This is a genomic window from Ruegeria sp. CDSA241 (assembly GCF_059611265.1).
In genome coordinates, this window is record NZ_JBXWPF010000027.1 from 1 (window position 1) to 56,433 (window position 56,433).

Sequence of the window (56,433 nt, forward strand, 5' to 3'; positions counted from 1 at the left end):
TCAAGGGGCGCAGGCGATCCGCTCGGCGGACCTGATCCTGATCCCCCGCAAGGGCGAAAACAAGGCCGATCTGGCAGGGCTGCGCGAGCAGATCATCGCTCAGGTCGCGGATACTCCTCCGCAAATCGCGTATTTCGACATTCCCAAACGCCGTGCCGATGATGGCTATTTACGCGGAGTGGACGAATGGCACGACGCGATTGCATTGCGCTGGCAGGAGGCCATCGCAGCCCACCCGAAGGCCCGCCATGTGGCGCTGCTGATCTGGGGGGATCCGTCGCTGTATGACAGTTCGCTGCGAATCGCGGCACGTTTGACCCCTCAGCCAGAAACACGGGTGATTCCCGGCATCACCGCGCTGCAAGCGCTGACGGCGGCCCATGCGATTCCGATCAACGAACTGGGCGCGCCCTATATCGTAACAACTGGTCGTCGCATCCGGGACGAAGGATGGCCGGAAACCGCAGAAAACGTGGCGGTGATGCTGGATGGCGAATGTTCCTTCCAAAACCTGGACATGGAAGACTTGGACATTTGGTGGGGCGCATATGTCGGCATGAAAGAGGAAATCCTGATCAAAGGCCCTTTGGCCGAGGTTGCGCAGCAGATTCTGGACCGCCGCGCCCATGCCCGTGCCGACCATGGTTGGATCATGGATATTTATTTGCTGAAAAAGCGCATAATCTGACACAATACGTCGCAAATGATGATTGCACCGCCACAGCTATAGCGGCTAAATGGGGGTGTCTGGTCCTGCCGGAGAAATCCGGATGCTAAGAGGGAATTTGGTGCGACTGCCTCGGTGGTCAACTCCAAAGCCGCCCCCGCGACTGTAAGCGGAGAGCCCCTGTTCAACCAGCCACTCCCGGTTATCCGGGGGGAAGGCGAACAGAGGCATCGACCCGCAAGCCAGGAGACCTGCCAGGCGAAAAAACGAAACACCGGCCGTCGGGTGCGGCGGCAGAGGAGAATACAAAATGGCAACACAAACGAAAACAGCATCCGCCGCGCGTACAGGCTTTGTTCCGGTCATGTTTGCAGTGGTTCTGGGTCTGGGCCTCATCACGCTGACCGGTCACGTTCAGGCAGCGGCCCTGCATGATGCAGCGCATGACGTGCGTCACGCGACCGGCTTCCCCTGCCACTAAGACCGTGTTCAGTCGTATATTGACCAGCGCGTTGTTCGCTGGTGCTGCAGCGGGGCTGATTGCCGCCTTGCTGCAGTTGGTATTTGTGCAACCAGTATTGTTGCATGCCGAGCTTTATGAATCCGGAGAGCTGGTGCATTTCGGGGGCGAGACCGTATCGGCTCATCCCGAGCTGCCGCGCATGTTCTCTGAACTGACGCGTGATGCGCTGAGTGTCATCTTTACCATGCTGACCTATACCGGCTATGCGCTGGTGATGGTTGCGCTGATGTCGGTAGCCGAAGGTCAAGGGCATCAGATTGATGGCCGGACCGGCGTTCTTTGGGGGTTGGCCGGATTTATCGCCTTCCACCTTGCACCAGGTTTCACCCTGGCGCCCGAAGTGCCGGGTGTCGCAGCAGCCGATGTCTATGCACGTCAGGTCTGGTGGTTCGCAACGGTTGCAGCAGCCCTTGTCGCCATGTGGTTGATCGCCTTTGGAGGTAACCTGATCAGCTATGTGATCGCCGCAGTACTTCTGTTGGTGCCACATCTTATCGGTGCACCCGAGCCCGATGTTTTCACCGGCCCTGTGCCGACTGAAATTGGCGCATTGTTCGCGGCACGAGCTTTTGGAATCGGTCTGGTTGCATGGGTTCTGGTTGGCGCGTTCGCTGGCTATTTCTGGCAGAAAGAAGCGCAACCTTCCGAAGCAACGGCCTGATCGCACTTCGATTGAACGCGCCAGGTGTAAACTTGGCGCGTTTCCCTATGTTTTCAAGGAAATACAATGACCCGTTCACTTGCTCTATTCGTGATCGGTCTGGTCTTTGGCGGCGGTGCAGGATTTGTAATTGCTGCTGCAAATGGCGTCACATTTGATGGCCACGACCATTCTGATCCGTCTCTTCACGGAGCCTCACACACTGAGACCATGGCCCACGATCATTCCACGGCCCTGAACCTACCGGCAGGCGCAGATGCACCTACACTGGACATCGCTCTGACACAGGATCCTATGTCTGGCTGGAACCTGCATGTCATGCCAAAAAACTTTACCTTCGCACCGCAGAACGCATCGACCGCAGACTTGGCAGGCGAAGGGCACGCGCATGTTTACATCAACGGAGAAAAGCTCGCCCGGCTTTACGGCAGTTGGATGCATCTTGATCAGTTGCCCAAAGGCGAGGTCGAGGTTTCGGTTTCACTGAATTCCAACAGCCATAGCCCGCTTTCGGTCGATAACGTGCCGGTTCGTGCTGCGGTTACGGTTCAAGTCGACTAAAGCGCCGGAATACGCGCACGCAAACACATCCGAAGCCGCCCGCAGGGTCGGGCGTCTTCGATCCAGCCCTGCGGGCTGTTCAGGTAAGTACGGCAAGTTTCAGCGATATCCGCGGCATCCGCCACCACATCGACACCAGAAAACACATAAGATGCGCGCCCCTGCGCCTGTATAGCCAGCGCCGTGGGTTCCGCGCAGCCGCTGAAACAGGCGTGTTCGCTCACTTCGACCTGATCCGTCAATCCGGCCCTTTTCAGTGCGTCCTGCACAGCCTGGACCTCGGCCGCCCGATCACGTGCGGTGCCACAGGTTTTGCAGATCATCAGGCGCATCCGATCCAGACCTTTCCCTTCGTCCTGCGCCCGTTTCTGCGGCTTTAAGCGGCGCGGCGCAATCCCGAATGCGCACAAGATTGTGAGTGCGACGTTCTCACATTTCTGGCAGGATTCCTGCAGACACCTTAAAAGGAGGCCTCTGGATGAAACTGCTTTGGACCGTCTTCGCCCTGCTGGCCCTGCCCGCCTGGGCCGACGAACCGCTCTCGGGATGGGCCGTGTATCCTACGGGCAAAAGCTATGAAGAATTGGTCTCGGACACCAAATCGGCGGTTAAGGCAAACGGTCTGATCGTGGTCACGCAGGCCGGCCCCACCAAAGCCGCCGCCGCACGGGGAATTACAATCCCAGGCAATCTGGTGATCGGCGCCTTCAACAATGACTATGCGGTGCGCGTGCTGGAAACCTCGGTGCGCGCAATGATCGAAGCACCGATCCGGTTTTACGTGACTGAAAACGAGGACGGTACCGCCACCCTGTCCTATAAAACGCCCAGCTTTGTATTCGCGCCCTATATCTATGAGGGAGGAGACCCCCTGAGGGACATTGCCCAGGAATTGGATGACACCTTTCAGATCGTGGCCGAAGCCGCTGTCAAATAGTCACACTGGCGTGATGCGCCTTGCGTCCGGGTCTGTCCTCCGCAATCTGCGTTGAAACAGTTTTCGGAGCTTTACTGATGCAGGACTCGTCGCCCCGCGCTGCGGACATTCTGGCCCAACGGCTTTATGAGGCTGGCTGCCGCCACGCTTTTGGCATGCCAGGTGGCGAGGTGCTGACCCTAGTGGATGCGTTGGAAAAGGCGGGAATAACCTTTCACCTGACCAAACACGAGAACGCGGCTGGCTTTATGGCCGAGGCGGTGCATCACCGCGACGGTGCCCCGGCCATTCTGGTGGCCACACTCGGTCCAGGCGCGATGAACGGGATCAATGTGGTCGCCAATGCGTTGCAGGACCGGGTGCCAATGATCGTGCTGACCGGCTGTGTCGACGCAGATGAGGCGCTGACATACACCCATCAGGTCATGGATCACGCACGGGTCTATCGCTCGATCACCAAAGGGACGTTCATGCTGACCGCCAAAGGCGCGGATATTATCGCAGACAAAGCGGTATCGCTGGCCAATCAGCCGCGCACAGGACCGGTGCATATCGACGTGCCGATTTCGGTTGCGGATGCGCCTGTGACCGATGTCAAACGCCGCCGTCTTGTCAAACCTGCCGCCGTCGCGCCCGAGGGGGATTGCGTTGAAAAAGCCCGCCGCTGGGTGGCACAGGCCGAACGGCCCATCGCGATTATCGGCCTGGATGTTCTATATGACGACTCGCGCAATGTGGTGCAGGCGTTCCTTGAACATTTTGGCATTCCTTTTGTGACAACCTACAAGGCCAAGGGCGTGGTTCCCGAGGATCATCCACTGTGCCTTGGCGGCGCGGGCCTGTCGCCGCTTGCTGACACCCATCTGGTGCCGCTGGTTGAACAGGCCGATCTGGTGTTGTGTCTGGGCTATGACCCGATCGAAATGCGCCCTGGCTGGCGCGAGATATGGGACCCCGAAGAAAAGCGCGTCATCGACATTTCGGCGGTTCCGAACGATCACTACATGCATCAGGCCGGGTTGAACCTGGTGGCTGATACCGGCGCGACCCTCGAGGCCGTTGCAAAGGGCAACCCTGCCCGCGCCACCTGGCCCGGCGGTGAGCCCGAACAGGTTCGGGCCGCCCTGGCGCGAGCCTTCCCTACTGATGACGTATGGGGTCCCGCCGCGGTAATTGCGGAAACCCGCGCGGTTCTTCCTGCCGAGACATTGGCCACCGCTGACAGTGGCGCACATCGCATCCTTCTCAGCCAGATGTGGGGATGTTCCGAAGAACGCGGGCTGATCCAATCTTCAGCGCTCTGCACCATGGGCTGCGCTCTGCCAATGGCCATCGGGCTGAAACTGGCCGAACCCACGCGCCCGGTCATCAGCTTTTCCGGCGATGCCGGGTTCCTGATGGTCGCCGGAGAACTGTCGACCGTTGCCGAGATGGGTGGTAACCCGATTTTCCTGGTGTTCGTCGACGCCAGCCTTGCCCTGATCGAATTGAAACAGCGTCAGCGGCAAATTGGGAACGTAGGCGTCGATTTCGACCGCCACGACTTTGCAGCTATGGGCCGGGCCTTCGGTGGGAATGGTCACACGGTGCGCACCCGCGCCGAACTGAGGGATGCTCTGGAAGCGGCAACCAAGTCTGATAGGTTCACCGTAATCGCTGCTGAGATTGACCGCGGAGGATATGATGGCCGGATCTGAAGGACCGCTGAAGGGCGTCAAGGTTCTGGACCTGTCCCGCATTCTGGCCGGACCGACCTGCACACAGTTGCTGGGCGATTTGGGTGCCAGCGTTATCAAGATCGAAAACCCTGCTACTAAAGGGGACGACACGCGCCAGTGGGGCCCACCCTATGTCGCTGATGCCGACGGGGTTCCATCGGATCTTAGTGCCTATTTCATGTCAGCCAACCGCAACAAGAAATCGGTCGCCATCGACATCACCACACCCGAAGGTCAGGCGGAAATTCGGCGGCTGGCCTCGTTTGCGGACATCCTGATCGAGAATTTCAAACCCGGCGGGCTTGCGAAATACGGGCTGGATTACAAATCGCTCTCGCAGGAATTCCCTAGCCTCGTCTATTGTTCGATCTCAGGCTACGGGCAGGATGGGCCTAACGCATCAAAGCCCGGATATGATCTGATGGCGCAGGGCTATGGCGGTGTCATGTCTCTGACCGGCGATCCCCAAGGGGCGCCGATGAAAGTTGGAGTTGGTATCGCTGATGTCATGTGCGGTATGTATGCCTGCGTTGGCATTTTGGCAGCATTGCGCCATCGGGACCAGACCGGAGAGGGACAGCAAATTGATCTGGCTCTGGTCGATTCCCAGATTGCGTGGCTGATCAATGAAGGCGTGAATTATCTGACATCCGGCAATGTGCCACAACGCCGTGGGAATGGTCATCCAAATATCGTTCCATATGACGTTTACGAAACCGCTGATGGCCATGTGATCCTTGCTGTAGGTAATGACAGTCAGTTCCGCCGGTTCTGCGAATTCATCGACCAACCTGATCTGGCGGATGACGTCCGCTTTGCGACGAATCCGGCGCGGCTGGAAAACCGGGATGCGTTGAACGCCCTATTGCGCCCTGCGGTTCAGTCATATGACACAACAACCGTCATCGCAGAACTTGAGGCACGCAAAGTACCAGTTGGGCCGGTCCAGACCCTGGATCAGGTTTTTGACACCGAGCAGGTCGCGGCGCGGCAAATGCAGATCGCGATGCAGGCTGCCCCGGCCGAGGTAAAACTGATCGGAAACCCGCTGAAATTGTCGCGGACACCGGTTACCTACCGGACGGCTCCGCCACAGTTCGGAGCGGACACTGCAGCAGTCTTGAACGCGAAGAACCCATTTGAAGATTGAAACACAATGCCTTACTAGGCGGCATATTGCTGAAACATGCCGTTGAATCGGCGGATTTTTTCACGTTTTCCACACACAGCTTTTCACCAATTCGAGAGCAGGGCCGATACTGATACGACCCCGCCTGACTCTCTGCTAAATCGAATAAAGTAATAAATCGCAAATGGATTGGATCCCGCGCATGAAACAAGATGTTTTCGGACAGATGAACACTCTTTGCCATTCGGCCAGTGTCGAGGCGTGGAATGGTGTTCTGCTTGGTTTCATGGCGCATTCAGCTGTCACACCCCTGCATCTGGGCAAAGTGCTAGAGCTTGAGCCCGATTTCGCGCTTGGTCACGCCGTCAAAGGCCTGTTCCTGGTCTTGCTGGGCCGGCGCGAGATGATGCCAGTTGCAGCGGAAGCGTTGAATGCTGCCAACACCGCTATGGATCGCCAACCGGTAACTGATCGCGAGCGGCTTTATGTCGACGCGTTGGCCCTTTACCTGTCCGACCTGCCCTCACATGCAATCCAGAAGTTTGAAGAAATTCTGCGCCTCCACCCACAGGACTCGCTGGCGATGAAACTCAGCCACGCAACACGGTTTGTCTTGGGAGATGCCGCTGGTATGCGACGGTCGATCGAACGTGTCCTGCCTGCTTATGAACCCGACCACGCCGGCCGCGGATATCTTCTGGGGTGCCATTCCTTCGCGCTTGAGGAAACCGGGGCCTATGAAAAAGCCGAAATCGCCGGACGTCAGGCACTGTGGATGGTGTCGGATGATGCCTGGGGTCTGCACGCAGTGGCCCATGTGCACGAGATGACCGGCAATGCGCAGCAAGGTCTTGATTGGCTGGCCGGACGCGAGGATGCCTGGGCGCATTGCAACAACTTTCGCTATCATGTCTGGTGGCACAAGGCGCTGATGCATCTGGACCTGGGTCAGGTCGATCAGGTTATGGAACTGTATGACCAGTATGTCCGGCAGGACAAAACCGACGATTACCGTGACATATCGAATGCCACGTCGCTTTTGTCCCGGCTCGAGCTTGAGGGCGTCAAAGTTGGAAACCGCTGGGAGGAACTGGCCGACCTCAGCGCCGCCCGGACCGAAGATGGCTGCCTGATCTTCGCCGATCTTCACTATCTGCTGGCCCTGACCGGCGACAACCGGACCGAAGCGACCGGCAAAATGCTGCAGCGCATCCAGAAAGATGCCCAGCGCAATCAGGGCGACACTCCGATCCGGATGTCGGATCCCGGTATTGCCGCAGCCAAAGGGCTTGAGGCTTTTGGCGACGGCCTTTACGGCGAAGCATTTGATTTCCTGTCGAATGCACGGGACGGAATGCAACTGGCCGGTGGTAGCCACGCCCAACGTGATGTATTCGAGCGCATCACTATTGATTCCGGCCTGCGTGCCGGCCGTTTGGATGCTGTCGAGCGCATTCTAGACGACCGCCGTGCCAAGCGGGCCGGGGGTGAGGACAATTATGCTATGGCGCGCCGCGCATTGATCGACGCGGCTCGCGATAACCAAGACGCACAAAGCGTTCCGGCAGAATAACAAAACAAAAAGACTGAAGAAGGACAGAACTCGTATGGCGACTCTATCGCCCGCTTCTGATTTTGCACCTGTGGCCGCCACCTCGGCCGCCCCTGTTAGTACGCGCGACCCGCGTCTGGATTTCTATCGCGGAATCGCGATGTTCATCATCCTGATTGCGCATATTCCCAACGACCCCTGGGCCAAGTGGATCCCTGCCCGGTTTGGTTTTTCGGATGCAACCGAGATTTTTGTTTTTTGTTCGGGCATGGCCTCGGCCATCGCCTTTGGCGGCGCGTTCCTGCGCAAGGGCTGGTGGATGGGCACTGCGCGGGTATCATACCGGATCTGGCAGGTTTACTGGGCGCATATCGGCCTGTTCTTCTTTGTCGCGATGACGATGGCTGCGCTGAATCAATCAGGCCTGTTTGAGAAGAACTACATCTCGTCCCTGAACCTGCAGCATTTCTTCAATGATCCTGCTCCGCAGATCGTCGGCCTGTTCACCCTGACCTATGTGCCGAATTATTTCGACATTCTACCTATGTATCTGGTGGTACTTGCAATGATGCCGCTGTTCATGGGCCTGTCCCGCATCGGATTCTGGGCGGTTGCAGCCACATCCGTTGCTATCTGGCTCGTGGCGCAGACCGACGTTCTGGACCTGCCCGCCGAGCCCTGGTCGGATCGTCAGTGGTTTTTTAACCCTTTTGGCTGGCAGTTGCTTTTCTTTACTGGCTTTGCATTCATGCGCGGCTGGATCCCGGCCCCTCCGGTGTCAAAAACGTTGATTTGGGCAGCGGCGCTGTTCCTGATCTTTTCAATGCCTTTCGGGTCGTGGAAAGTGTTCACATGGGTGAATGCCGCAGCCCCGGATTTGGCCGATGAAATCCGCAAAGTCTGGCCCATCACGAAGGAATTCCGCGACAAGACCGATTTCGGTCTGTTTCGCTACATGCATTTCCTGTCGCTGGCCTATCTGGGCTGGGTCGCTGCTGGCGAGCATGGACACCGCCTGATCGCAACCGGTCAGAGCGCAGGCGCCAAAGCTTGGCAAATCGTGCTGACCCTGGTCACCAAAGTGGGTCAGCAATCACTTGCCGTATTCGTATTTTCCATGGCAGCAGCACGACTTATCGGCGTTGGGCTCGATTTGTTTGGGCGGGATTTTGCCACTGTCTTTGTCGCTAATATGATTGGCTTTGCCATGATCATCAGCGTGGCCTATTTGGCCGCGTGGTTTAAGTCACAACCCTGGAAATCAAAGAAATGAAATTCACACGTCGCGCATTTCTGGCCACGACTTCGGCGCTTGCCTTCGCCCCGGCCACCTTTGCCGTGGGCGGAGAGGTCCCGTTTGACCGCAGTGACGTGATCTCGCTGGCCCGCGAGTTGGCCGCAAAGCCCTTTGCCGAGCGCAAGATGGTCCCGCAGGAATGGCAGGACCTGACCTATGAGCAATACCGCTCGATCCGGTTCCGCCTGGATCGTGCGCTTTGGTTCGAATCTGAGACGCCTTTCAACGTCGATTTCTTTACGCCCGGGCTTTATTTTCCGCGTACGGTTCAGGTCTCGACCGTCGAAAACGGCATGGCAAAACCCGTAGCCTTCGATCTGTCGATGTTTGACAAGTCGACCGAGGTCCCTCAGTTGCCCGTCGACGACACGCTGGGTTTTTCGGGCCTGCGCCTGCGGACTGAAATGCACCGCCCCGGAAAAACCGATGAGTTCTGTGTGTTTCAAGGCGCCAGTTATTTCCGGGCGATCGGCCTTCACGAGGTCTACGGCCTGTCGGCCCGGGGGCTGGCGCTGAAAACCGGCGATCCGGATGGTGAAGAATTTCCCGAATTCATTCGTTTCTGGCTGGAACGTCCCAAGCCCGGTCAGCGCAACATGGTCGTTCACGCCCTGATGGACAGCCCGAGCGTGACAGGGGCCTATCGGTTCAATGTCACGGCAGGCGCGGATTGCGTGATGGAGGTCGAGGCCACTCTGTTCCCGCGTATGGAACTGACCCATGTCGGCATTGCACCCGGCACGTCGATGTTCCTGTTCGATCAGACCAATCACAGCCGTTTCGACGATTTCCGCCCTGCGGTGCATGACAGCGACGGGCTGTTGATCCGCAACGGCGCTGGCGAGGTCCTGTGGCGGCCTCTGGCAAACCCGACCCGCCTGCAGTTCTCGTCCTTTGTTGACATGAACCCGCGCGGGTTTGGCCTGATGCAGCGGAAACGCGCGTTCTCGGATTATGCCGATCTTGAAGCGAGTTACCACAAACGCCCCGGCCTCTGGGTCGAACCAACTGGCGATTGGGGCAAAGGTGCGGTCACTCTGGTCGAAATCCCGGCTGATCAGGAAATCTACGACAATATCGTCGCCTATTGGCGCCCGATGGAGCCCTATGCGGCCGGAAGCCAGGTGGACCTGTCCTACCGCCTGATCTGGGGTGAGGAACCAGAGCGCACCCCGATGCCACGCGTGATCAACACCGCGATGGGTGACAACACATTTGGTCACGGCCGTCTTGCAGTGATTGACTTTGAGGCCAGCGAGCTATTCGACGAACCTGAGGCGATGACGATCTTTGTGGACTCGCCCCATGCAGAGACCTCGGAAGGCGTCCTACAGCGCAACCCCGATACTGGCGGCCTGCGGTTGGCCTTTTCCTTCGAGCCGGGAGACCGGAACCATGTGGAACTGCGCGCACAGTTGCTGAAAGACAAGCAGCCTGCCTCCGAAGTCTGGCTGTATCGTTGGACATCATGAGCAACGATCTGCATATCATGCCGCCTGAGGCACCCCTGGCGATGCCGGAGCAGAATTTCAGCGCTGGGTTCCGTGACGCTCAGGCGCCCCGCAGCAGGCAGGCATCTGCGGGATTCTGGCGTGCGCTGGCGTTCTCGCCTGCGATGGCGGCTACGCTGGGCTTGCTTTGGGTCATGACCGACTGGTTCGGAGCCGAAGGGATCAATCTGATCGAAGCGATTCTGTTGGCTCTGATCTCATTCAACTTTTTCTGGATCTCTTTCACGGTCTGCACCGTTTTGTTGGGTATGATTTCCCTGTCGCGGCAGGAACAGCCCAAACGTCAGGGCCGCCCACAGGCGCTGCGCGTCGCGCTTCTTATGCCGGTCTATAATGAAGTACCCTGGAACGTGCTGGGCAACGCCCGCACGATGCTGGAAGACCTGCGCGCGCGCGATGGTCAGCACCATTATGCGATGTTCATCCTCTCTGACACCCGCGACCCCGAGATCGCGGCACAGGAACAAGTCAGCGTCGAAGCGTTGCGCACCACCCTCGCGCCGGGACTGGAACTGTATTATCGTCGGCGAGAACAGAACACAGACCGCAAGGTCGGAAATATCGCAGATTGGGTCAGCCGTTGGGGTGCGGATTGGGATGCGATGCTCGTGCTGGATGCCGACAGCCTGATGACCGGCCGCGCCATCCTGCGCCTGACGGATTCTCTGGCGCGAGACCCCGGTGCGGGCCTGATCCAGAGTTACCCTCAGTTAATTGGTGCTCAGTCGGTTTTTGCCCGGATGCAGCAATTTGCCAATGGCGTTTATGGTATCGCCTTCGCCGAAGGTCTAGCCCGCTGGTGTGGTCAGGAAGGTAACTATTGGGGCCATAACGCGATCATCCGCACCAAGGCTTTTGCCAACTGCGCGGGGCTGCCAAGACTGCGCGCAATGAATGGTCAGGAAAAACTGATCATGAGCCACGATTTCGTCGAGGCCGGCCTCATGCGTCGCGCCGGATGGGGCGTGCGGTTCCTACCGCGCATCCGTGGATCCTATGAAGAAACCCCACCAACGCTGATCGACCACGCGTTGCGTGACCGGCGCTGGTGTCAGGGCAATTTGCAACACCTGAAGTTGTTGGGCTCAACCGGATTCCGCGCTGTGTCGCGGTTCCACATGTTCCATGGAGCAGTCGGATATCTGATGTCGCCGCTGTGGTTTGCCTTGCTGGTGATGTGGGCGCTGATCGGTCAGGGCGAGGATGCCTCGGTCCTGCACTATTTCAGCCCCGACAATCCGCTGTTCCCGCAATGGCCCGAGATGTCGGAAACCCGCCACGTGCTGATCATTCTGGTCATGTATGCCATGTTGCTGGCCCCCAAGGTACTTGGCGTGCTTGCCCTGCCTCTTAGCGGTGTGCGCTATGCGGATTTCGGTGGCGCAGGTAAATTCATGACCTCATTCATCTCGGAAGTCATCCTGTCGATCCTCTATGCGCCGATCCTTATGGTGCAACAGATGATCGCCGTCTTCCGGACAATTCTTGGTATTCAAAAAGGCTGGTCTCCCCAGGCGCGGGATGGTGGCAGCTATGGCCTGCGGACGCTGATCTTATGTCACACGCTGGAAACTATCAGCGGTATAGCCTTGGGCGCCGGCATCCTATCGGGTCTGGTGTCAATCTGGCTGGCTCCGATTGCCATAAGCCTGGCCTTTGCCATCCCGCTTTCCGCACTCAGCGGCGTATCAACCTCACCGGCGCGGCGCATGGTCGGAATGAAAGAAGATGTTCAGGAACCGGCAATCACCCGGTCCGCCCGTCTCCACAGGGATGAATTGAAGCGCCTGGTCGAAGGCAAAACTGTCATGACTCCTGCCGAGTGATCAACCACCCGGCAGACCCTCGTACCACTCTACCATCATATCCGACCATCCCTGCGGCACGTTGTGACCACCTGGGAAAAGTGCGAATTCCAATATCGCGCCATCGGCGCATCCGGTCCATCTGCGGCGCATAAACTGCCCGGTCGCGGAAAATCCGCTGGGTTTGGTATCGACGCATTCATTTGCGACCCGCCAAATTTCCAGACCGGCAAAGATATCGCCCTGATGGAATCGACCACCGCCCAAAAGACGCCCTTCCAGCGGGACTACATTGTCGATCCAGCCATGGGTGTGAAACATGCGCACCGGGCCATCGCAGGCCTCGGGATGCGGTCGCCAAAACCCACCTGAAACCGGAGCATAGGCCGAAAACGTATCCGGCGCCGCGCAGGCGAGGTAATAGACCATGAAGGCCCCCGCAGAAAACCCGCCCAACACGACGCGGTCATCATCGACCCCGAACCGGTCCGACGCATCCTGAACCACCTCGCGCAGAAAAGCCGTTTCGTCACGCCCTTCCCAACCCGGGAAGAAATTCCAGCTTTGGCGGCCGTTACGCTCGGACCCCTCCGGTGCCATAACCGCATATCCGCGCGCAAGCAGAGGATCAACCAAGCTGCGGTTCTTCAGCGTTCCGGTCGCAGTCCCGCCATAACCGTGCAGAAACACCACCAGCGGTGGGTTTTCGGTTTCGGGAAGTTCGATATGGTACCCACCCGACGGCGTTTCGCACATGTCTTCCTGATCGACACAGGCGGCCATTCCTGCATTCGCGATCACTGCCATCCCGACCGTAAGAAACAAGCTTCGGATCATTCTGCTTTCCCATCATAGTGTTGAACCGGCAGGCCTGCCCGGACCCAGCCCGGCCCTGCTGCTGAGCCTAACATACCCTCGGGCACGTCGATGATATTTGCGAACCCCGCCTCGGACAGCTGGTTGCTCAGCCGGGCCGAGCGCACACCGCGCGCGCAGATCAGGGCGATTGGGGCATCGTGGTCTCCGCCGACAATCTGCAGCAGCGCCTCATCAAAATCATCGCGACGCATGTCTAGGGGATGCGCGCCTTCGCCCACGCCTGAGGCATCCCATTCGCGTGGGGTACGGATGTCCACCAAAAATATATCTCCAAGCCTAGCTTGCTGATGCGCATCCCCGACACTGATCCGACCGCCCGCATAGCTCTGCGGGATCAGGCGGTATTCACGGATTGCAAAACCGCCCAGAACAGCAGCCGCACCAAACAGCAGAACCTTTCGCCGTGTCCGGTTTGCCCCAGCAGCCACTGTAATCCCTCCTGATCCGATGCGGTCCTATGTATCACAGCAGCTTATCCAGTTCCGCGTCGAAATTAACCTGCCTGTTCAAGTTCGTGTCATCGCCCCAACCTCTGCCTTGGGGCCCCTGAACAGGCAGAATGGCTTGCAATCGCTGGACACTCCGCGAATTATCCTTACAAAATCAATAGCACTTTTGACCGCCCAGACCGGAGTATCGCAGTTGTCCCTATTCCTCATCGCGGCCCTTCCCTTCCTCGGAGCTGTATTCCCAGCCCTTTTGATCCGGGCTGGACGAAACGCAGCAGCCTCGGCCGCTGGGTTGACCACTTTTCTGGCACTGATGGGGCTGTTGATTCACATCCCAACCGTGATGCGCGGCGAGGTCGTTACCGCCCGGTTCGACTGGATTCCGGCACTGGGTCTAAACGCCAATTTCATGTTGGACGGCCTTGGGTTTCTGTTCGCGCTGCTGATCCTTGGCATCGGTTTGCTGATCATCCTCTACGCCCGGTTCTACCTGTCACGCGAAGACCCGATGGGGCAGTTTTACACCTATTTGCTGCTGTTTCAGGGTGCGATGGTGGGAATCGTTCTGTCCGACAATATCCTGCTTTTGCTGATATTCTGGGAACTTACCTCGCTTAGTTCATTCCTTTTGATCGGATATTGGAAACACCTCCCCGAGGGACGACAGGGCGCGCGTATGGCGCTGGCTGTGACCGGCTCTGGCGGCTTGGCGATGATTGCGGGGATGCTGATCCTGGGCAATATCGTTGGCTCTTATGACCTAAGCGTCATTCTCCAGAACAAAGAGCTGATCCAGTCTTCACCCTATTACATGCCAGCGCTGATCCTGATTTTGCTGGGGTGTTTCACCAAATCGGCACAGTTCCCCTTCCATTTCTGGCTGCCACACGCGATGGCCGCCCCTACGCCAGTATCAGCCTATCTGCACTCGGCCACGATGGTAAAGGCAGGGTTGTTCCTGATGGCCCGCATGTGGCCCGTTCTGGCGGGAACTGATGCGTGGTTCTACATTGTGGCCACAACCGGCCTGGTAACCATGCTGATCGGGGCCTGCATCGCACTGTTCAAAGACGATCTCAAGGCGCTGCTGGCGTTTTCGACCGTGTCGCATCTGGGTCTGATAACCATGCTGCTGGGGTTTGGAACCAAGATTGCCGTCGTTGCTGCCATCTTCCACATCATCAACCATGCGACGTTCAAAGCAGCCCTGTTCATGACCGCCGGGATCGTGGATCACGAGGCCGGGACCCGCGACATCAAGCGACTGGGCGGATTGCGCCATTTGATGCCCATCACCTTCACCATCGGGACGATTGCCGCACTTTCCATGGCCGGTCTACCTCCGCTGAACGGGTTTCTGTCCAAGGAGATGATGCTGGAGGAAACGGTCCACACAACCTGGCTGCATTCGCATTATCTTGTGCCCGGACTGGCGCTGCTGGCGGCCTTGTTCTCTGCAGCCTATTCGTTCCGCTTTGTTGGTCACGTGTTCCTTGGTCCAGTACGCGACGATTACCCAACCCATCCACATGACCCACCGGCCGGGCTTTGGCTTGCACCCGCTTTCCTGGTCGTGCTTGTCGTCCTGATCGGTCTTTATTCCAACGCCATCGTAGGTCCGCTGGTGGCGGTTGTTTCAAGTGCGGTAATCGGGGGCGAGAAACTGCCCTATTATTCGCTGAAACTCTGGCACGGGTTTACGCCTGCCCTGTATATGTCCGCGTTCGCGACACTGGGTGGCCTGGCCTTGCTGACACAGCATCGGCGCGGTGAGTTTATCTGGAATGCGCTGCCCAGACCCGAGGCGAAGACCATTTTTGACGCAGTGATCGCTGCGCTTACGACAACCAGCCGCTGGGTCACAGATACTCTGCATAACGGGGTCCTCAGCCGGTATGCGGCCATCCTGATCGTCTTTACGGTTGGGCTGGGATATTATGCATTCGCCACTGGATCTATTGGCGTCGAAACACGCACGCCCCTACCCGTTCAGATCATTCCGTTCATTGGCTGGATCTGCCTGATCGCCGCAACGCTGGCCATCATGTGGTTCCACCGCAACCGGCTGCTGTCCTTGGTGCTGATCGGGGTCGTTGGCCTGATCGTCTCGATGGCGTTCAACTATCTGTCCGCCCCTGATTTGGCCCTGACGCAGATCTCGGTCGAGGTGGTGACGATGATCCTGCTGTTGCTGTCGCTGAACTTCCTGCCCACGGACACCCCCTGGGACAGCAGCGCGGCACGGCGCTGGCGGGATGCCGCGATCTCGGTCGTGGCAGGCATCGGATCAGGTGCATTGATCTATGCGCTGATGCTGCGGGATTTCGGCTTTCCCAGCATTTCCGAATTCCATCTGGCCAATTCGTATAAGGGCGGCGGAGGCACCAATGTCGTCAACGTGATCCTGGTGGATTTCCGGGGCTTTGATACCTTCGGCGAGATTATCGTTCTGGGCATTGCCGCCCTGATCATCTTTGCCCTGACCGAGGCGGTGCTGGAAACCAATGTCCGGGCCTATCTGCTGAACCGCAAACCGCATTGGCCACAATCGGGCGACTCGCATCCGCTGATGATGGTTGTGGCAACCCGTGTGATGATGCCCATCGCGCTGATGGTCGGGGCCTATATCTTTTTCCGCGGCCATAACCAGCCAGGTGGAGGGTTCATCGCCGGTCTGGTCGTCGCCATCGCCTATCTGATGCAATATATGGCCAGCGGTTATACCTGGGCCATCGAACGGCAACGGTTCTATTACCACGGCACAATCGGTTGGGGCGTTCTGATCGCCGCAGCAACTGGAATTGGCGCATGGTTCAATGAACGTCCCTTCCTGACCAGCGATTTCGGATATCTGAATTGGCCGCCGCTGGAAGAGTTCGAATGGGCAACCGCCATGCTGTTCGATACCGGCGTGTTCCTTGCGGTTTTAGGCGCGGTGATGCTGGCACTGGATAGCCTGTCCCGCTTGGCCTGGCAGCCCGGCATGGCGCAGGAATTCCCGATGGATATCAACCCGCTGCGGGACGATCCGCCTGAAGAAGAACAAGAAGAAAAGGAGCAGGTCTGATGGAAGCGCTCGTAGCCTCTGCGGTTGGCGTGATGACCGCCGCCGGGATTTTCCTGATCCTGCGTCGCCGGACTTTTCCGGTCATTCTGGGACTGTCTCTACTGACCTATGCGGTGAACGTCTTTTTGTTTGCCACCGGGCGGATGGCTTTGGACGCGCCGCCGGTTCTGAACAAATATGAAGAGGTCGCCTATACCGATCCCTTGCCGCAGGCCCTGGTGCTGACCGCCATCGTGATTTCATTCGGGATGACTGCGGTGATCGTGATGATCTCGCTTTCGGCTTACCTGTCGGCCAAGGATGACCACATCGACATGGCCGCTCATGACAATACGGACGCGCCGGGAGAAGACGCATGAACCATTGGATCGTTGCGCCAGTCGTCCTGCCCGCGATTCTGGCTCCGTTCATCATCATGGTCCTGCGGTACCACCTTGATTTGCAGCGCATATTCTCGGTCGCCGGTGTCGTGGCACTGCTTGGCATCGCCCTGACAATCACCGCACAGGCCGCAGGTGGAGACATTCTGGTCTATGAGTTGGGCAACTGGCCAGCGCCCTTTGGAATCGTGCTGGTGCTGGATCGGTTATCTGCCATGATGGTCTTGCTGACCGCGCTTTTGGCCCTTCCGATAGTGCTTTATGCGATTGCCTCCGGATGGGATGCACGCGGCAAGCACTTTCATCCCTTATTCCACTTTCAGCTTATGGGCGTATGCGGTGCCTTTCTGACAGGTGACGCCTTTAACCTGTTCGTGTTCTTCGAGGTATTGCTGATCGCGTCCTACGGTTTGATGACGCACGGCGGTGGAGCCGTTCGGCTCAAGGCAGGCGTGCAATATGTCGCCTACAACCTTTTGGGCTCAACGCTGTTTTTGTTTGCCCTTGGCACGCTCTATTCAGTGACCGGCACGCTGAACATGGCGGATATGGCTGTACGGATTGCCGAGCTTCCGCTCGAAGACACCGCTCTGATAAGAGTGGGTGCTGCCCTGTTGCTGCTGGTATTTTGCATTAAGGCTGCAGTTCTACCGCTGCATTTCTGGCTACCGGCCAGCTATGCGAATGCTCCTATGCCAGTTGCAGCGCTGTTTGCGATCATGACAAAGGTCGGGGCCTACTCGATCTTGCGCATGTACACGCTTGGCTTTGGCCCCGAGGTATTGGTTGCGCATGATCTTGTGATCAACTGGCTGCAACCTGCCGCTTTGGTAACTCTGGCCGTTGGTACAATCGGCATATTGGGCTCACGACACATCGCGCGCCTAGTGGCTTTTTGCGCCATCGCGTCAATGGGTACCCTGCTGATTGCAATTTCCCTGTTCACCGAAACAGCAACCGCCGCCGCTTTGTTCTATATCTACCATTCGACGCTTGCGACGGCGCTGTTGTTCCTGATTGCTGATCTGGTGATCGAGCGGCGCGGAGGCGCGATTGCCCCAAAGCACCCTATGGCACAGACCGGACTGATTTCCGCACTGTTCTTTATTGGTGCGATTGCTTTGGCCGGGATGCCGCCCCTGTCCGGGTTCATTGGCAAACTGCTGGTCCTGGACGCCGCGCGAGATGCACCAGACGCAAATACGGTCTGGGCTGTGGTATTGATCGGCTCATTCGTAACCATAGTAGGGCTGGCCCGCGCCGGAACTTTGATCTTTTGGAAAAGCCAAGACGCCAGCTTGGCCACCGACCAAGCCGATACAACTGACGGCGAGACCGCCTTTCAGGCAGCCCCGGAACCTTCGCCCGGGTTGGCCTTTACGTCGGTATTTGCTTTGATCATCGGTCTGGTCATGCTGACATTGTTTGCCGGGCCTGCAATGAACTACGCTACCAGCACAGCGGAACAGTTGTTTGCACCCGAAAACTACATCTCGGCCGTGTTAGGGGTGGAAGAATGAAAAAACTGCTTCACCGGATATTCCCGCACCCGCATCTGACTTTCCTGCTGACGGTCGTGTGGATTTTGCTGGCAAACACACCATCGCTGAATTCACTGGTGTTTGGCCTTGTGCTGGGGATTATCATCCCCTTCGTCACACAGCCGTATTGGCCAGACCGGCCCATTCTTCGGAATTGGCCGATGATCGCCGAATACATATTGGTGGTTCTATGGGACATTGTTGTCGCCAACATGACAGTTGCTAGGATCATCCTGTTCAAACGGGATTCCGACCGTGAACCGAACTGGGTCTGTATACCGCTGGAACTGCGCACACCCGAAGCGATTACGGTTCTGGCCGGGACAATCACCATGACCCCCGGCACCGTCAGTTGCGATCTGTCCGCGCAGGGTCACAACCTTCTGGTCCACTGCCTCGATGCGCCAAACCCGAACGAAGTACGCGATCAAATCAAGCAACGATACGAGCGCAGGCTAAAGGAGATTTTCGAATGATCGACCTAGCAATCTACTTTGCCTTTGCTTGTTTCGGCGCAGCCATCATGATGTGCCTGTGGCGGATCATTACGGCCGATGGAGTGGGCACCCGGGTTCTGGCGCTGGACACGATGGTGATCAACACAATTGCCCTTATGGTACTCTACGGGCTGTTTCTGGGGACCGAGATCTTTTTTGAGGCCGCGATGATCATTGCAATGCTCGGCTTTGTCTCAACTGTGGCCTACGCGCGCTTTATGCTGCGCGGCAATATCATCGAGTGAGGGCGACATGTCGGTAATCTTTGAATTTCTGGTCGCCTTCTTCCTGGTTGTTTCAGGCATATTTGGTTTTGTCGGATCGTACGGTATGATCAAGCTAAAGGACCCGATGTCCAGGCTTCACGCCCCCACCAAAGCGACAACGCTTGGGGTGGGTGGCGTTCTGATCGCCTCAATCATCCATTCCGTATTGATCGAACATCATCTGTCTCTGCACGAGCTGCTGATCACGCTGTTTCTGTTCCTGACTGCTCCGATCACGGCCCTGTTTATTGCCAAATGGCATATTCACCGCCATGAAAAGCCCCAGGATCTGCCAGACGCGGGTGAGGACAAAATCTGGGCCACACATGCGGTCGAACAAGTCGAAGACGTTCCTGATCACAGAAACACCTGATACCTATGCATAGACCTCCGTTACCCCTGACCCGCGATCTGGTTCTTATCGGCGGCGGTCATACGCACGCGCTGGTATTGCGAAAATGGGGGATGAACCCCCTGCCTGGCGCGCGCCTGACGGTCATCAACCCCACGCCTTCAGCCCCCTATTCAGGGATGCTGCCCGGTTTCGTTGCCGGTCATTACCGCCGGGGTGACCTGGATATTGATCTGGTGCGCCTGGCTCGCTTTGCCGGGGCACGGGTGATATTGGGTGCCGTCGAAGGGTTAGACCCTGACCGGCAAGAGGTACATGTGCCCGGCCGACCGCCCGTCGCCTATGATGTAGCCTCGGTTAATGTTGGCATTACATCCGACATGCCGGCCCTGCCTGGATTTTCCGACCATGCGGTCCCCGCAAAACCGTTAGGGTCTTTTGCCGCTAGGTGGGCCGAGTACCAATCTGGTGCAGGCGCCGCCTCGGTTGCCGTGATCGGTGGTGGTGTTGCCGGGGTCGAGTTGATCATGGCGATGGCGTACGCTCTGCGTTCCGCAAACCGCAGCGCCCGATTGACCCTGATCGACAATGCTCGGGCCCTGACCGCGATTGGCGCAAAGGCGGCCTCGATCATTCGCAATGCGATGGCTGACCTTGGCATCGACGTGATCGAACAGGCCGCCATCGTTGAAATTCATGCGGATCACATCCGGTTGGAGGACGGGCGCCAGATTGCGGCTGAATTCGTGACGGGGGCGGCGGGGGCCAAACCCTATGGTTGGATGGCGCAGTCCGGGCTGGATCTTCACGATGGATATATCACGGTGAATAGCAGGCTGCAGTCCAGCAATCCTTTTGTTTTCGCAGCCGGCGATTGTGCCCATCTGTCAGAAAACCCCAGACCAAAAGCAGGTGTTTATGCCGTCCGAGAAGCCCCGATTCTTTATGACAATCTTCGGGCCTCGCTGGGTGTCGGAAAGATGCGCCCTTATTATCCGCAAAAAGATTACCTCAAGCTGATATCGCTGGGTGTGAAATCCGCATTGGCCGAGCGATTGGGAACCTCGCTCAGTGGTCCGTTGATGTGGAAATGGAAGAACCATATCGACCAGAATTTCATGAATAAGTTCCGGAATCTGCCGCAGATGAAAGCAGCAGAGTTGCCCCGCGACCACGCTTTGGGCGTGCCCGAAGTCCTGGGTGAAAAGCCCATGTGCGGTGGGTGCGGCGCAAAGATTGGGCGTCGCGCTTTGCGCAGTGTTCTGTCTGATTTGCCGCCCCCCGATCGGCAAGACGTTATACCGCTTTCAGGTGACGATGCGGCTTTGCTTCTCACCGGCGGCGCGCGGCAGGTGATGACCTCGGACCATTTGCGCAGCTTTACCAATGATCCGGTTTTGATGACACGGATCACGGCCATTCACGCGTTGGGTGATATCTGGGCGATGGGTGCGGCACCGCAGGCCGCCACCGCGACGATTATTCTGCCTCGGATGTCACCCGCACTGCAACAACGTACCATGGCAGAAATCATGGCCACCGCCAGTGACGTCATCCGCGCAACCGGAGCCGAAATCGTCGGAGGCCACAGTTCGATGGGGGATGAGATGACCATCGGGTTCACTCTGACCGGCCTGTGCGAAAACGACCCGATCATCCTGTCCGGAGCCCGCAAGGGCGACGCTTTGATCCTGACCAAGCCGATTGGCAGCGGCGTGATCATGGCCGCCGAAATGGCCGGTTTGGCCAATGGCATCTGGGTCGCCGAGGCGTTCCGCCACATGGTCCAGCCCCAGGGCGAAGCCGCGCGCATTCTGTTCAGCGCCCATGCGATGACCGATGTGACCGGGTTTGGTCTGGTAGGGCATCTGCAGGGTATTTGCGGTGCCTCGGGTTGCGGTGCGGTAGTTGCTCTGGATGCGGTTCCCGTGATGGCCGGGGCTGTGGAGCTCAGCGCAAGCGGTGTTCGGTCCACGATCTTCGAGGACAACCGCGCCATCGCGCCTGAATTCGCCAACGGACCCACGGCTGATCTTCTTTTCGATCCTCAAACCGCCGGAGGGCTATTGGCCGCTGTCCAAGCCGATGACGCGCCAGGCCTGTGTGCAGACCTACGTGCGGCTGGATATCCGGCAGCAATCATCGGCATGATCGACGATACGCCGGGTTTAAAACTTCAGAGCTGATCCAGGACCTGTTCGACCCGCACAGCGACCTCTTTCAGACCGGTACTTGCCAGCGAGGGAACCTGGATCGAGGCCACAATCTCGGTGCTGTGTACGCGCGCGGACTTGGCATAAGCCGGGTCGTAATGCTGTTCAATAAGTGACCGTGTAAGGGCCAACTTGTTACCGCCGTCAATCAGCGCAAACCACCCATCCACCACCTCATGCCCACGGTGAGACCTCAGCGGCGACAGGAGATCTTTCAACCGCTCGGCATCGCTGAGGACATCGTCATATGCCGAGACCAGATATTCCGCGCGCGCTTCTATCGGGGCATCAATCTGAATGCGCACGGCCGCACACATGGCGGACCAAAGCCTCGGCGGCAGGATCAAAGAGCCGATTTTGGACGATTCCGCTTCGACTACGACGGGACGGGTGGGGTCAAAACCACAAAGTTCTGCGGCCAGCGCGGATTCGAATGCCTTTTGACTGGGTTGTCCGCCCGGCATTGCCCCCAGCAATGACCCCCGGTGATTGGCAAGCCCTTCGAGATCCAGAACCTGGACACCACGTTCCTGAAGGTGTGTAAGCAGCTCGGTCTTTGCTGTGCCCGTATACCCATCCAGAAGGACGAATTGAAACGGCAACGGATCGTCATACAGATACCGGCTCACCAAGCGGCGATAAGCCCGATAGCCGCCCTCGACAACCTCGGCCCTCCAGCCAATCTGTTGTAGCATCCAGGTAAACGAACCAGATCTCTGCCCACCGCGCCAGCAGTATACAAGGGGTTTCCACCCCCCTTCGTGATGGGACAGGCTATGTTCAATGTGGTTGGCCGCATTCCTGAAAACCAGAGCCGCCCCCAGCTTGCGGGCCAGAAACGGGCTTTCCTGGACATAAATCGTCCCGACGCGCGCCCGTTCGTCGTTATCCAGAACTGGCAGGTTGATAGACCCGGGCAAATGATCCTCGGCAAATTCAGCCGGGCTGCGCACGTCTATGGTTGTGTCGAACTCATGCGCGTATAACTGCTGAAGGCTGGTGATTTTCAGAACCATGTCAACGATCTAACCCGCGTTGAACCGGATGGAAAGGCACGGTGTCAACCTGCGATGGGATCGACAAGCGTCGGTCCACTGGCCCGATTGGAATTGACGCTCGGATCGACACGATGAAAGCCAAGAATATCTTCCTGCCCCGGAGACAGCAGCCGCGCAGCCCCTTTGCCCACTTCACCCAACCATAAAGGCCAGTTTTCGGGTTCAACAATCAGGGGCATGCGGTGATGAATTCTGCCCAGATTGCGGTTTGCTGGTGTCGTAACGATAGCGCATGTTCCCTTCTGGTCGCCCTCGGGGCCCCAATCTTGCCATACCCCGCCAAAAGCAATCGGGGCCCCGTTTTTTCTGAAAATATACCAGGGCAGCCGGTCTCCGCTCTCGGTTTTGGTCCATTCATAAAACCCGCTGGCAACGATCAGACATCTGCGTTCTCTGCAGGCCGCCCTGAAAGCCGGTTTTTCAGCTAGCGTTTCCGCGCGGGCATTGATCAACAATGGCCCAGCGGTTTTGGACTTGTACCAGTGTGGTAAAAACCCCCAACGCAAGGCATCCAACTGACGCCCGGTTTCGCCTGCCCTGACCACATGCACCTGACATGTCGGACAAACGTTGAAATTCGGGACAACAGGCAGAGCATTGGCCGGGCGCGCAGAAAACAACTGGGCCATGGCATCATTTGGAAGGGTTATTGCAAACCGTCCGCACATAGGTAATGAACTTTCAACAATCGTTTTCTACAGGCACAGGTTCTCACGGGGTCATATGCAAAATCAAACGGCGAAAACCTTAAAAGTCAAAGCTGTCGCAGCGCTGGAAGAAGGCAAATTCCAGGCTGCGCTGAAAAAGGCTCAACTTGGCGTAAAAAAGTTTCCGACCGACTCGGATTTTCATGCCATTTCCGGTTTTGTTCTGACCGAGATGAAACAGTATAAAAGGTCGATCCCGCATTTTGTCGAAGCCGCGCGGATGAAACCTGACGATCCGCAATTCGTCGAAAACCTCGCCAATGCTCTTATGCAAACCGGCCAGATGGCCAAAGCCTTGGAATATGCCGAACTCAAGGCCGAAAAATTCCCAGCCAGCAAGGAACTGAACCGGGTCATTGATGAGATTACGCTGAAAGGACAGAATTGGCGCCTGATCATTGATCACGTGACCAAAAAACTTCAAAGCGACCCTGAAAATGTCAGCCTGTTGTCGACTCGTGCCCGCGCCTATGGCCGCATCGGTTATATCGAGCACAACTCACGCGATATAACCAAGGCGTATGAATTGGCACCGGACAACGAAAAGATAGCCTTTCAAAAAGCCGTAAATCTGCACCAGAGTGGCGACAAAAAGGGATGCGCCAATATTCTGCAGGGCATCTACGCCAAAGAACCCTTCCATGTTGCCACCCTTCTTCAGCTTTCGACAATGTCCAGCAAAGAGGACGCCCCGAAACTGATGGAGGCGGTTGAAGCAGCGATATCCGAAAGCGTACACGAGCTGTCGGAACTGGAATTTGCCAAGGCCCACCTGATCCAAAAAACCGATAGCCTTGGCGCAGCACTGCCGCAATTTGCACGTGCCAATGCCATCCAACACAACGTCAAACCCTATGATTTAGAGGCGGAAGAACAGAAGTTCGAACGTATCACTGGCCTGTTCCCTGTAGGAGGAAGAGTTCCTTGGTCCGAACAAACCGATCAGCCGGTTCCGATCTTCGTTCTGGGCCAGCCGCGCTCTGGCACGACGCTCATGGAAATGATGCTGAGCTCCGCGCCAGACATTGCTGGCTGCGGCGAACTGACGGTTGGGGCCGATCTTTCGCGCGACTACGCACAACATCGCAAGACCTTCGATTCCACTGCCGCAGCGAAATATGCCAAAGAGTTCCGAGAGTTGATGCCGCCGATCCCCGATGGCTCAACCGCTTTTGTTGACAAGATGCCCCACAATTTTCAGCGGGTCGGCTTCCTGTTGTCAGCATTCCCAAACGCCAAGATAATAAACATGCTGCGTGATCCGCGCGATGTCGGTCTTTCGAAATGGATCCGCCGGTTCCCTGCGGGGGGCATGAACTATGCCTCGAATCTTGAAACCATTGCCCATTCTGCCAACCTGTATCGTCGCTATATGGCGCATTGGGATGCTGTTTTTGGCGACAAGATCCTGACCGTTCCATATGAAAAGCTGGTCGCGGACCCCGAAACCTATAGCAAGCAGGTCGCCGCTTTCTGCGACCTCGAATGGACCGAGACGATGATGCATCCGGAAGAGAATACCAAACAGGTCCGGACTGCCAGTATCGACCAGGTTCGCAACAAAATCTCAACCAAATCCATTGGGGGATGGCGATCTGTGTCGGAACATATCCAGCCCATGCTTGCGGGTTTTGATACAGGGCTTTGGCCGGAATACGACATTGATCAAGGCTGAAGGTTAGCTGAATGAAATAGGGCCGCATCCCAAGGTGCGGCCCTTTTCGTTTCGCTCTGGTCGCCTTACTTTTGCTTGATGCGACCGTCCAGATAAGGCTGGTAAGGCGCGTTTTCGGCTAGGTATTCCGCCGTGACATCTGCAAGATCCGGGCCGAAGTCATAGGCATTTTTATCGTCGCCTTCGAACATACTGTACCCGTCACCGCCATTTCTGACGTAGTTATTGGTAACGACAAGGTAAGTCGCCGCCGGATCAATCGGGGTAAGCCCATCGCCGTTGGATACCATGACCTCTGATACGCGCCCTTCGTTTGGTGCCACCGATGCGTCCCAAACAAAGGTCAGACCGGCAACCTGCGGAAAGCGGCCCTTGACCTCTTCTACCTGGCTCACGCCGTTTTCAAGCGCGTCAACGATGCCTTGTCCGCTGATCTCAAAGGTTGAAAGCGTATTCTGGAACGGCAGCACGGTCAGAACTTCACCCATGGTCACGTCGCCAGGGTCAATCGAAGCACGCAAGCCGCCAGAGTTCGCAATCGCGATATGAACGCCCTGATCAGCAACCCGCGCAAGCATGGCATCAGCGACCAAATTGCCCATCTGACATTCCTGAACACGACAGATCGAACGGTCACCCTCAATCGCCTCAGACGTGCTGGCCACGACCTTATTGCGGATTTCGTCCAAAGGAGCGGCCAGTTCCGCGATACGGTCCAGCGAGGCCTGATCTTCGGCCACGTTGTTGTCCATGATCAGCGGCTCACCAGCCGCCGCGACAACATTTCCGTCGTCATCAAAAGTGACATTCAGCTCGCCCAGGAATTTGCCATAGGCATAGGCCTGAATGATCTGCACGCCATCGACCACTGTCGGATAGGGGCCAACAGCCTTGTCAGAAACGTTGGACAAATATGTATTGGAATGCCCACCTACGATTACGTCAACGCCGGTCGTTTCCTGTGCAACACGCTGGTCGACAGCATATCCCGAATGGCTGAGAACGATGATCTTGTTCACGCCTTCCGCGGTTAGCTTGTCCACTTCGGCCTGAACCGCGGGAACCGGGTCCGAGAATGTGATGTTCGGGCCAGGAGAGGCCAGTTCATGCGTGTCTTCCGGCGTCAGGCCAACAAGGCCGACTTTTTCTCCGCCGACTTCGATCACTGTAGACTTTTTGATCTTGCCACTCAGCAATTCTTCGCCGGAAAAATCCGCGTTCGACATCAGCACCGGGAAATCAACCGTGTCGATAAAGCCGCGCAGGACTTCCGGGCCATCATCGAATTCGTGGTTGCCCACGGTCATAGCGTTATAGCCCAGTTTGTTCATGAACTCGGCCGCGACCTTGCCCTTGTAATAGGTATAGAACAACGAGCCCTGAAACTGATCGCCGCCATCTACCAGGATCGAGTTTTCGGCACGTCCGCGGGCTTCTTCCACTGCTGTTACGAGACGGGCAGATCCGCCAAAACACTTGCCTTCGGCGTTGTCATCTGAACTACAGCCACTGTCATATTTGTTGATCGGCTCGATACGCGAATGAAAGTCGTTGGTGTGCAGAATGGTCAGTTTATATTCGGCGGCGGCCATTCCTGCAGTCAAACCCAGCACAGCAGCCGAGGCTAGGAAACGGGTGAACATATTTTAACTCCCTTTGTTAATTGCCAAGATGTTGCGCCGCCTTCAGCAAAGAGTCAAAGGGGGAAATCCGGCTTGAATCTAGCCGCAGCGCGGGGCATGACCGTTCTATGCTGATTTACAAGATTTTCCGCGCCAACGAATGGACGGCGCTGCAGACCGATGGCGCCACGGATGGTGCTCCGATTGATGTTTCGGACGGTTTTGTCCACTTTTCGACAGCTGAACAAGCTGCGGAAACCGCTGCCAAGCATTTTGCTGGCGCCGAAGGTTTGACGCTGTTGGCCTGCGATGCTGACGCGATGGGCGAGGACCTGAAATGGGAGGTTTCGCGGGGGGAGGCTCTGTTTCCGCATCTCTACCGTCAAATCCGTATGACCGACATTATCTGGTCTTGCCCCCTGCCCTTTGACGGCAAGGCGCATCACTTCCCGGACGACATGAAATGACGGGGTATATCGACCCGGATCGCGCCCAGTTTGAGGCCTTCAAGGTACTGGATCGTGACCAGCCTATTGAGATGCTGAACCTGGTGAGGTTCCGCAACCGGGCCGAATATCCATCGGGGCACGAACTGGCCAGAAACGGTCTGTCGGGCGCTCAGGCCTATCGAAATTATGGGATAGAAACCGCGCCGATCATTACCCGCCTTGGGGCAAAGATCATTTGGCGCGGCGCGTTTCAGAATACGTTGATTGGCCCGAAGGATGAGGCATGGGACGCGGTATTTATCGCGCGTTACCCATCGGCGCATGCCTTTCTGGAAATGATATCCGACCCTGATTACAAACAGGCGATCGTGCATCGTCAGGCTGCGGTGAAGACCTCTCGCCTTATCCGGTGCGCGCCGACCGAAGGCGGAGAAATGTTTGGATGAAACTGACTGAAAAGCTGGGGCTGGCTGCCCTGCACCGCTTGGACCCGGAAACTGCACATGCCCTGTCGATCAAAGCCCTGAAGGCAGGGCTTGCGCCTGCACCAGGGCCGGTCACGTCACAGCGTTTGCAGACCAAAATCGCCGGGCTGAATCTGCCCAATCCGGTTGGTCTGGCCGCAGGGTTCGACAAGAACGGAGAGGTTCTTGGCCCCCTGTCCCGCGCCGGGTTTGGGTTCATCGAAGTCGGTGCCGTTACCCCACGCCCGCAGCCCGGCAATCCCAGGCCGCGCCTGTTCCGCCTGACCGAAGACAAGGCTGCCATCAACCGCTTTGGCTTTAACAACGAAGGGATGGAGGCCATGGCCCGTCGTCTGGCGGCGCGCCCCAGGGATGCGGTGATCGGACTGAACCTTGGTGCGAACAAAGACAGCGATGATCGCCCCGGCGACTTTGCCAAGGTACTGGCCCATTGTGGGGCGCATCTGGATTTCGCTACGGTCAACGTGTCATCTCCGAACACTGAAAAGCTGCGGGATTTGCAAGGCAAAGCGGCGCTGAGCGCTCTGTTGAGCGGCGTGATCGAAACCCGAAACACCCTAATGCGCCCTCTACCAGTATTCCTCAAGATCGCCCCCGATCTGACCGAGGATGAGCTGCGGGATATCGCCGAAGTGGCCCATGAATCGGGCGTTGATGCGGTCATCGCCTCGAACACCACTTTGTCGCGCGATGGGTTGCGCAGCGCACACAGAGACGAAGCAGGCGGCTTGTCCGGCGCGCCTTTGTTCGAAAAATCCACCCGCGTTCTTGCCCGGTTTAGCCATTTGACCGACGGTCAGATTCCGTTGATCGGCGTTGGTGGCATCAGCACAGCAGAACAGGCCTATGCCAAGATATGCGCCGGTGCTTCGGCCGTGCAATTCTACACCGCGATGGTTTTCGGTGGTATCTCACTTGCAGCGGAAATCGCGCGAGGCTTGGATGACTTGCTGGCGCGCGACGGGTTTGAAACAGTTGCGCAGGCCGTTGGAAGCAAAAGACAGGACTGGATATGATCGAATACTGGCACAATCCCAGATGCTCCAAGTCTCGCGCAGGGCTCGCTTTGCTTGAGGAAAACGGAGCGCAGGTCGAAATTCGCAAATACCTTGAGGACACGCCCTCGGCAGACGAAATCCGGGCCGTACTTACACGCCTTGATATCCCCGCCATCGACCTGATGCGGACTAGCGAAAAGCTGTTCAAGGAACTGGGCCTAACCAAGAATACCGCTCAGGATGACCTGATCACAGCAATGGCGGCCCATCCGATTTTGATCGAGCGTCCGCTTGCAATCAAAGGGGACAACGCAGCCATTGGTCGCCCTACGGAATCCCTTCTGGACCTTCTTTAGGCGACCAAAGCCTCAAGCTTGGGGTATCGCCTTCCCAGCGTGCAGGCACGCGCGATGTTCAAGATCATCAGCGCGGCCCAAAGGCCGTGATTGCCGAGCGCAGGCACCAATATGAACAGGGCCAAAACATAAATCGCAACCGAATGGATCATCGCATTGCGCATTGCGCGCGTCCAGGTCGCGCCTATGTAGATGCCGTCAAACATCCAGCTTGCCACACCGATCACCGGCGCCAGCGCCGCCCAGACCAGATACTCGCGTGCGGCTAGTCGCACCTCAGGTGCAGTTGACATCAGGTCGATCAACGCTGGTCCGGCCAGATAGAAAACCGCACCGAGTACAAATGCACCCCCTACCCCCCATTGCGAAGCCATGGCCGCGGCTCGGCGCACCTGATGCCGATCCCGCGCACCGATGGCGCCGCCGACCAGAGCCTCGGCGGAAAAGGCGAATCCATCCAGCGCAAAGGCGGTAATTTCGAGAAACTGCAGCAGGACCTGATTGGCTGCCAGATTAACATCCCCCAGATCCGATCCGACGAAGAGGAATGTGGTAAAGGCGCCGGTCAGCAATACCGAACGGACCATGATGTCACCATTCACCTGCATCATCCGACGCAGACGCGTGGGATCAAAAATTCGCGGCCAGTCACGCCATTGATTCCCGGTAAAAGCACTGCGGCACAGCCAGAGACCCAGTGCCAGCCCGCTCCACTCGGCGATGAGCGTCGCGATGGCCACCCCCTCGACGCCCCAACCCAGACCAAGCACAAACCACAGATCCAGGAGAATATTCAGCCCGTTCATCCAGACCTGCAGGACAAAGACCCCACGCGTACGTTCAATCGCAATCAACCAGCCAGTGATGGCGAACAGCGCAATCGTTGCCGGCGCACCCCAGATGCGTATCCGCAAATAGTCGCGGGTCAGCGCCTCAACCTCGGGGCTGGCGGGGGAAAGGGCAAAAGCCCCTTTGAACAAAAGGACTTGGGCCAATATGAAAACCATACCTGCCGCACTGCCCAGCAATATGCCCCGCATCAGCAGCGCACCGGTTTCTGCAGTGTCACCTGCCCCGCGCGCCTGCGCCGCCAGGCCGGTGGTCCCCATCCTCAGAAAGCCGAATATCCAGTAGATCGAGGCCAGAATCACGGCCCCCATCCCAACAGCCCCAATCGGCGCAGCCAGACCCATCTGCCCGACTACGCCAGTATCCACGGCCCCAAGGATCGGAACCGTGGCATTCGACAGCACGATGGGCGCTGCAATTTTAAGCACGCGCCTGTGCGTGATGGGTGCCGAGGCGTCTTGCATGGAAATCTACTCAGCTTTCGATTTGGACTGCGGCATCAGAAAATGCCCGCTGGCCTGTGCGAAAGGACGCTGATGATTGTCCTGCCACGCTTCGACACGAACCGACGCATACCGGCGCCCTAATCGGCGAACAAAGGCACGCGCATAGGCATCCCGTGGCAAGCCCGATCGCAGGTAATCAACGGTAAAATCTACTGTTTTTGGAAACATGATGGTTTCATCTTGAAAGACCGTGCTGGCATCCAATTCGCCGTTTTCGATCCGGGGAAAGAAATACTCCCAACTCAGGGTGATAACCGCGGTTACTTCCAGAAAGGCAGCCGTCACACCACCATGAAGCGCCGGAAGCATCGGGTTTCCGATCAGCTTTTGGTCAAAGTTCAGTACCCCGGTCAACTCATTTCCCCGCCGGTCAAATTCGATTCCGAGAAACTGAATATATGGAACACCATCCACGATTGCCTTCAGTGCTGCATCGCGACGCTGTTCAATGAGCTGCATGGCTTCGGGCCGAGGTCGTGACATCATCGGCTCTCCACTGTGAATGAACCGGTGGCGGTTGCCACGGGCAGGTCCTTGTCCTCATCCATCGCAGTTGCGCGGACAAAGGCCACGTTTCTGGTGATGTGATAACAGACAGCATGTGTCGTAATGCTCTGTCCTGGCGTCGCCGGGCGCATGTAGTCTATCCGCAGATCTATTGTCGCGGTGGCGCCGGGCGAAGAAGGATGGCACATGACCGCGGAACCGCAGCAGGTGTCAAGCAGGGCAAAAACCGCCCCGCCATGGATCACACCCGTGCGTGGATCACCGATCAGTTCGGCCTTGTAGGGCATCGAAATCTCGGCCTCGCCATTACCCATTTTGGTGAGTGTCAAACCCAAAGCTTTGGCATGCGGAATGGCCTCAATAAACTGTCGTGCTATAGCAGCTTTGTCGACCATCTACTTGTGTCCTCTCTGTTTCTCCCTTTATGAGCGTCAGGCTAGCAAAAGAGCAAGCCCGCCTGTTGCGCTTGAAGTCGCCACGTCCTACGCTGTTTCGAAGGAGACCAGGAATGCCCGACAACCGTTTGTCATTCAAAGAGATGTGCGCCGAGTTTGACGTGACTCCACGTACCCTGCGCTACTATGAATATATCGAACTTCTGCAGCCTGACCGCGAAGGCCGAACTCGCTTTTACGGGCCTAGGGAATGCGCTCGGATGACGCTGATCATGCGGGGACGGAAATACGGATTTCCTCTGGAAGATATCCGCCAGTGGCTGCTGATCTACGAAGATCAGGGGAATCAGGCACAGATGAAGGCCTTCATCGAAATGGCCGAACATCAGCTTGTCGAACTGAACAATCAGAAAAAACAGTTAGATGAAGCCATAGATGCCTTGGAACAAATGCGTGACCAGACCGCGAAATTGTTAGACTAGGCATTGCTGCCCAGCTGACCGCGTTTACTATCGGATTTGCCAAAGCCAAAAACAGACCCTTCCTCGGCTCTTTTACCCTTTCAGCATGCTTTTCCGTGTTTGGGAAATTGCATCTGGAAGGTGATCTGACGTGACGTCCTGAAATTCCCTGCAGTAGAAACCTTGACGCGAACGGAAGTTACGTCAACTTATTTGTGACGCAGCGTTCGCGTTACGTGAACGGCATCTACGTGCTGTAAGACGCGCATCGACTGCGCAAATCAGCTTAACGAAGGCCAGTTACAAGAGTGCAGAAACCATGACCGAAGATCTGATGACCATTCGTGAAATGTGCGAGACCTATGATGTCACGCCGCGCACATTACGTTTTTACGAGGCAAAGGAACTTTTGTTTCCGATCCGCGAAGGGCAGAAACGACTGTTCACCAAAAGCGACCGGGCGCGTCTCAAGCTGATCCTGCGAGGCAAACGCTTTGGCTTCAGCCTGGAAGAAATTCGCCAGCTTCTTGATTTGTATCACGTAGGTGATCAGCAGGTTACGCAGATGACCCGCACCTATGAGATCGCGTGCGAGCGGCTTGCCGATATGGAATCCCGGCGTGAAGAGCTGACCCAGGCCATTGACGATCTAAAAGAACAGTTGAGATGGGGCGAGAAAGTGATCGCCTCGATCAAGAGCGACAAAAAGGCCGCAGAATAACCCCGGCGGCACCCACCCACCGGACAAGCGAAACTAAGGAAGTTCCCAATGCCCGTATACAATGCACCAACCAAAGACATGCAGTTCGTATTGCACGAAGTGCTCAATGTATCGGGATCGGACATCCCGGGTTATAGCGAGCTTGAACCTGATTTTACCGGCGCTGTCCTAGAAGAAGCCGGTAAGGTGGCGACAAATGTTCTGCACCCGCTGAATACAATCGGTGATACCGAAGGATGTCGTCTGGAAAACGGTGTGGTATATACCCCTACTGGCTTTAAAGACGCATTCGCTCAGATGAAGGAAGGCGGCTGGACCGGCCTGGACATGCCCGAAGAGTTCGGCGGCCAGAACATGCCTTATGTCATTGGCTCTGCCGTGGCCGAGATGTTTTCCGCCTCGAACCAGGCGTTCACCATGTATCAAGGTCTGACCCACGGCGCAGCCTCGGCCATTCTGGCGCACGGCACCCAAGAGCAGAAAGAAACCTATCTGCCGAACATGGTTAGCTGCGATTGGACCGGCACCATGAACCTGACCGAACCGCATTGCGGCACCGACCTGGGTCTGATGCGCACCAAGGCTGAACCGCAGGCGGATGGCTCCTACAAGATTTCCGGTCAGAAGATCTTTATCTCGGCTGGTGAACACGACATGGCCGACAACATCATTCACCTGGTGCTGGCCAAGATCGTGGGCGGCCCCGAAGGCATCAAGGGTGTATCCCTGTTCATCGTTCCTAAATTCATGGTGAACGAAGATGGCAGCCTGGGTGAACGCAACGGCGTATCGGTCGGCAACATCGAAGAAAAGATGGGCATCCACGGCAACTCGACCTGCGTCATGAACTATGACGAGGCAACCGGCTATCTTTTGGGCGAAGAGCATAAAGGCATGCGCGCGATGTTCACCATGATGAACGAAGCTCGTATGGGTGTAGCCATGCAGGGTCTGTCCCAGGCCGACGCGGCCTATCAGAACGCGGTGGAATACGCCAAGGACCGCCTGCAGGGCCGCGATGTGACCGGCGCGAAAAATCCGGACGGTCCAGCCGATCCGCTGATCGTGCATCCCGACATCCGCCGCAGCCTGATGGATCAGAAGAGCTTTACCGAGGGTGCCCGTGCCTTTGTTCTGTGGGGAGCCACCATGATCGACAAGGCCCACCGCTCTGGTGACGATGCCGCCCATGGCCTGATCTCACTGCTGACGCCGGTCCTCAAAGGGTTCCTGACCGACGAAGGCTATGACATGACGGTCAAGGCCCAGCAAGTCTATGGTGGCCACGGCTACATCGAAGAATGGGGCATGTCGCAATATACCCGCGATGCCCGGATCGCGATGATCTACGAAGGCGCAAACGGCGTTCAGGCGCTTGACCTTGTGGGCCGTAAACTTGCCCAGGATGGCGGCAAACACGTCATGGCGTTTTTCGAAGTGGTCAAAAAATTCTGCAAGGAAAACGCAGGTCAGAACGAAGCCTATGATACGGCGTTTATCGAACCGCTGAAAGCGGCCTCCAAGGATCTGCAGGCCGCTGCCATGTACTTTATGCAAAGCGGCACCAAGAACCCCAACCATGCGCTGGCTGGGTCGAATGACTTCATGCACATGTTCGGTCATGTCTGCCTGGGCCTGATGTGGGCACAGATGGCAAAAGCTTCTTATGCCGCACTTGAAGCCGGGACTTCGGACACCGAGTTCTACGAGACAAAGATTACCACCGGCCAGTTCTACATGGCGCGTCGCTTGCCAGCCACCGGTCTTCATCTGACACGCATCCAGAGCGGTGCGGATACTGTCATGGGCCTGGACGCGGCAAGCTTCTGATCTCTGACCGGCCCCAGACCATCTTGGGGCCGGCCATTCGAAAGGCTCGATATGCCAAAACGATTTCGCCTAACACGCCGTTTCCCGGTCGCCATGACCGAAGACGGCTATCGCAAACTCAGAGGGTTCGCGCGCGAGGCTGGTCTGGACGAAGGTGAGGCACTGTCATTCCTGTTCGAGAACTTCAACAGCGTCATCGACGAAGAGAGCCTGACGCACCGTTTGCGTATCTTCAATTCCGAACTTGAAGAGCGCAAACGATAAGAAACCAGACCCGCCCGAAAAAGGGCGGGCTACGTGATACAGCACATCGCACTGACTCATGTGCCAAGGGAGGCAAATGATGACCATCAAACTGCATTGTTTCGGCGTCAGCGGAAACTCGTACAAGGCGGCGCTGGCTCTGGAGTTATCAGGGTTAGAATGGGAAGCCGTCGAAGTCGACTTCTTCAAAGGAGTGACACGCACTCCCGAATTTCGTGCCACTATCAACGAAATGGGTGAAGCGCCCGTCATGATTGATGGCGACTTTCGCACCAGTCAGTCCGGGGCCATTCAGACTTATATAACTGAAAAGACAGGCATGTTCGGAGGAAAGACGCAGGAAGAGAAATACGAGGTACTGCGCTGGGTGCTGTGGGACAACCACAAACTCAGCTCGATGGCAGGCCTGACCCGTTTTTTGATCAACTTTCTGCCGGAAGAACATCGCAACCCAGATGTGATCGCATTCAACCAGGGTCGCCTGAAGGCTGCGTATCAAGTCCTGGATGCACATCTGAACGGTCGCGACTGGATCGTTGGGGACGGTGTAACCAATGCTGATCTCAGCTGCTGTGGCTATCTCTACTATCCTGAACCCTTCGGCTTTGACCGCACCGAATGGCCAAATATCGACGCCTGGCTGACACGCTTGTCCCAGCAGCCTGGCTGGAAACACCCCTACGACCTGATGCCCGGCTCTGTGCCGGATCGAGCTTAAGGAGAAAACTATGACCGACGCATATATCTATGACGCCCTGCGTACTCCGCGCGGCAAAGGCCGCAAGGATGGTAGCCTGCACGAGCTGACTTCGGCGCGCCTGTCCTCGCTGACATTGAACGCCGTAAAAGAGCGGAACAATCTAGAGGGCCACGCCGTAGAGGACGTCATCTGGGGCAACGTAACCCAGGTTATGGAACAGGGCGGCTGTCTGGCACGAACCGCAGTGCTGGGTTCTGATCTGGATGAATCGATCCCCGGGCTGGCGATCAACCGGTTCTGCGCCTCGGGCATGGAAGCTGTGAACCTGGCTGCCAACCAGGTCAAAGGCGGCGCAGGCGACGCCTATATTGCAGGCGGGGTCGAGATGATGGGCCGTGTTCCGATGGGCAGCGATGGCGCTGCGATTGCGGCTGACCCTTCACTGGCGATGAACACCTATTTCGTTCCGCAGGGTATCTCGGCTGATATCATTGCGACCGAATACGGGTTCACACGCGATCAGGCTGATGCGCTGGCGATGGAATCGCAGCGCCGTGCAAAAGCTGCGTGGGACGACAACCGGTTCTCGAAATCGGTCATCACCGTTAAGGATCAGAACGGCCTGACCATTCTGGACCATGATGAATACATGCGCCCCGGCACGGACATGCAAAGCCTGGGTGGCTTGAACCCCGCATTCCAGATGATGGGCGAGCAAATGCCCGGCTTCGACAACGTCGCAAAGCTGAAATACCCGCATCTGGAAAAGATCAATCATATCCACCACGCGGGTAACAGCTCGGGCATCGTGGATGGTGCGGCGGCAGTTCTGATCGGCAACAAGGAATTCGGCGAGAAATACGGCCTGAAGCCGCGCGCACGCATCAAGGCCACGGCCAAGATCGGCACCGACCCCACCATTATGTTGACCGGTCCGGTTCCGGTGACCGAGAAAATCCTCGCCGACAACGGCATGAAAATCAGCGATCTCGACCTGTTCGAAGTGAACGAAGCCTTTGCCTCGGTTGTTCTGCGCTTCCAGCAGGCATTCGATGTCGATCCGGCTTTGGTCAACGTCAATGGCGGCTCGATTGCAATGGGCCACCCGCTGGGCGCGACCGGCGCGATGATCATCGGCACCCTGCTGGATGAGCTTGAACGTCAGGACAAGGAAACCGGGCTGGCCACGCTTTGCATCGCATCCGGCATGGGTGCAGCAACGATCATCGAGCGCGTCTGATGCCAAAGCTGGATCTCTCTCAGATTCCGTTTCAGGGCGGCTCGGCCTATCCCGGCAAGCTGGCCGAGGCGACCGCAGGCCGTTTTGTTCAGCGCCTCGGTGATGCGGGCGGGCTAACCCAGTACGGTGTGAACATCGTGCGGCTGGAACCGCAGGGCATGTCCTCGCTGCGCCATTACCATATGGAGCAGGACGAGTTTGCAATCATGCTAAGCGGCACCTGTACGCTGATCGACGACGATGGCGAGCATGAAATGCAGCCCGGCGATTGCGCCGCATGGCCCGCAGGTGAAGCCAACGGCCATCACCTTGTGAACAACACCGATGCGCCTGCAACCTTTCTGGTGGTGGGCACACGGACCCCGAACGAGACCGGCTATTACAGCGACTTAGACATGATGGTGAAGGATGATGAGAACGGATTCTCTTTCACCCGGAAAGATGGCAGCCCGCTAACGGCTGACCAGATTGGAGATGACAATGACTGATTTCACTCTGAGCAAAGGCGCGGACGGCGTCGCCATTATCACCTGGGACGTCCTGGGAAAATCCATGAACGTGATGTCTTTTGACGGATTCGCACAGTTAAGCGATTGCATCGATCAGGCACTTGCCGATGACGAGATCAAAGGCATCGTTATCACCAGCGGGAAAGAAGGTTCGTTCGCCGGTGGCATGGACCTGAACCTGCTTGCGGTGATGAAAGAACAGGCGGGTGACAACCCCGCCAAGGGCCTGTTCGAAGGCACCATGAATATGCACGGCGTGCTGCGCAAGATCGAGCTGGCGGGCATGGACCCCAAGACCAAGAAAGGCGGCAAGCCGATTGCAACCGCCCTGCCCGGTACAGCCGCAGGCATTGGCATGGAACTACCGCTGTCGACGCACCGCATCTTTGCAGCCGAGAACCCAAAGGCGAAATACGGCCTGCCCGAAATCATGGTTGGCATCTTCCCTGGCGCTGGTGGCACCACCCGTATGGTCCGCAAGGTCGGTGCGATTGCAGCCGCTCCGCTGTTGCTGGAAGGCAAGATGCTGGACGTCAAAAAGGCGAAAAGTGCAGGCTACATCGATGAGATCGCCGAGGATCCAGTTGCCGCAGCAAAAGATTGGGTGCTGAACGCCAAAGATGCGGACATTGTGAAGCCTTGGGATGCCAAGGGTTACAAAATGCCCGGTGGCGCGCCTTACCACCCTGCCGGTTTCATGAACTTCGTCGGCGCCTCGGCAATGGTGAATAGCAAAACTCAGGGTGCGTTCCCTGCCGCCAAGGCGTTGCTAAGCGCTGTTTACGAAGGTGCGCTGGTTGATTTCGAAACCGCGCTGAAGATCGAAGCCCGTTGGTTCACCTCCGTTCTGATGAACCCGTCTTCGGGTGCCATGATCCGATCACTGTTCCTGAACAAGGAAGCCTTGGAAAAAGGCGCCGTGCGTCCTGCGGGCGTACCGGATCAGTCAGTCAAGAAGATCGGTGTTCTGGGCGCTGGCATGATGGGTGCGGGTATCGCACTTGTATCGGCGCAGGCCGGTATGGAAGTTGTTCTGGTCGACCGCGATCAGGAAGCTGCAGACAAAGGCAAAGCCTATACCGAAACGTACCTGGACAAAGGTATGAAGCGCGGCAAGGTTACGGCTGAAAAGAAAGAGGCCATGCTGGGCCGCATCACCGCGACCCCTGACCTTGATCATCTGAAGGGCTGCGACCTGATCATCGAAGCCGTCTTCGAAGACATGGGCGTCAAGGCCGAGATGACCAAAAAGGTCGAGGCGATCATTCCCGAGGACTGCATCTTTGCCTCGAACACCTCGACCCTGCCGATCAGCGACCTGGCCAAAGCTTCGGTGCGTGCGGATCAGTTCATCGGCATCCACTTCTTCTCGCCCGTCGAGAAGATGTTCTTGGTCGAGATCATCAAAGGCAAGGAAACCGGTGATCGCGCAGTGGCCAAGGCGCTGGACTATGTGCGTCAGATCCGCAAGACGCCGATCGTGGTCAACGATGCCCGCTTCTTCTACGCCAACCGCTGCATCATTCCCTACATCAATGAAGGTGCCCGGATGGTGACCGAAGGCGTCAGCCCGGTTCTGATCGACAACGCGGCACGCCAGTTGGGCTTCCCTGTCGGGCCGATCCAGCTGACTGATGAGACCTCGATTGATCTGGGTGCCAAGATCGCACGTGCAACCAAGGCCGCGATGGGCAACGAATATCCTGAAAGCCCGTCCGATGATCTGATCTTCTGGATGGAAGAACAGGGCCGTCTGGGCCGCAAGGCAAACGCGGGCTTCTTCGACTATGACGAAAAAGGCAAGCGCGTCGAATATTGGAAGGGTCTGCAGGACAAGTATCCGCTGGCAGAGGATCAGCCCGACCTGATCGAAGTGCAGGAACGCCTGATGTTCGCTCAGGTTCTGGAGGCCGTCCGCGCATTGGAAGAAGGCGTTCTGGAAGACATCCGCGAGGGTGACGTCGGCGCAATCTTGGGCTGGGGCTTTGCACCTTGGTCAGGTGGCCCGCTGAGCTGGCTGGACATCATCGGCACCCCTTATGCGGCCGAGCGCTGCGATCAGTTGACCGCACAATATGGGGAACGGTTTACCTGCCCGCCGCTGCTGCGTGAGATGGCAGATAAAGGCCAAAGCTTCTACGGGCGTTTCAACCCCGAAGCCAAGGCTGCCTAAACAGTTGGTGCTGGCGTAAGAGACCTTACGCCAGCACCCTGCTTGTCGTGTTTGGTTGGTCTGCCGTTCAGATCACTGGGAGAGGTCGGCCCGGACGACCCGGGCGACGCGCGCCCCTGCTGGGTCTCAAAGGGACAACTTGTTCCAGCGAGATGGGTGCAGGCAGCGCACCCAACGGGTTGGCAAGGGCTGCCACGCGGCCCTCGGTTCGTATATCTTCGACCAATTCCGCCGCTGTTTCGCTTTCGGCAATTTGATAGCCCGCACTTGTGCCGCTGTGGCCGCCGAATCGCCCTGACGGGCAGAAGGCGCGCATGCCGCCTTCCATATAGACCACTTCATCCTCGTCAAAGAACAATGCGCTGACATCGAATGATGATGCCGGGACGTCCGACTTGATGCGGAACAAACCGCTCAACTTTCGTGCTGCCACAACAGTCAGATCTGCGGTGCCATGCTCCAATGCTATACCCTGTTCAGGCATGATCCAAATCGTACCTGGGCTGTCGACGGCACTTGGGGGTACGCGGACTGGCAAATACTCGATCCGACTTTCTTCAGTAGGAACCGAAATCGTATCGACAGAAATGCGCCTTACTACCTTAAAGCCGTTCTCGACTGTCCGGATCAGATCACCAGGCTGAATGTCTTCAATCGGCGTCCAGCCGTCGACAGTTGAAACCCCGGTCCCGTGGATCAAGCCGCCACGGCGCGCGTTCAGTTCTACTCTGGTTTCGAATTGTGTCCGGCTTTCCGGAACATCTGAAATACCCATGTCACTCACTACTTCAAACACGTGCCTCCCCCCCCTGCTGGCACCAAAAACAATAGATATTCATTAGCATCCAAACCGATCACGCGTCCAAATTTTGACACATTTGAGCCTGATTTGGGTCCCAAACCCCGCTGGATAACGCTAAAAACGGAACAACGATCTGTAATCGCCTGGTATTAAGTCCCGCAGGGAAACGATATTTCTGTCATCTAATCAAAAGAGTATCCGAATCTGTCTATATCTTCAGCGCAAGCCTCGGCGACGGCCTCTTGTGATGCGGCTGAATAATAGCTTCGGTAATCTTTCGCCCGCTCTGAACGATTCAGATGCGGCAGTGTGATCCGGAACCCCAGGTGGTCAAACAGAGGCTCTGCGTCCTGATCAAAGGCCTCGAGCTTGATGAAATGCTGGCACTGCTCGATACCATCGGCTCGCGTCACGTAGTGCCGCGCCGGATGCTGACGGAGCGATTGTTGCGTCGCAGGGTGGCAGACAAATCCTTCAAACGAATGGGCGCGGGCAAGCGCGATTGCGGGGTGATCAAAGCCTTGCACCTTGAGCCAGTGATAATAGCTGACAAGCCGATCCCAGGGATTTCGGACCAGGGTAAAGACTGTCATCCCCGACATCTCATCCGGTGAAAGAACACCTTCGATATCGGCGAGGGTTGAATGTTTCCAAAGGCGGCCACGCGCCGATAGCTGTTTGATCCGCCTATTGCGTTTCTTTGCCTTGGGCGTATCTCCCAGCAAAATATCATCCTTCATCGCGCGCTGTTCCAAAGCCAGCGACAAAGATGTCCCTCCAGTTTTGGGAATGTGGACGAAGATATAAGAGCGACCGCGCGAAATGATCACGATGCGGCCTCTGTAGCGGCGGGACGCGTGGATCGCCAGGCCAGCAGAACTCCGGCCGTTGCGATCAGGCATATGCCGAGGATCTGCAGAACACCGATATTCTGCCCAAAGACCCTCCAGGCGAACAAGGGTCCAAATATCATCACCGAATATTCAAACACCGCCACATAAGAGGTCTCACCGATCTGATAGGATTTGATCAGCATGAATACCGCAATCGTCGACCCTATTGCCTGAACTATAATCCAAGGAATTGCCGGTCCCATTTGCCAGACCCAGCCACGGGTGACGAAGCCCTCCGGCCCAGCGACCGGAACCCCCGGAAACAAGGATAACACGATCAGCCCTACCGCTCCGGCCACTCCCAAGGTTGTCACCATAGCCGCCAGCAATGCCGTCGTGCTTTCCTGCGCGCAGTGGCTTCGGGTGATGACTGAACTGAACGCGTAGAACAGCCCTCCGGCGACCGGCAACAGCGTTTTTGCATCAAACTCGCCGGGATTCGGCTGCAACACGCACAAAATCCCGGCAAACCCTACTGCAACGGCCAGAATACGCCATGGGCCTATCCGTTGCTTCATGGCGACGGTTGTAATCAACAGCACAAAGATCGGCGACGTGAACAAACCCGCCAACGCCTGCGCAATCGGCATCAGCGCAAGCGAGGCAAAATAGAACAACATGGCCAATGTGATGAGAACACTACGCAGGATCACGGGGCCAAGCCTAATCGGGCGCAAGCGGCCCAGCCCAAGCAGTGACAGGCCCATTATCAGCGGTAGCATGAGCAGTGCCCGGCTGAAATGGAACTGCCACAGACCGATCGTTTCGGCCACCAAGATGACCACATTATCAATCACGCCGATGATTGCCATAGCACTGACCATCAGCACCGAGGCCAAAACCGGTGAAGTCTGGGTGTCCGCCTGCATCATTTTCCCCGCGGCATGATGGAGAGCGGTAACAGAATATTCCGCTCGTCTAGGTATCCAGCACATTTCCTGAACATCGCGCAACAGGTTTGCGCCGGTTGAATTTAGCGTGTTAAGCTGGCTCCAATTAAGAACGAGCAGACATCACCCCGATGACGGCACTGAAACAGTTCCAGCGGATCGAAGCCACCGGTCTGTGGCGCCCCTCGCCCGATGTTCAGCGGCGCGAGGTTGTTGTGTCGATTGGCGAAGCGACGCTGACGATATCGGATTTCAACGACCGGGCACTGACGCATTGGTCGCTGGCCGCGTTAGAGCGCCAGAACCCCGGTGTTTTCCCTGCGATTTACCACCCGGATGGCGACCCGCAAGAGACGTTGGAACTGGCCCAATCCGAAACCACGATGATCGAAGCCATTGACCGTCTGCAGCGTGCCATCGACTGGTCACGCCCCCACCCCGGGCGTTTGCGGTGGTTCAGCGTGGCCGGGGTTGTGGCTGCTGTGGCCGCGCTCATGCTGTTGTGGTTACCGTCAGCGTTACAAAACCATGTCGTATCCGTCGTTCCCGAAATCAAACGTATCGACATCGGTGACACAATCCTGAGGCGCATCGAAAGAGTGTCAGGCCGCGCCTGCGTGTCCGAGGGCACTCAGGAAGCACTGGATCATCTGGCGGCAAGAACGGGCGTGCGCGCAATCGTTATCCTACCCGCCGGAGTACAGACCAGCCTGACCCTGCCGGGTGGAATTGTCCTGTTGAACCGATCTCTGGTCGAAGATCACGAAGACCCCTCGGTCGTGGCCGGGTACATCATTGCGGAACGTGCACGTGTGCAGGCACAGGACCCACTGGATGATCTGCTGGACCGGACCGGCATCAGATCTGCGTTCCGCCTGCTGACAACCGGTGAGCTGACACCTCAGATTGTCGACAGTTATACCGAAGAAGTTTTATCAGAACCCCGTCCGGTTGTACCCGACGAGAACCTGCTGAAGATTTTTGCCGAGGCAGCTTTGCCCTCGGTCCCCTTTGCCTATGCGACGGACGTCACAGGTGAAACCGTGCTGGGCCTGATCGAGGCCGACCCGATGGCGGGCCAGCCCCTGCAACAGATACTGCCAGATCGCGAATGGGTCCGGCTGCAGAATATCTGCGGCGGATAAGCCCGCTTACTTGGTCCCGAACATCCGGTCACCCGCATCGCCCAAACCTGGCATGATATAGCCTTTTGAGTTCAGCTCACGGTCCAGTGCGGCGGTGACGATGTGAACATCCGGATGTGCCTCTTTCATGCGGGCAACGCCTTCGGGGGCGGCCAGCAGGCACAGGAACCGGATATCCGTCGCGCCAGCCTCTTTCAGCAAATCAATCGCAGCGGCCGAACTGTTGCCGGTTGCCAGCATCGGGTCGACAGCAATGACCAAACGGTCCTTCAGCCCCTCGGGCGCTTTGAAGTAATATTGGACGGGCTTCAAAGTCTCTTCATCGCGGTACAGGCCAACAAAGCCAACACGGGCCGAGGGGATCAGTTCCAAAACGCCGTCCAGCATTCCGTTACCGGCGCGCAGGATAGAAACCAGCGCCAGTTTCTTACCTGCCAGGATGGGGGCGTCCATCTCTTCCATCGGGGTTTCGATATGGCGCGTGGTCAATGGCATTTCCCGCGTGATTTCATAGGCCAGAAGCAAGGTGATCTCACGCAGCAACTGGCGGAATTCGGCGGTCGAAGTGACCTTGTCCCGCATGAGCGTCAATTTATGCTGCACCAACGGGTGGTCGACGACGGTCAGGTGTTCGCTCATGATATCTCCAGTCTTTTCTTGACCCGCGCACGGGTCGCTTCATCGCAAAAAGCCGCATTCAGGGCGGTTTCATTCAGGGCGGCAAAATCCTCGGCCTCCCAACCGAAAGCTTTGGCCAACATCTCATATTCACGCCGCATTGTGGTGTGGAAAAACGGCGGATCGTCGGTGGACACGGTGACCTTGACACCTGCCTCGCGCAACTTGGAAATCGGATGGCTGGCAAAGTCGGGAAACAGGCCCAGAACCACGTTCGAGCCCGGGCAAACCTCGAGCGTCACACCACGATCAACGATCTCATGCACAAGGTCGGGATCTTCGATCGCACGCACGCCATGGCCTATGCGTTCAACTCCCAGATCACGGATCGCATCGCGGACACTATCCGGCCCGCCGAACTCTCCGGCATGGGTGGTCAGGCACAGTCCGACCTCGCGCGCGCAGTCAAACGCCCACTTATAGTCGCCCTGAACCCCCATGGATTCATTGCCCCCCATACCGAACCCAGTAATCCAGTCGCCCGCTGTTTCAGCGGCACAATATGCACTGAGCTTGGCCTGTTCGGGTCCGAAATGCCGGACACAGGTCACCACGCCGCGCAGAGTGATATCGTATTTCCGCTCGGCTTCATCAGCGGCATCCTGAATGGCACTTAGATAGTCGCGCCAGGCCAGCAAATCGCCACCGCCACAGAAATCGGGGCTCAGAAAGCTTTCCGAATACACCACCCCGTTCGCCGCGCTTTCTTCAAGAATAGCCAACGTCAGACGGCGGAAATCCTCGGGCGATTTCAGCACTTCACAGGCGGCCTCATATACGCTGAGGAAATGGGCGAAATCCCGGAAATCATATGACCCGTCAGGTTTGAAAATCCCGCTGAGGTCGATGCGCTTTTCATGCGCCAGCTGACGGATGAAGGCAGGCGGCGCGGCACCTTCGTGATGCAAGTGCAGTTCGATCTTGGGTAGGTCAGCGACAGTCATAGAAAGCTCCGCCCCGGCCCTTGTGCCGGGATATTCAGGTGATGTGCGATACTGGCGGCAATGTCGGCGAATTTGACCTGACCGATCTGCCCCGCACCCTGCCCTGCAATCAGGACAGGTACTTGCTCACGCGTGTGGTCGGTGCCGATCCAGCTTGGGTCGTTGCCGTGATCAGCGGTCAACAACATCAGGTCATCGGGGCGCAACCGGGTCAGAATTGCACCTATCTCTTGGTCAAACCATTCCAGCGCGCGGGCATAGCCGCTGATGTCGCGCCGATGGCCATAGAGACTGTCGAACTCGACAAAATTGGCGAAGGTCAGGCTGCCCTCTTCGGCCTCATCGACCAAATCGGACAGATGACCCATCAAGTCAGCATCCGACCCTTTGCGCAGTGTGTCGATTCCCTGCATGGAAAAGATATCGCCGATCTTGCCCACTGCATGAACACGGCGGCCCGCATCCTGACACCAGTTCGTCAGCACCGGAGCGGGCGGCACGATGGCAAAATCCTTGCGGTTGGTCGTGCGGGTGAACCCTTGTTCGGGCGAGCCGACAAAGGGCCGTGCGATCACACGCCCCACTTTCATCTGGTGCAAACGTGGGGCCAGCGCGCGGCAGAGGTCAAGCAGACGGTCTAGGCCGAAACTTTCTTCATGCGCGGCGATCTGAAAGACACTGTCGGCCGAGGTATAGCAGATCGGCCAACCGGTTCGCATATGCTCGGCCCCCAATTCGGCGATGATCGTGGTGCCCGAGGCGTGGCAATCCCCCAAAATCCCTTCGGTTCCGGCGGCCTCGGCTGCGGCCTTGCTCAGATCAGCCGGAAATGATGGTGTTGTATTTGGAAAGTAATGCCAGTCCCACGGCACAGGCAGCCCTGCTAGCTCCCAATGCCCCGATGGCGTGTCCTTGCCCGGTGAATCCTCACAGGCGCAGCCCCACAGACCTGTCGGCTGGGCCAGCAAACCCGGCGTTTCCGCACCCGAGGCCAGCCGTGCCGCAGCACCCAACCCCAGCGCATCCAAATGCGGTAGATGCAAAGGCCCGGATCGCCCCTCTTCCGCCTGACCTTGTGCACAAGCCTGCGCGATATGGGCCAGAGTGTTTGCCCCAGTATCCGGCATGTCGCCATTAAAGAACTGATCAGCATCGGGCGCGCCGCCGATACCCACAGAATCCATCACCACAAGGAAGGCGCGGCTCATGGCGTGATCCTCTCGTGGACAAGGGATGGCACCATTGGTTTACCCGTTCCAAGCGTGATCGCCTTTTGAACAGCATCAGCCGCACGTCGCGCGGCATCCTCGCGGGCGGCATGGACGACAGCCAATGGAACGCCTTTTTCGACCCGGTCGCCCAGTCGCACCAGATCTGACAGCCCGACCGCAGGGTCGATCACATCGCTTTCAACCTGACGTCCGCCACCCAATTCGACAACCGCAAGGCCCAGCGCCTCTCCGTCTATCGTGGTTACATAGCCCGCAGCGGGAGCGGGCACTTCCAGGATCACGCTGGCTTCGGGCAAATAGCGCGACCAATCGTCGACAAAGTGAATGGGTGCCCCAACTGCGGCCATCATGCGGCCAAACCGTTCTGCGGCACGGCCATCGCGGATGACCTTGGCGATTTTGTCCCGGCCTTCATCTGAAGTGGCAAACATACCGGCGTCAGCCAACAGAACCCCACCCAGTTCGGCAGAGATCACAGCCAACGGCGCGTCAGGCGCTTGGGTCAATACCTTCATGACCTCATCCACCTCAAGTGCATTGCCCAGCGCAGAGGCAAGCGGCTGGTTCATATCGGTTATGACTGCTGAGGTCCGACACCCTGCAGCGTTGGCGGTTTCAGTCAGCGCCTGTGCCAGATTGTGCGCGTCATCAAGGGTTTTCATAAAGGCCCCACTGCCAACCTTAACGTCCAGCACCAGTGCATCCGGGCTGGCTGCAAGCTTTTTCGACAGGATCGACGCGGTGATCAGGTCGAGGCTTTCTACTGTCGCCGTGACATCCCGAATGGCGTAAAGCCGTTTGTCCGCTGGCGCGATTTGCCCGGTGGCGCCGACAATGGCTGCCCCCGTTTCGTTCAGCACCTGCACCAGCCGGTCCTGGCTGATCTGGGTGGTCACACCGGGGATGGATTCGAGCTTGTCCAGCGTGCCGCCCGTATGTCCCAGTCCCCGGCCAGAAATCATTGGCACATAGGCCCCAAGCTCGGCCAGTGCGGGGGCCAGTACCAGGCTGACGCTGTCGCCCACACCCCCGGTCGAGTGTTTATCGATTACCGGACCTTCCACATCCCAGTTCAGGACATCGCCGCTGTCGCGCATCGCAATGGTCAGATCGGCACGGCCCTGCGCACCCAACCCACCCATGCAAACCGCCATGGCAAAGGCCCCTGCCTGCGCGTCACTGACCCCACCATCGGCAAGCCCCTGGGCAAACCAGTGCAGTTCCTCGGCGGAGGGTATATCCTTGCGGCGCAACTTTGCGATGATCGAGCGGGCGTCCATGGGGTCAGACATCCTCCATATGCGAGGCGTCAAATGCGCCTGGCAGCAGATCCCCGATAGTGGTTTTCAACTCCGCCCCGTCCAAGCTGGCCAATACCACCTTGACGTCACGCTTGCCGAACTCGGCCAGTTTCTGGCGGCACCCCCCGCACGGCGGTACTGGCTGAGGAGACGACGCGACCACGTAAACCTCGGTCAGTTCCTGCTCGCCAGCAGCGACCATGGCGGCAATGGCTCCGGCCTCGGCGCAAGTGCCTTCGGGATAGGCCACGTTTTCCACATTGCAACCGGAGTAGATCTGCCCCGACAGGGACCGGATCGCCGCGCCGACCTTGAAATTGGAATAAGGCGCATAGGCGTTTTCCCGCACGGACAAGGCTGCGTCTTTCAAGCTCATGGCGATTCCCTATTTTTTGATCATCTGGTCAGAAAGTCATACCCTAAATGAAAGCCCCCGGGGAATTGAAGCCCCGAGCGCAGAATTCCTGAGCCAAAATGCTTAATCCAGAACCGTATTGAACACGCCAGGCAGCGTGACCTCAAGCAGTTCAACATCATCGGTCGGATCAGACAGGCGTGTGCGCATACCCGGCGGGATGACAAAGGCATCGCCCTGTTCCAGCCGATAGGGGTCACGCCCCTCGCCTTCGAGCGTCAACTCACCGTTCATAACGAAGGTGAAATGAATATCGGTATCATGTGTAGCCCAGGCGGTGTCACCCTGCCCCCGACGCACCACCTGAACGCCTGCGACACCCATCGTGTTCTGGGCAATCGTGGTGTCGCGACAGATATAGCCCGGCAAACGGAACGGCCCCCATTCTGCTCCCTCGGCCCGGTTGTAGACAAAGCGCTGGCCCTGCCATTCGCGATCCGGGCGGTATTGCGGGGTCGGCAACTGCATTTCGTGGTCGATTTCGGTGACATGTTCGGCAGGAACACCAATTTCGATCACCTGCACATTGTCCGATGCCTCCAACACACGATGGCGGATTTCGGGCGGCTGGATAAAGCAATCGCCGGCGGTCAGGCGCATCTTATCGCCCTGATCCTCGTAAACCACATCGACCCAGCCATGGATGCAGAAAATCAACTGAAACCCGACCTTGTGGAAATGCACCATGTCCGGAACCGGACCGCCATCAGGAATGCGGATATGGCTGGCAATGATCGACCCGCCCAAGCGATCGGGTACCAGATCGCGATAATGCATTCCGGCGCGCCCGATGACCCACGGGGCCTGATCCTTGAGTCTGCGCACGACAAAGGAATGCACGGTATCCGGCATCACCATCGGCGGGTTCAGTTCATCAATTTCAACACGCGTCCCGTTCGGCGCGACCAAACTGCGCTGGCCAGCCGCAAACTCATCCGGATTTTCGGTCAGAATGCGCAACATTCCGGGCGCCTCGGGTGCATCCTGTTCGATCCGTAATCGCAATCCATGCCCCGAGAACACGGCGACCCGAGGGTCATCAGCCGGATAGATCATATCCATCCGCATCCCCAGTACCTTGGTAAAAAACGGGATGTCGTCACGTAATTCCTGCGTCGGCAGACGAATCTCAGCTTTGGTCTGATTGCTGGTCATTCAAGTTCTCTTCGGTCGTGGCTTTGGGCCATCCGATCAGAACAGAAGCCAAAATGCCAATCGAAAAGAACATCTCAAGCGTTTCTTCCAACACAAACAAACGCATGATCATCTGGTCCGACAGGTCGTCTTTCAGTGCGCCACTGACTTCTTCCAACCCCTGTGCAACCACCGCACACATACCGGCCAGAAAGAACACCATTAGAAACGGGACCCGATGCTTGAACGCACGCCACCCGTTTGGCACCCCGTGCCAGAGCAAGCCGCCCAGAACCAAAACAGCCAGGATGACGCGAACCGCGTTCATATCAAGCAGCGTGTCCAGCCCATTCAGAATCCCATATGGCAAGCTATCTACGGCATAGATATCCGCAGCAAGTTCGCGCTCTGCCAGCAGCAAACAGACGAGACCGATATAAAGACGGGAAATCCCGCGATACCGGAAAAGCGCAATGCCCCCGGCCAGAACAAGTGCCGCGGCCGAAATGGATTCGAACGGGCCGCCCTCATGGCTGAGGGACATCGCCTGCACCGGCCAGATACAGAGGACCACCAAGATCAGCAACGCAACTCCAATCGCTGCACGAAACAGCGGCTGGTCCAGCCCAAAGGACCGCTTGGTATCGGTTGTGACGGGTATCGACTGAGATTGTTTTTCCGGGGTCATCTTGGGCCTTCGATCTCCTGTGGAAGCGGTGCCGAATATGAAGATGCGCGACCGTAACCATATTAGAACATAATTCAACCTACGGCCGTGTTTGGCAAAAATCCATTTATGAAGTGACGTCACGTAGCCAAGGCGCCAGAAATAGTTTAACCCTTCAACCAAATTCGGAACGGAGATGAATTGCCTATGTCTGACACTCCCAACCTGCGACAGGCCGCGCTTGATTATCACGCTCACCCAAAGCCTGGAAAGCTCGAAATCAGGGCTACGAAACCCATGGCCAACGGTCGGGATCTGGCGCGCGCCTACTCGCCTGGCGTCGCCGAGGCCAGCCTGGAAATCAAGGCCGACCCATCCAACGCCGAGCTTTACACCGCGCGGGGCAATCTTGTTGGCGTGGTCTCGAACGGAACAGCAGTGCTGGGCCTGGGCAATATAGGCGCTCTGGCTTCTAAGCCGGTGATGGAAGGCAAAGCGGTTCTGTTCAAGAAATTCGCAGGGATCGACTGTTTCGACATCGAGGTTGACGAATCCGACCCCGAAAAGCTGGCCGATATCGTTTGCGCGCTGGAACCCACGTTCGGGGCAATCAACCTTGAAGACATCAAGGCACCCGATTGTTTTATTGTCGAAAAACTGTGCCGCGAGCGGATGAACATCCCCGTTTTTCACGATGACCAGCACGGCACCGCAATCGTCGTGGGCGCCGCTGCCAAGAACGCGCTGTACGTTGCCGGGAAAAAGTTCGAGGATATCAAAATCGTCTCGACCGGCGGAGGCGCGGCTGGGATCGCCTGCCTGAACATGCTGGTGAAGCTGGGTGTGAAACGTGAAAACATCTGGCTGTGTGACATTCACGGGCTTGTCTATGAAGGGCGAGCCGAGGACATGAACCCGCACAAGAGCCAATTCGCGCAAAAGACTGATCTGCGCACGCTGGATGACGTGATCGGGGATGCCGATCTGTTTCTGGGGCTTAGCGGACCGAATGTCCTGAAACCCGAAATGGTCGCGAAAATGGCCAACAGACCAATCATCTTCGCGCTGGCTAACCCGACGCCCGAGATTCTGCCGGACGCAGCTCGCGAAGTGGCCCCCGATGCGATCATCGCAACCGGTCGCAGTGATTTTCCCAATCAGGTGAACAACGTTCTGTGCTTTCCTTTCATCTTCCGGGGCGCCCTGGATGTTGGTGCGACCGAAATTAACGACGCTATGCAGATCGCCTGCGTAGACGGTATCGCTGATATGGCCCGGGCAACGACCAGTGCAGAAGCCGCCGCCGCCTATAAGGGCGAGCAACTGACATTCGGACCTGACTATTTGATCCCAAAACCTTTTGACCCGCGCCTCGTCGCTGTTGTGTCCTCGTCAGTGGCCCGGGCGGCTATGGACAGTGGCGTTGCCAGGCGTCCGATTCCAGATATGGAGGCCTATAAAGAGCGCCTGAACCAGACGGTTTTCAAATCCGCCCTGATCATGCGCCCGGTTTTCGAGGCCGCAGCAGCTGCGTCGCGCCGAATAGTATTTGCCGAGGGCGAGGACGAACGTGTGCTGCGCGCCGCTCAGGCCATTCTGGAAGAAACCACGGAAACACCGATCCTGATCGGACGTCCCGAAGTCATCGAAGCGCGATGCGAGCGCCTGGGCCTGACCGTGCGTCCCGGCGAGGATTTTCAGATCGTGAACCCGGAACATGACAATCGCTACTATGATTACTGGACCTCATATCACCAGATCATGCAGCGCCGCGGTGTCACCCCTGATCTGGCCAAGGCCATCATGCGCACCAACAGCACAGCCATTGGGGCGATCATGGTCCAGCGTGGCGAGGCCGACAGCCTGATCTGCGGAACCTTTGGCGAATACCGCTGGCACCTAAGCTATGTCGAACAGGTGTTGGCCAATGGCGACCTGCGCGCACATGGCGCTTTGTCTCTGATGGTTCTTGAGGACGGCCCCTTGTTCATCGCCGATACACATGTGAGGCAATTACCAACGCCTGCAGAGCTTGCCGAAACCACCCTGGGCGCGGCCCGTCATGTCCGGCGTTTCGGGTTGGAGCCAAAAATCGCGTTCTGTTCGCAATCTCAATTCGGCAATCAGGCCGAAGGCTCGGGCAAGCGCCTGCGGGCCGCTTTGGAGATTCTGGACTCGGAGCCGCGCGATTTCACATATGAGGGTGAGATGAATCTGGACGTAGCGCTTGACCCTGAACTGCGGTCGCGCATCTTCCCGCATTCACGTCTAGAAGGTGTCGCCAACGTCCTGATATTTGCCCACGCAGATGCCGCCAGCGGTGTGCGCAACATCCTGAAGATGAAGGCCAACGCGCTGGAAGTTGGCCCGATCCTGATGGGTATGGGCAACAAGGCACATATCGTGACCCCCTCGATCACCGCACGCGGGTTACTGAACATGGCGGCGATCGCAGGAACGCCTGTCGCTCATTACGGGTAAAGGGTCACGGATCCCCTCCGGGCACCGAAACAGGTGCCCGGACTGATTCCTTCATATTTGCACCAATACATTTGCAGTTTTGCAAAACTGTGAATTCGGCGCGCAAAATCCATAAATTGCCGACAGGTTTGCAAAAATTAGCAGGGAAATTCTTATACATCTGCAAATATTTTGCGATAAAGTGACGCCCCGTCACTTCGACCGCTTGTCTGCCCCCTATACCCCGCCCTAGACACGGTGCAGGGATTTTTCGGAGGAGACCAAAGTGGCATATCAGGACGTTTACCAGAGCTGGAAATCCGATCCAGAGGCATTCTGGATGGAAGCTGCAAAAGGAATTGATTGGGTTCGGCCACCCAGCAAGGCTTTGTTTGACGACAATGCTCCTCTTTATGAATGGTTCTGTGATGCCAGGGTCAACACCTGCTGGAATGCAGTTGATCGCCATGTCGAGAATGGTCGCGGTGAACAGACGGCCATCATCTATGACAGCCCAATCACCCACACCAAGCGCGAGATCTCATATGTCGAACTGCGCAATCGGGTCGCTACTTTGGCCGGGGCATTGCGGGCAAAAGGTGTCGAAAAGGGCGACAGGGTTATCATCTATATGCCGATGATCCCCGAAGCGCTTGAGGCGATGTTGGCCTGTGCCCGGCTGGGTGCGGTGCACTCGGTTGTGTTTGGTGGCTTTGCAAGCAACGAATTGGCGGTCCGTATTGATGACGCCAAACCAAAAGCAATCATCGCCGCTTCTTGCGGGATGGAGCCGGGCCGTGTGGTGCATTATAAACCGCTGCTTGACGGTGCCGTCGAACTTGCCAGCCACAAGCCCGATTTCTGCGTGATATTCCAGCGCGAACAAGAGGTTGCGCATTTGATCGAGGGGCGTGATTTCAACTGGCACGGGTTCCAGTACGGTGTTGAGCCTGCGGAATGTGTTCCTGTCGATGGCAATGATCCAGCTTATATCCTGTATACATCAGGCACGACCGGAGCGCCCAAAGGGGTCGTACGGCCGACGGCCGGCCATCTGGTCGCGCTGAACTGGACGATGAAGAACATCTATAACGTGGATCCCGGCGACGTGTTCTGGGCGGCTTCTGATGTCGGCTGGGTCGTTGGCCACTCATACATCTGCTACGCGCCGCTGATCCACGGCAACACCACGATAGTGTTCGAGGGCAAGCCGGTTGGAACCCCAGACGCGGGCACCTTCTGGCGGGTGATATCCGAGCATAATGTTCGCAGTTTCTTCACTGCTCCCACCGCAATCCGCGCGGTCAAACGTGAAGATCCCAAAGGGGAATTAATCCCTGAATACGACCTCTCCTGCCTGCGAGCCCTGTTTCTGGCCGGAGAGCGGGCGGATCCCGACACGATCGAATGGGCTAAAGACGCGCTGAACGTTCCGGTTATCGACCATTGGTGGCAAACCGAAACCGGTTGGACCATCGCGGGCAATCCGCTGGGGATTGAAGAGCTGCCAACCAAGCTGGGCTCACCTGCCAAGCCGATGCCCGGCTACGACGTGCAGATTCTGGACGAAGGCGGCCACCCGATGAAACCCGGAGAGCTGGGCGCGATTGCGGTAAAGCTGCCCCTGCCCCCCGGCACTCTGCCAACGCTGTGGAACGCCGAAGACCGGTTCAGAAGCTCGTACCTGAATCACTTTCCCGGATATTATGAAACCGGCGATGCGGGCATGGTTGATGAGGACGGGTACCTCTACATCATGGCGCGCACCGATGACGTGATCAACGTCGCGGGCCATCGTCTGTCCACCGGCGGCATGGAAGAGGTTCTGGCCGCGCACCCTGACGTTGCCGAATGCGCCGTGATCGGTGTGTCGGATCAGCTGAAGGGCCAGATGCCGGTTGGCTTCTTGTGCCTAAATGCGGGCTGTGATCGGGACCACGGTGACGTCGTTCAGGATGTCGTCAAGTTGGTTCGCGAAAAGATCGGACCGGTCGCTGCCTTCAAGCTGGCCGTGGTTGTCGACCGGCTGCCCAAGACGCGGTCGGGCAAGATATTGCGCGGAACCATGGTCTCGATTGCGGATGGCAAGGACTACAAGATGCCCGCCACCATCGACGATCCGGCGATTCTGGACGAGATCACCGAGGCCCTCAAATCCATCGGCTACGCCCAGTAGAAAATCGGCGCGCCTGCCGCCTCTTGCAACCTGACACCGGGCCTCTACTGTCTGACCAAGACAGTGAGGCCCCATGACAGAAACCGACATCTGGCGTCTGAACGCCACCGATCTGACCGCGTTGACGCGCAACAGGGAAATCAGCGCGGAAGAGGCCGTCAAAGCCTCCATCGACCGGATGCAACAGGTCAATCCTGCGCTGAATGCGGTTGTTGAAGATCTGAGTTCACAAGCGCTGGACCGTGCGCGAAATCTGGATAAGGCGGTCAGTGGCGGAGAGCAGCCTGGCCCCCTGCATGGTGTGCCGGTCACCATCAAGATCAACGTCGATCAAAAAGGACATGCGACCTCGAATGGGGTCGTTGCCCTGAAAGACGTGATCGCCCCGGATGATGCGCCGGTTGTTTCCAACCTGCAAAAGGCGGGCGCCATCGTCATCGGTCGCACAAACACGCCCGAATTTTCATTCCGTGCTGACACAGACAACGAACTGCATGGCCGCACGTATAACCCCTGGGGGCGTCATATCTCGCCCGGGGGATCTTCTGGTGGCGCGGGCGCGGCTGTGATGGCTGGGATCGGTGCGCTGGCCCATGGCAACGATATAGGGGGCAGCCTGCGATTTCCTGCCGCCGCCAATGGGGCGGTCACCGTCAAACCGGGTCTGGGTCGTGTTCCGGCGTGGAATCCCAGCCAATCGGCAGAACGGGGCATACTGGCACAATCGATGTCGGTGCAGGGTCTGATCACGCGCTCCGCAGCGGACCTGCACCTGTCCATGCCCAGCTTGATCGCGCCCGATCCGCGCGATCCGTTTCACGTGCCGATGCCGTGGCGGGGTGAGGACCAAACCGGCCCGATCAAGGTCGCCTTCACCAAGCAGACCTTTGGATACGATTTGCATCCCGAAGTCGGCAAGGCTCTGGATACGGCACGCGATGCATTGATCGAAGCAGGCTATGTAGTGGAAGAGGTCGCACCACCCGATATCTTTGAAGCTGGTCGTGGTGGGTACCGCGCCCTGATGGGTGAAGTTCTGACCTTGTTGAAAGCCGATATCGAGGCTGCGGGATCAAAAACAATCCGCGACATATTCGAGGTCTACTTTCAGGAATTCCCACCCATAGTTGGCACAGACCTTATCGAAATTCTGTCCAAACGCAGCCACTATGCGCGCGAGTGGTCTCTGTTCATGCAAAACTATCCTCTGGTCCTGTCACCATTCCTGCCACAGCCGTTCTTCAAACCGGACCGAGACACCGAGGGCGCCGAGGGCGTGCATGAAGTTCTGGGCTGTGCGGTCTATTCCTATGCGATGAACTTCATCGGCCTGCCCGCGGCATGTGTTCCGGCGCGGCTGGCCGAGCTGCCGCATGGGCCGCAGCCGATCAACATCCAGATCGCAGCCCGCAGATGGCGCGAGGATATGGCGGTAGACGCCGCCGCGGCAATAGAAGACCGGGTGGGGCAAATGTGCCTGCCATTGTGGAAGAAAATGGGGACGTCCTTCTAAATAAACGTTGTCCAAAAAAAATTGACCCCGGGGTTTTGTACCCGGGGTCCGCTTTCTAAAATATGCCTAGAAATCCGATAACGAGCGTAGCACCACCTACCCTCGCCCGCACATAAACTGCACGTTCATTTCGAAACCGCCGTTGATGGCCACTCACTTCCACCATGGCGTGTTCTCCAGGCAAGTTCACAGTACCTTAATGTTAATCGGATTCGTGTGAACTGGTTCACACAAGCGCGATTAATTCATACCTGGCCTTTCATTTAGGTGAACTGCTCCGAAATCAGACGCTCTTCCAGGCCGTGGCCCGGGTCGAACAGGATACGGTGCCGGATCGCCGGTTCAGATCGAATTTCGACCCAATCAATATCCGGAAATGAATTTGAATCCGCATCCGCCATGACCGGCCGCTTGTCCGCGTCCAACACATCGAACCGCACCTGGGCGATTTTGGGCAGCAGCGCGCCCCGCCAGCGTCGCGGACGAAAGGCTGCAATCGCTGTCAGGGCTAGAACATCCGATCCAATCGGCAGGATTGGCCCATGCGCGGAATAGTTATAAGCCGTCGATCCTGCTGGCGTTGACAGCAAAGCGCCATCGCAAACCAATTCATCCATGCGCACGCGACCGTCCACACTGATCCTCAGCCGCGCCGCCTGAGGGCCTGCCCTTA

The 56,433-nt window shown here is 57.4% G+C and carries 55 protein-coding genes and 1 riboswitch (1 of these 56 only partly in view); of the genes, 35 read left to right on the forward strand and 20 right to left on the reverse strand.

Annotated features, from left to right (window positions below; translation table 11 throughout):
• The 4 genes from cobF to AC2FJV_RS19050 form a co-directional block, all read left to right on the forward strand.
• Positions 1 to 688: precorrin-6A synthase (deacetylating) (gene cobF, locus AC2FJV_RS19035; RefSeq protein ID WP_496714373.1), on the forward strand; the 688-nt coding region annotated here is incomplete at its 5' end.
• Between the two features lie 43 nt (positions 689 to 731).
• Positions 732 to 940, forward strand: a riboswitch (cobalamin riboswitch).
• A 37-nt stretch (positions 941 to 977) separates the two neighbouring features.
• The gene (locus AC2FJV_RS19040; RefSeq protein ID WP_142632876.1) at positions 978 to 1,148 is read left to right on the forward strand and encodes a CbtB domain-containing protein; all 171 of its coding nucleotides are present in this window, start codon (positions 978 to 980) and stop codon (positions 1,146 to 1,148) included.
• Between the two features lie 4 nt (positions 1,149 to 1,152).
• Entirely contained in the window at positions 1,153 to 1,851 is a 699-nt protein-coding gene (locus AC2FJV_RS19045; protein ID WP_142632874.1) for a CbtA family protein, read from the forward strand.
• A gap of 66 nt (positions 1,852 to 1,917) precedes the next feature.
• On the forward strand, positions 1,918 to 2,412 hold the full coding sequence (locus AC2FJV_RS19050) for a hypothetical protein (RefSeq protein WP_281994378.1): 495 nt from the start codon (positions 1,918 to 1,920) through the stop codon (positions 2,410 to 2,412).
• Here AC2FJV_RS19050 and AC2FJV_RS19055 read toward each other — a convergent pair.
• Positions 2,409 to 2,822 carry a DUF1636 domain-containing protein gene (locus tag AC2FJV_RS19055; RefSeq protein WP_271947977.1) on the reverse strand — a complete coding sequence of 138 codons (414 nt, stop codon included), beginning with the start codon at positions 2,820 to 2,822 and terminating at the stop codon, positions 2,409 to 2,411. The genes AC2FJV_RS19050 and AC2FJV_RS19055 overlap by 4 nt on opposite strands.
• 68 nt (positions 2,823 to 2,890) lie before the next feature.
• Between AC2FJV_RS19055 and AC2FJV_RS19060 the strand changes: the two genes are divergently transcribed.
• The 7 genes from AC2FJV_RS19060 to mdoH all read left to right on the forward strand — a co-directional run bounded on the left by AC2FJV_RS19060 (position 2,891) and on the right by mdoH (position 12,382).
• Positions 2,891 to 3,349, forward strand: coding sequence for a DUF302 domain-containing protein (locus tag AC2FJV_RS19060; protein ID WP_496714375.1), 459 nt, complete (start codon positions 2,891 to 2,893; stop codon positions 3,347 to 3,349).
• A 77-nt stretch (positions 3,350 to 3,426) separates the two neighbouring features.
• Entirely contained in the window at positions 3,427 to 5,046 is a 1,620-nt protein-coding gene (locus tag AC2FJV_RS19065; RefSeq protein ID WP_496714377.1) for a thiamine pyrophosphate-binding protein, read from the forward strand.
• Complete coding sequence (locus tag AC2FJV_RS19070) at positions 5,033 to 6,217, forward strand: CaiB/BaiF CoA transferase family protein (protein WP_142632866.1); 1,185 nt, start codon at positions 5,033 to 5,035, stop codon at positions 6,215 to 6,217. The genes AC2FJV_RS19065 and AC2FJV_RS19070 overlap by 14 nt, the downstream gene beginning before the upstream one ends.
• Before the next feature lie 181 nt (positions 6,218 to 6,398).
• Complete coding sequence (locus tag AC2FJV_RS19075; protein WP_142632864.1) at positions 6,399 to 7,769, forward strand: tetratricopeptide repeat protein; 1,371 nt, start codon at positions 6,399 to 6,401, stop codon at positions 7,767 to 7,769.
• A gap of 34 nt (positions 7,770 to 7,803) precedes the next feature.
• Positions 7,804 to 9,021 carry an OpgC family protein gene (locus tag AC2FJV_RS19080; protein WP_142632862.1) on the forward strand — a complete coding sequence of 406 codons (1,218 nt, stop codon included), beginning with the start codon at positions 7,804 to 7,806 and terminating at the stop codon, positions 9,019 to 9,021.
• Entirely contained in the window at positions 9,018 to 10,517 is a 1,500-nt protein-coding gene (locus AC2FJV_RS19085; RefSeq protein WP_496693351.1) for an OpgD/OpgG family glucan biosynthesis protein, read from the forward strand. The genes AC2FJV_RS19080 and AC2FJV_RS19085 overlap by 4 nt, the downstream gene beginning before the upstream one ends.
• The gene (mdoH, locus tag AC2FJV_RS19090) at positions 10,514 to 12,382 is read left to right on the forward strand and encodes a glucans biosynthesis glucosyltransferase MdoH (protein WP_496693350.1); all 1,869 of its coding nucleotides are present in this window, start codon (positions 10,514 to 10,516) and stop codon (positions 12,380 to 12,382) included. Before AC2FJV_RS19085 ends, mdoH begins: the two co-directional genes overlap by 4 nt.
• On the opposite strand, the gene AC2FJV_RS19095 is transcribed toward mdoH, so the two are convergent.
• Complete coding sequence (locus AC2FJV_RS19095; protein WP_496714379.1) at positions 12,383 to 13,198, reverse strand: CE1 family esterase; 816 nt, start codon at positions 13,196 to 13,198, stop codon at positions 12,383 to 12,385.
• Positions 13,195 to 13,668, reverse strand: a complete 474-nt coding sequence (locus AC2FJV_RS19100) for a rhodanese-like domain-containing protein (RefSeq protein ID WP_496714380.1) — start codon at positions 13,666 to 13,668, stop codon at positions 13,195 to 13,197. The genes AC2FJV_RS19095 and AC2FJV_RS19100 overlap by 4 nt, the downstream gene beginning before the upstream one ends.
• Before the next feature lie 214 nt (positions 13,669 to 13,882).
• On the opposite strand from AC2FJV_RS19100, the gene AC2FJV_RS19105 reads away from it, so the two are divergent.
• The 7 genes from AC2FJV_RS19105 to selD are packed head-to-tail and all read left to right on the forward strand — an operon-like array spanning position 13,883 to position 21,978.
• The gene (locus AC2FJV_RS19105; RefSeq protein WP_496714401.1) at positions 13,883 to 16,756 is read left to right on the forward strand and encodes a monovalent cation/H+ antiporter subunit A; all 2,874 of its coding nucleotides are present in this window, start codon (positions 13,883 to 13,885) and stop codon (positions 16,754 to 16,756) included.
• Positions 16,756 to 17,115, forward strand: a complete 360-nt coding sequence (locus AC2FJV_RS19110) for a Na+/H+ antiporter subunit C (protein ID WP_496714382.1) — start codon at positions 16,756 to 16,758, stop codon at positions 17,113 to 17,115. The genes AC2FJV_RS19105 and AC2FJV_RS19110 overlap by 1 nt, the downstream gene beginning before the upstream one ends.
• The gene (locus tag AC2FJV_RS19115) at positions 17,112 to 18,656 is read left to right on the forward strand and encodes a monovalent cation/H+ antiporter subunit D (RefSeq protein ID WP_496714384.1); all 1,545 of its coding nucleotides are present in this window, start codon (positions 17,112 to 17,114) and stop codon (positions 18,654 to 18,656) included. The genes AC2FJV_RS19110 and AC2FJV_RS19115 overlap by 4 nt, the downstream gene beginning before the upstream one ends.
• A complete protein-coding gene (locus AC2FJV_RS19120) occupies positions 18,653 to 19,153 on the forward strand; it encodes a Na+/H+ antiporter subunit E (protein ID WP_496714385.1) in 501 nt (166 codons plus the stop codon). Before AC2FJV_RS19115 ends, AC2FJV_RS19120 begins: the two co-directional genes overlap by 4 nt.
• Positions 19,150 to 19,419, forward strand: coding sequence for a K+/H+ antiporter subunit F (locus AC2FJV_RS19125; RefSeq protein WP_496688625.1), 270 nt, complete (start codon positions 19,150 to 19,152; stop codon positions 19,417 to 19,419). The genes AC2FJV_RS19120 and AC2FJV_RS19125 overlap by 4 nt, the downstream gene beginning before the upstream one ends.
• A gap of 7 nt (positions 19,420 to 19,426) precedes the next feature.
• Positions 19,427 to 19,813 (forward strand): Na+/H+ antiporter subunit G, encoded by a 387-nt coding sequence (locus AC2FJV_RS19130; RefSeq protein ID WP_142632844.1) that lies wholly within the window; start codon positions 19,427 to 19,429, stop codon positions 19,811 to 19,813.
• A gap of 5 nt (positions 19,814 to 19,818) precedes the next feature.
• Entirely contained in the window at positions 19,819 to 21,978 is a 2,160-nt protein-coding gene (gene selD, locus AC2FJV_RS19135; RefSeq protein WP_496688627.1) for a selenide, water dikinase SelD, read from the forward strand.
• Here the strand turns inward: selD and mnmH are convergent.
• Both mnmH and AC2FJV_RS19145 read right to left on the reverse strand, forming a co-directional pair.
• Positions 21,969 to 23,021: a tRNA 2-selenouridine(34) synthase MnmH gene (mnmH, locus tag AC2FJV_RS19140; protein ID WP_496714386.1), complete on the reverse strand. Its 1,053-nt coding sequence runs from the start codon at positions 23,019 to 23,021 to the stop codon at positions 21,969 to 21,971. The genes selD and mnmH overlap by 10 nt on opposite strands.
• A gap of 44 nt (positions 23,022 to 23,065) precedes the next feature.
• Positions 23,066 to 23,731: an SOS response-associated peptidase gene (locus AC2FJV_RS19145; protein WP_496688631.1), complete on the reverse strand. Its 666-nt coding sequence runs from the start codon at positions 23,729 to 23,731 to the stop codon at positions 23,066 to 23,068.
• A 55-nt stretch (positions 23,732 to 23,786) separates the two neighbouring features.
• On the opposite strand from AC2FJV_RS19145, the gene AC2FJV_RS19150 reads away from it, so the two are divergent.
• Positions 23,787 to 25,445, forward strand: a complete 1,659-nt coding sequence (locus tag AC2FJV_RS19150; RefSeq protein WP_281971806.1) for a tetratricopeptide repeat-containing sulfotransferase family protein — start codon at positions 23,787 to 23,789, stop codon at positions 25,443 to 25,445.
• Between the two features lie 65 nt (positions 25,446 to 25,510).
• Here the strand turns inward: AC2FJV_RS19150 and AC2FJV_RS19155 are convergent, their stop codons facing one another.
• Entirely contained in the window at positions 25,511 to 27,088 is a 1,578-nt protein-coding gene (locus AC2FJV_RS19155) for a bifunctional metallophosphatase/5'-nucleotidase (RefSeq protein ID WP_271948004.1), read from the reverse strand.
• Positions 27,089 to 27,195: 107 nt separating this feature from the next.
• On the opposite strand from AC2FJV_RS19155, the gene AC2FJV_RS19160 reads away from it, so the two are divergent.
• Genes AC2FJV_RS19160 through arsC form a run of 4 tightly spaced genes read left to right on the forward strand, consistent with a single transcriptional unit; the run spans position 27,196 to position 29,355 of the window.
• On the forward strand, positions 27,196 to 27,534 hold the full coding sequence (locus tag AC2FJV_RS19160; protein ID WP_496693347.1) for a DUF952 domain-containing protein: 339 nt from the start codon (positions 27,196 to 27,198) through the stop codon (positions 27,532 to 27,534).
• Positions 27,531 to 27,962, forward strand: a complete 432-nt coding sequence (locus AC2FJV_RS19165; protein ID WP_496693346.1) for a DUF1330 domain-containing protein — start codon at positions 27,531 to 27,533, stop codon at positions 27,960 to 27,962. Before AC2FJV_RS19160 ends, AC2FJV_RS19165 begins: the two co-directional genes overlap by 4 nt.
• Positions 27,959 to 29,017, forward strand: coding sequence for a quinone-dependent dihydroorotate dehydrogenase (locus tag AC2FJV_RS19170; protein ID WP_496714387.1), 1,059 nt, complete (start codon positions 27,959 to 27,961; stop codon positions 29,015 to 29,017). Before AC2FJV_RS19165 ends, AC2FJV_RS19170 begins: the two co-directional genes overlap by 4 nt.
• On the forward strand, positions 29,014 to 29,355 hold the full coding sequence (arsC, locus tag AC2FJV_RS19175) for an arsenate reductase (glutaredoxin) (protein ID WP_142632827.1): 342 nt from the start codon (positions 29,014 to 29,016) through the stop codon (positions 29,353 to 29,355). The genes AC2FJV_RS19170 and arsC overlap by 4 nt, the downstream gene beginning before the upstream one ends.
• On the opposite strand, the gene AC2FJV_RS19180 is transcribed toward arsC, so the two are convergent.
• Genes AC2FJV_RS19180 through AC2FJV_RS19190 form a run of 3 tightly spaced genes read right to left on the reverse strand, consistent with a single transcriptional unit; the run spans position 29,352 to position 31,612 of the window.
• Positions 29,352 to 30,668: an MATE family efflux transporter gene (locus AC2FJV_RS19180; protein ID WP_496714388.1), complete on the reverse strand. Its 1,317-nt coding sequence runs from the start codon at positions 30,666 to 30,668 to the stop codon at positions 29,352 to 29,354. The two genes, arsC and AC2FJV_RS19180, sit on opposite strands and share 4 nt — an antisense overlap.
• Positions 30,669 to 30,674: 6 nt before the next feature.
• Complete coding sequence (locus AC2FJV_RS19185; protein ID WP_271948008.1) at positions 30,675 to 31,193, reverse strand: PaaI family thioesterase; 519 nt, start codon at positions 31,191 to 31,193, stop codon at positions 30,675 to 30,677.
• Positions 31,193 to 31,612 (reverse strand): PaaI family thioesterase, encoded by a 420-nt coding sequence (locus AC2FJV_RS19190; RefSeq protein WP_142632821.1) that lies wholly within the window; start codon positions 31,610 to 31,612, stop codon positions 31,193 to 31,195. Before AC2FJV_RS19190 ends, AC2FJV_RS19185 begins: the two co-directional genes overlap by 1 nt.
• Positions 31,613 to 31,725: 113 nt before the next feature.
• On the opposite strand from AC2FJV_RS19190, the gene AC2FJV_RS19195 reads away from it, so the two are divergent.
• The 8 genes from AC2FJV_RS19195 to AC2FJV_RS19230 all read left to right on the forward strand — a co-directional run bounded on the left by AC2FJV_RS19195 (position 31,726) and on the right by AC2FJV_RS19230 (position 39,510).
• On the forward strand, positions 31,726 to 32,094 hold the full coding sequence (locus AC2FJV_RS19195) for a MerR family transcriptional regulator (protein WP_142632819.1): 369 nt from the start codon (positions 31,726 to 31,728) through the stop codon (positions 32,092 to 32,094).
• 298 nt (positions 32,095 to 32,392) lie between these two features.
• Positions 32,393 to 32,794, forward strand: coding sequence for a MerR family transcriptional regulator (locus AC2FJV_RS19200; protein WP_142632817.1), 402 nt, complete (start codon positions 32,393 to 32,395; stop codon positions 32,792 to 32,794).
• A gap of 48 nt (positions 32,795 to 32,842) precedes the next feature.
• On the forward strand, positions 32,843 to 34,624 hold the full coding sequence (locus tag AC2FJV_RS19205; RefSeq protein ID WP_496714389.1) for an acyl-CoA dehydrogenase C-terminal domain-containing protein: 1,782 nt from the start codon (positions 32,843 to 32,845) through the stop codon (positions 34,622 to 34,624).
• A gap of 51 nt (positions 34,625 to 34,675) precedes the next feature.
• Positions 34,676 to 34,888, forward strand: coding sequence for a hypothetical protein (locus tag AC2FJV_RS19210; RefSeq protein WP_142632813.1), 213 nt, complete (start codon positions 34,676 to 34,678; stop codon positions 34,886 to 34,888).
• A 79-nt stretch (positions 34,889 to 34,967) separates the two neighbouring features.
• The gene (locus AC2FJV_RS19215) at positions 34,968 to 35,606 is read left to right on the forward strand and encodes a glutathione S-transferase family protein (protein WP_281971801.1); all 639 of its coding nucleotides are present in this window, start codon (positions 34,968 to 34,970) and stop codon (positions 35,604 to 35,606) included.
• Between the two features lie 10 nt (positions 35,607 to 35,616).
• Complete coding sequence (locus AC2FJV_RS19220) at positions 35,617 to 36,828, forward strand: acetyl-CoA C-acetyltransferase (protein ID WP_142632809.1); 1,212 nt, start codon at positions 35,617 to 35,619, stop codon at positions 36,826 to 36,828.
• Complete coding sequence (locus AC2FJV_RS19225; RefSeq protein ID WP_142632807.1) at positions 36,828 to 37,316, forward strand: cupin domain-containing protein; 489 nt, start codon at positions 36,828 to 36,830, stop codon at positions 37,314 to 37,316. The genes AC2FJV_RS19220 and AC2FJV_RS19225 overlap by 1 nt, the downstream gene beginning before the upstream one ends.
• On the forward strand, positions 37,309 to 39,510 hold the full coding sequence (locus AC2FJV_RS19230; protein WP_496688645.1) for a 3-hydroxyacyl-CoA dehydrogenase NAD-binding domain-containing protein: 2,202 nt from the start codon (positions 37,309 to 37,311) through the stop codon (positions 39,508 to 39,510). Before AC2FJV_RS19225 ends, AC2FJV_RS19230 begins: the two co-directional genes overlap by 8 nt.
• 67 nt (positions 39,511 to 39,577) lie before the next feature.
• Here the strand turns inward: AC2FJV_RS19230 and AC2FJV_RS19235 are convergent, their stop codons facing one another.
• The 3 genes from AC2FJV_RS19235 to AC2FJV_RS19245 form a co-directional block, all read right to left on the reverse strand.
• Positions 39,578 to 40,306 (reverse strand): Hint domain-containing protein, encoded by a 729-nt coding sequence (locus tag AC2FJV_RS19235; protein WP_496714391.1) that lies wholly within the window; start codon positions 40,304 to 40,306, stop codon positions 39,578 to 39,580.
• 188 nt (positions 40,307 to 40,494) lie between these two features.
• Positions 40,495 to 41,142: a sulfotransferase family 2 domain-containing protein gene (locus tag AC2FJV_RS19240; protein ID WP_496714392.1), complete on the reverse strand. Its 648-nt coding sequence runs from the start codon at positions 41,140 to 41,142 to the stop codon at positions 40,495 to 40,497.
• Positions 41,139 to 42,074, reverse strand: coding sequence for a DMT family transporter (locus AC2FJV_RS19245; protein ID WP_142632801.1), 936 nt, complete (start codon positions 42,072 to 42,074; stop codon positions 41,139 to 41,141). Before AC2FJV_RS19245 ends, AC2FJV_RS19240 begins: the two co-directional genes overlap by 4 nt.
• Positions 42,075 to 42,226: 152 nt before the next feature.
• On the opposite strand from AC2FJV_RS19245, the gene AC2FJV_RS19250 reads away from it, so the two are divergent.
• Positions 42,227 to 43,240 (forward strand): hypothetical protein, encoded by a 1,014-nt coding sequence (locus tag AC2FJV_RS19250; protein WP_496714394.1) that lies wholly within the window; start codon positions 42,227 to 42,229, stop codon positions 43,238 to 43,240.
• Positions 43,241 to 43,246: 6 nt separating this feature from the next.
• On the opposite strand, the gene upp is transcribed toward AC2FJV_RS19250, so the two are convergent.
• The 7 genes from upp to AC2FJV_RS19285 form a co-directional block, all read right to left on the reverse strand.
• On the reverse strand, positions 43,247 to 43,879 hold the full coding sequence (gene upp / locus AC2FJV_RS19255) for a uracil phosphoribosyltransferase (protein ID WP_281994363.1): 633 nt from the start codon (positions 43,877 to 43,879) through the stop codon (positions 43,247 to 43,249).
• On the reverse strand, positions 43,876 to 44,862 hold the full coding sequence (locus tag AC2FJV_RS19260; protein ID WP_496714395.1) for an adenosine deaminase: 987 nt from the start codon (positions 44,860 to 44,862) through the stop codon (positions 43,876 to 43,878). The genes upp and AC2FJV_RS19260 overlap by 4 nt, the downstream gene beginning before the upstream one ends.
• Positions 44,859 to 46,070 (reverse strand): phosphopentomutase, encoded by a 1,212-nt coding sequence (locus AC2FJV_RS19265; protein WP_496714396.1) that lies wholly within the window; start codon positions 46,068 to 46,070, stop codon positions 44,859 to 44,861. Before AC2FJV_RS19265 ends, AC2FJV_RS19260 begins: the two co-directional genes overlap by 4 nt.
• A complete protein-coding gene (locus AC2FJV_RS19270; protein WP_496714403.1) occupies positions 46,067 to 47,374 on the reverse strand; it encodes a thymidine phosphorylase in 1,308 nt (435 codons plus the stop codon). The genes AC2FJV_RS19265 and AC2FJV_RS19270 overlap by 4 nt, the downstream gene beginning before the upstream one ends.
• 4 nt (positions 47,375 to 47,378) lie before the next feature.
• Positions 47,379 to 47,771 carry a cytidine deaminase gene (locus AC2FJV_RS19275; protein ID WP_142632791.1) on the reverse strand — a complete coding sequence of 131 codons (393 nt, stop codon included), beginning with the start codon at positions 47,769 to 47,771 and terminating at the stop codon, positions 47,379 to 47,381.
• A 102-nt stretch (positions 47,772 to 47,873) separates the two neighbouring features.
• Positions 47,874 to 48,965, reverse strand: coding sequence for a cupin domain-containing protein (locus AC2FJV_RS19280; RefSeq protein WP_142632789.1), 1,092 nt, complete (start codon positions 48,963 to 48,965; stop codon positions 47,874 to 47,876).
• Positions 48,940 to 49,632 (reverse strand): hypothetical protein, encoded by a 693-nt coding sequence (locus AC2FJV_RS19285; RefSeq protein WP_271948030.1) that lies wholly within the window; start codon positions 49,630 to 49,632, stop codon positions 48,940 to 48,942. Before AC2FJV_RS19285 ends, AC2FJV_RS19280 begins: the two co-directional genes overlap by 26 nt.
• 186 nt (positions 49,633 to 49,818) lie before the next feature.
• On the opposite strand from AC2FJV_RS19285, the gene AC2FJV_RS19290 reads away from it, so the two are divergent.
• From AC2FJV_RS19290 to AC2FJV_RS19300, 3 genes are all read left to right on the forward strand, one after another.
• A complete protein-coding gene (locus AC2FJV_RS19290) occupies positions 49,819 to 52,092 on the forward strand; it encodes an NADP-dependent malic enzyme (protein WP_282027863.1) in 2,274 nt (757 codons plus the stop codon).
• A gap of 265 nt (positions 52,093 to 52,357) precedes the next feature.
• On the forward strand, positions 52,358 to 54,247 hold the full coding sequence (gene prpE, locus AC2FJV_RS19295) for a propionate-CoA ligase PrpE (RefSeq protein ID WP_496714398.1): 1,890 nt from the start codon (positions 52,358 to 52,360) through the stop codon (positions 54,245 to 54,247).
• Between the two features lie 73 nt (positions 54,248 to 54,320).
• Positions 54,321 to 55,760: an amidase family protein gene (locus AC2FJV_RS19300; protein ID WP_496714399.1), complete on the forward strand. Its 1,440-nt coding sequence runs from the start codon at positions 54,321 to 54,323 to the stop codon at positions 55,758 to 55,760.
• Between the two features lie 263 nt (positions 55,761 to 56,023).
• Here the strand turns inward: AC2FJV_RS19300 and AC2FJV_RS19305 are convergent, their stop codons facing one another.
• Positions 56,024 to 56,433, reverse strand: the 3' portion of a protein-coding gene (locus AC2FJV_RS19305) for an NAD kinase (RefSeq protein WP_142632779.1). Its footprint extends 352 nt past the window's final position; only the last 410 of its 762 coding nucleotides appear in the window; the start codon falls outside the window, past its right edge; its stop codon occupies positions 56,024 to 56,026.

What these genes read in the sequence shown, in the direction of transcription:
- AC2FJV_RS19040 (WP_142632876.1), top strand. Translation starts at nt 978, where the DNA reads ATGGCAACACAAACGAAAACAGCATCCGCCGCGCGTACAGGCTTTGTT.
- AC2FJV_RS19050 (WP_281994378.1), top strand. Translation starts at nt 1,918, where the DNA reads ATGACCCGTTCACTTGCTCTATTCGTGATCGGTCTGGTCTTTGGCGGC.
- AC2FJV_RS19060 (WP_496714375.1), top strand. Translation starts at nt 2,891, where the DNA reads ATGAAACTGCTTTGGACCGTCTTCGCCCTGCTGGCCCTGCCCGCCTGG.
- AC2FJV_RS19065 (WP_496714377.1), top strand. Translation starts at nt 3,427, where the DNA reads ATGCAGGACTCGTCGCCCCGCGCTGCGGACATTCTGGCCCAACGGCTT.
- AC2FJV_RS19070 (WP_142632866.1), top strand. Translation starts at nt 5,033, where the DNA reads ATGGCCGGATCTGAAGGACCGCTGAAGGGCGTCAAGGTTCTGGACCTG.
- AC2FJV_RS19075 (WP_142632864.1), top strand. Translation starts at nt 6,399, where the DNA reads ATGAAACAAGATGTTTTCGGACAGATGAACACTCTTTGCCATTCGGCC.
- AC2FJV_RS19080 (WP_142632862.1), top strand. Translation starts at nt 7,804, where the DNA reads ATGGCGACTCTATCGCCCGCTTCTGATTTTGCACCTGTGGCCGCCACC.
- AC2FJV_RS19085 (WP_496693351.1), top strand. Translation starts at nt 9,018, where the DNA reads ATGAAATTCACACGTCGCGCATTTCTGGCCACGACTTCGGCGCTTGCC.
- mdoH (WP_496693350.1), top strand. Translation starts at nt 10,514, where the DNA reads ATGAGCAACGATCTGCATATCATGCCGCCTGAGGCACCCCTGGCGATG.
- AC2FJV_RS19095 (WP_496714379.1), bottom strand. Translation starts at nt 13,198, where the DNA reads ATGATCCGAAGCTTGTTTCTTACGGTCGGGATGGCAGTGATCGCGAAT.
- AC2FJV_RS19110 (WP_496714382.1), top strand. Translation starts at nt 16,756, where the DNA reads ATGGAAGCGCTCGTAGCCTCTGCGGTTGGCGTGATGACCGCCGCCGGG.
- AC2FJV_RS19115 (WP_496714384.1), top strand. Translation starts at nt 17,112, where the DNA reads ATGAACCATTGGATCGTTGCGCCAGTCGTCCTGCCCGCGATTCTGGCT.
- AC2FJV_RS19120 (WP_496714385.1), top strand. Translation starts at nt 18,653, where the DNA reads ATGAAAAAACTGCTTCACCGGATATTCCCGCACCCGCATCTGACTTTC.
- AC2FJV_RS19125 (WP_496688625.1), top strand. Translation starts at nt 19,150, where the DNA reads ATGATCGACCTAGCAATCTACTTTGCCTTTGCTTGTTTCGGCGCAGCC.
- AC2FJV_RS19130 (WP_142632844.1), top strand. Translation starts at nt 19,427, where the DNA reads ATGTCGGTAATCTTTGAATTTCTGGTCGCCTTCTTCCTGGTTGTTTCA.
- selD (WP_496688627.1), top strand. Translation starts at nt 19,819, where the DNA reads ATGCATAGACCTCCGTTACCCCTGACCCGCGATCTGGTTCTTATCGGC.
- mnmH (WP_496714386.1), bottom strand. Translation starts at nt 23,021, where the DNA reads ATGGTTCTGAAAATCACCAGCCTTCAGCAGTTATACGCGCATGAGTTC.
- AC2FJV_RS19145 (WP_496688631.1), bottom strand. Translation starts at nt 23,731, where the DNA reads ATGTGCGGACGGTTTGCAATAACCCTTCCAAATGATGCCATGGCCCAG.
- AC2FJV_RS19150 (WP_281971806.1), top strand. Translation starts at nt 23,787, where the DNA reads ATGCAAAATCAAACGGCGAAAACCTTAAAAGTCAAAGCTGTCGCAGCG.
- AC2FJV_RS19155 (WP_271948004.1), bottom strand. Translation starts at nt 27,088, where the DNA reads ATGTTCACCCGTTTCCTAGCCTCGGCTGCTGTGCTGGGTTTGACTGCA.
- AC2FJV_RS19160 (WP_496693347.1), top strand. Translation starts at nt 27,196, where the DNA reads ATGCTGATTTACAAGATTTTCCGCGCCAACGAATGGACGGCGCTGCAG.
- AC2FJV_RS19165 (WP_496693346.1), top strand. Translation starts at nt 27,531, where the DNA reads ATGACGGGGTATATCGACCCGGATCGCGCCCAGTTTGAGGCCTTCAAG.
- AC2FJV_RS19170 (WP_496714387.1), top strand. Translation starts at nt 27,959, where the DNA reads ATGAAACTGACTGAAAAGCTGGGGCTGGCTGCCCTGCACCGCTTGGAC.
- arsC (WP_142632827.1), top strand. Translation starts at nt 29,014, where the DNA reads ATGATCGAATACTGGCACAATCCCAGATGCTCCAAGTCTCGCGCAGGG.
- AC2FJV_RS19180 (WP_496714388.1), bottom strand. Translation starts at nt 30,668, where the DNA reads ATGCAAGACGCCTCGGCACCCATCACGCACAGGCGCGTGCTTAAAATT.
- AC2FJV_RS19185 (WP_271948008.1), bottom strand. Translation starts at nt 31,193, where the DNA reads ATGTCACGACCTCGGCCCGAAGCCATGCAGCTCATTGAACAGCGTCGC.
- AC2FJV_RS19190 (WP_142632821.1), bottom strand. Translation starts at nt 31,612, where the DNA reads ATGGTCGACAAAGCTGCTATAGCACGACAGTTTATTGAGGCCATTCCG.
- AC2FJV_RS19195 (WP_142632819.1), top strand. Translation starts at nt 31,726, where the DNA reads ATGCCCGACAACCGTTTGTCATTCAAAGAGATGTGCGCCGAGTTTGAC.
- AC2FJV_RS19200 (WP_142632817.1), top strand. Translation starts at nt 32,393, where the DNA reads ATGACCGAAGATCTGATGACCATTCGTGAAATGTGCGAGACCTATGAT.
- AC2FJV_RS19205 (WP_496714389.1), top strand. Translation starts at nt 32,843, where the DNA reads ATGCCCGTATACAATGCACCAACCAAAGACATGCAGTTCGTATTGCAC.
- AC2FJV_RS19210 (WP_142632813.1), top strand. Translation starts at nt 34,676, where the DNA reads ATGCCAAAACGATTTCGCCTAACACGCCGTTTCCCGGTCGCCATGACC.
- AC2FJV_RS19215 (WP_281971801.1), top strand. Translation starts at nt 34,968, where the DNA reads ATGACCATCAAACTGCATTGTTTCGGCGTCAGCGGAAACTCGTACAAG.
- AC2FJV_RS19220 (WP_142632809.1), top strand. Translation starts at nt 35,617, where the DNA reads ATGACCGACGCATATATCTATGACGCCCTGCGTACTCCGCGCGGCAAA.
- AC2FJV_RS19225 (WP_142632807.1), top strand. Translation starts at nt 36,828, where the DNA reads ATGCCAAAGCTGGATCTCTCTCAGATTCCGTTTCAGGGCGGCTCGGCC.
- AC2FJV_RS19230 (WP_496688645.1), top strand. Translation starts at nt 37,309, where the DNA reads ATGACTGATTTCACTCTGAGCAAAGGCGCGGACGGCGTCGCCATTATC.
- AC2FJV_RS19245 (WP_142632801.1), bottom strand. Translation starts at nt 42,074, where the DNA reads ATGCAGGCGGACACCCAGACTTCACCGGTTTTGGCCTCGGTGCTGATG.
- AC2FJV_RS19250 (WP_496714394.1), top strand. Translation starts at nt 42,227, where the DNA reads ATGACGGCACTGAAACAGTTCCAGCGGATCGAAGCCACCGGTCTGTGG.
- upp (WP_281994363.1), bottom strand. Translation starts at nt 43,879, where the DNA reads ATGAGCGAACACCTGACCGTCGTCGACCACCCGTTGGTGCAGCATAAA.
- AC2FJV_RS19260 (WP_496714395.1), bottom strand. Translation starts at nt 44,862, where the DNA reads ATGACTGTCGCTGACCTACCCAAGATCGAACTGCACTTGCATCACGAA.
- AC2FJV_RS19265 (WP_496714396.1), bottom strand. Translation starts at nt 46,070, where the DNA reads ATGAGCCGCGCCTTCCTTGTGGTGATGGATTCTGTGGGTATCGGCGGC.
- AC2FJV_RS19270 (WP_496714403.1), bottom strand. Translation starts at nt 47,374, where the DNA reads ATGGACGCCCGCTCGATCATCGCAAAGTTGCGCCGCAAGGATATACCC.
- AC2FJV_RS19275 (WP_142632791.1), bottom strand. Translation starts at nt 47,771, where the DNA reads ATGAGCTTGAAAGACGCAGCCTTGTCCGTGCGGGAAAACGCCTATGCG.
- AC2FJV_RS19280 (WP_142632789.1), bottom strand. Translation starts at nt 48,965, where the DNA reads ATGACCAGCAATCAGACCAAAGCTGAGATTCGTCTGCCGACGCAGGAA.
- AC2FJV_RS19285 (WP_271948030.1), bottom strand. Translation starts at nt 49,632, where the DNA reads ATGACCCCGGAAAAACAATCTCAGTCGATACCCGTCACAACCGATACC.
- AC2FJV_RS19290 (WP_282027863.1), top strand. Translation starts at nt 49,819, where the DNA reads ATGTCTGACACTCCCAACCTGCGACAGGCCGCGCTTGATTATCACGCT.
- AC2FJV_RS19300 (WP_496714399.1), top strand. Translation starts at nt 54,321, where the DNA reads ATGACAGAAACCGACATCTGGCGTCTGAACGCCACCGATCTGACCGCG.